Annotated in this window: 30 protein-coding genes and 1 pseudogene (1 of these 31 only partly in view); 8 read left to right on the top strand and 23 right to left on the bottom strand. The window is 69.5% G+C overall.

Annotated elements, in window-relative coordinates; translation table 11 throughout:
• The first annotated feature begins 255 nt into the window (after window positions 1-255).
• Window positions 256-948 (top strand): response regulator, encoded by a 693-nt coding sequence (locus ACFYPJ_RS34370; RefSeq protein WP_389025521.1) that lies wholly within the window; start codon window positions 256-258, stop codon window positions 946-948.
• Window positions 949-1,005: 57 nt separating this feature from the next.
• Here the strand turns inward: ACFYPJ_RS34370 and ACFYPJ_RS34365 are convergent, their stop codons facing one another.
• The 6 genes from ACFYPJ_RS34365 to ACFYPJ_RS34340 form a co-directional block, all read right to left on the bottom strand.
• On the bottom strand, window positions 1,006-2,604 hold the full coding sequence (locus tag ACFYPJ_RS34365; RefSeq protein WP_389025520.1) for a cation acetate symporter: 1,599 nt from the start codon (window positions 2,602-2,604) through the stop codon (window positions 1,006-1,008).
• Window positions 2,601-3,137 carry a DUF485 domain-containing protein gene (locus tag ACFYPJ_RS34360; protein ID WP_389025519.1) on the bottom strand — a complete coding sequence of 179 codons (537 nt, stop codon included), beginning with the start codon at window positions 3,135-3,137 and terminating at the stop codon, window positions 2,601-2,603. The genes ACFYPJ_RS34365 and ACFYPJ_RS34360 overlap by 4 nt, the downstream gene beginning before the upstream one ends.
• Before the next feature lie 69 nt (window positions 3,138-3,206).
• Entirely contained in the window at window positions 3,207-3,887 is a 681-nt protein-coding gene (locus ACFYPJ_RS34355; RefSeq protein WP_389025518.1) for a response regulator, read from the bottom strand.
• The gene (locus ACFYPJ_RS34350; RefSeq protein WP_389025517.1) at window positions 3,884-5,035 is read right to left on the bottom strand and encodes a sensor histidine kinase; all 1,152 of its coding nucleotides are present in this window, start codon (window positions 5,033-5,035) and stop codon (window positions 3,884-3,886) included. Before ACFYPJ_RS34350 ends, ACFYPJ_RS34355 begins: the two co-directional genes overlap by 4 nt.
• A complete protein-coding gene (locus ACFYPJ_RS34345) occupies window positions 5,032-5,556 on the bottom strand; it encodes a DUF1453 domain-containing protein (RefSeq protein WP_389025516.1) in 525 nt (174 codons plus the stop codon). Before ACFYPJ_RS34345 ends, ACFYPJ_RS34350 begins: the two co-directional genes overlap by 4 nt.
• 417 nt (window positions 5,557-5,973) lie before the next feature.
• Complete coding sequence (locus ACFYPJ_RS34340; RefSeq protein ID WP_389025515.1) at window positions 5,974-8,097, bottom strand: type IIA DNA topoisomerase subunit B; 2,124 nt, start codon at window positions 8,095-8,097, stop codon at window positions 5,974-5,976.
• A 442-nt stretch (window positions 8,098-8,539) separates the two neighbouring features.
• Here ACFYPJ_RS34340 and ACFYPJ_RS34335 point away from each other — a divergent pair, with 442 nt between their 5' ends.
• Window positions 8,540-8,770, top strand: a complete 231-nt coding sequence (locus ACFYPJ_RS34335; protein ID WP_389025514.1) for a hypothetical protein — start codon at window positions 8,540-8,542, stop codon at window positions 8,768-8,770.
• 110 nt (window positions 8,771-8,880) lie between these two features.
• Here the strand turns inward: ACFYPJ_RS34335 and ACFYPJ_RS34330 are convergent, their stop codons facing one another.
• From ACFYPJ_RS34330 to ACFYPJ_RS34300, 7 genes are all read right to left on the bottom strand, one after another.
• Entirely contained in the window at window positions 8,881-9,744 is an 864-nt protein-coding gene (locus ACFYPJ_RS34330; RefSeq protein ID WP_389025513.1) for a S1 family serine peptidase, read from the bottom strand.
• A 152-nt stretch (window positions 9,745-9,896) separates the two neighbouring features.
• Window positions 9,897-11,438: an RNA polymerase sigma factor gene (locus ACFYPJ_RS34325; RefSeq protein WP_389025512.1), complete on the bottom strand. Its 1,542-nt coding sequence runs from the start codon at window positions 11,436-11,438 to the stop codon at window positions 9,897-9,899.
• A 459-nt stretch (window positions 11,439-11,897) separates the two neighbouring features.
• Complete coding sequence (locus tag ACFYPJ_RS34320; protein ID WP_389025511.1) at window positions 11,898-12,785, bottom strand: FadR/GntR family transcriptional regulator; 888 nt, start codon at window positions 12,783-12,785, stop codon at window positions 11,898-11,900.
• Between the two features lie 162 nt (window positions 12,786-12,947).
• A complete protein-coding gene (locus ACFYPJ_RS34315; RefSeq protein ID WP_389025510.1) occupies window positions 12,948-15,215 on the bottom strand; it encodes an ATP-binding cassette domain-containing protein in 2,268 nt (755 codons plus the stop codon).
• A gap of 242 nt (window positions 15,216-15,457) precedes the next feature.
• On the bottom strand, window positions 15,458-16,216 hold the full coding sequence (locus ACFYPJ_RS34310; protein ID WP_389025509.1) for an NUDIX domain-containing protein: 759 nt from the start codon (window positions 16,214-16,216) through the stop codon (window positions 15,458-15,460).
• Between the two features lie 130 nt (window positions 16,217-16,346).
• Complete coding sequence (locus ACFYPJ_RS34305) at window positions 16,347-18,554, bottom strand: glycogen debranching N-terminal domain-containing protein (RefSeq protein WP_389025508.1); 2,208 nt, start codon at window positions 18,552-18,554, stop codon at window positions 16,347-16,349.
• A gap of 420 nt (window positions 18,555-18,974) precedes the next feature.
• Window positions 18,975-20,582, bottom strand: a complete 1,608-nt coding sequence (locus ACFYPJ_RS34300) for a DUF4192 domain-containing protein (RefSeq protein ID WP_389025507.1) — start codon at window positions 20,580-20,582, stop codon at window positions 18,975-18,977.
• Window positions 20,583-20,743: 161 nt separating this feature from the next.
• On the opposite strand from ACFYPJ_RS34300, the gene ACFYPJ_RS34295 reads away from it, so the two are divergent.
• Both ACFYPJ_RS34295 and ACFYPJ_RS34290 read left to right on the top strand, forming a co-directional pair.
• The gene (locus ACFYPJ_RS34295; RefSeq protein WP_389025506.1) at window positions 20,744-22,909 is read left to right on the top strand and encodes a RecQ family ATP-dependent DNA helicase; all 2,166 of its coding nucleotides are present in this window, start codon (window positions 20,744-20,746) and stop codon (window positions 22,907-22,909) included.
• A gap of 282 nt (window positions 22,910-23,191) precedes the next feature.
• Entirely contained in the window at window positions 23,192-23,812 is a 621-nt protein-coding gene (locus ACFYPJ_RS34290) for a hypothetical protein (protein ID WP_389025505.1), read from the top strand.
• Between the two features lie 268 nt (window positions 23,813-24,080).
• On the opposite strand, the gene ACFYPJ_RS34285 is transcribed toward ACFYPJ_RS34290, so the two are convergent.
• From ACFYPJ_RS34285 to ACFYPJ_RS34275, 3 genes are all read right to left on the bottom strand, one after another.
• On the bottom strand, window positions 24,081-24,713 hold the full coding sequence (locus ACFYPJ_RS34285) for a hypothetical protein (RefSeq protein WP_389025504.1): 633 nt from the start codon (window positions 24,711-24,713) through the stop codon (window positions 24,081-24,083).
• A gap of 68 nt (window positions 24,714-24,781) precedes the next feature.
• Window positions 24,782-25,483 carry a ribonuclease HII gene (locus tag ACFYPJ_RS34280; RefSeq protein WP_389025503.1) on the bottom strand — a complete coding sequence of 234 codons (702 nt, stop codon included), beginning with the start codon at window positions 25,481-25,483 and terminating at the stop codon, window positions 24,782-24,784.
• A gap of 82 nt (window positions 25,484-25,565) precedes the next feature.
• Window positions 25,566-26,057, bottom strand: a complete 492-nt coding sequence (locus ACFYPJ_RS34275; RefSeq protein ID WP_389025502.1) for a TetR/AcrR family transcriptional regulator C-terminal ligand-binding domain-containing protein — start codon at window positions 26,055-26,057, stop codon at window positions 25,566-25,568.
• A 44-nt stretch (window positions 26,058-26,101) separates the two neighbouring features.
• Between ACFYPJ_RS34275 and ACFYPJ_RS34270 the strand changes: the two are divergent.
• Window positions 26,102-27,289 (top strand): annotated as a pseudogene (locus tag ACFYPJ_RS34270) (MFS transporter); the annotation flags it as partial.
• A 527-nt stretch (window positions 27,290-27,816) separates the two neighbouring features.
• Here the strand turns inward: ACFYPJ_RS34270 and ACFYPJ_RS34265 are convergent.
• Both ACFYPJ_RS34265 and ACFYPJ_RS34260 read right to left on the bottom strand, forming a co-directional pair.
• Window positions 27,817-28,476 carry a histidine phosphatase family protein gene (locus ACFYPJ_RS34265; RefSeq protein WP_389025501.1) on the bottom strand — a complete coding sequence of 220 codons (660 nt, stop codon included), beginning with the start codon at window positions 28,474-28,476 and terminating at the stop codon, window positions 27,817-27,819.
• A 958-nt stretch (window positions 28,477-29,434) separates the two neighbouring features.
• The gene (locus ACFYPJ_RS34260) at window positions 29,435-30,040 is read right to left on the bottom strand and encodes a YdbC family protein (RefSeq protein ID WP_389025500.1); all 606 of its coding nucleotides are present in this window, start codon (window positions 30,038-30,040) and stop codon (window positions 29,435-29,437) included.
• Between the two features lie 151 nt (window positions 30,041-30,191).
• Between ACFYPJ_RS34260 and ACFYPJ_RS34255 the strand changes: the two genes are divergently transcribed.
• Window positions 30,192-30,740, top strand: a complete 549-nt coding sequence (locus ACFYPJ_RS34255; protein ID WP_389025499.1) for a TerD family protein — start codon at window positions 30,192-30,194, stop codon at window positions 30,738-30,740.
• A gap of 553 nt (window positions 30,741-31,293) precedes the next feature.
• Here ACFYPJ_RS34255 and ACFYPJ_RS34250 read toward each other — a convergent pair.
• Together ACFYPJ_RS34250 and nrdR are read right to left on the bottom strand one after the other, a co-directional pair.
• Window positions 31,294-34,179, bottom strand: coding sequence for a vitamin B12-dependent ribonucleotide reductase (locus ACFYPJ_RS34250; protein WP_389025498.1), 2,886 nt, complete (start codon window positions 34,177-34,179; stop codon window positions 31,294-31,296).
• Between the two features lie 163 nt (window positions 34,180-34,342).
• Window positions 34,343-34,894, bottom strand: a complete 552-nt coding sequence (nrdR, locus tag ACFYPJ_RS34245) for a transcriptional regulator NrdR (RefSeq protein ID WP_389025497.1) — start codon at window positions 34,892-34,894, stop codon at window positions 34,343-34,345.
• Window positions 34,895-35,399: 505 nt separating this feature from the next.
• Here nrdR and lexA point away from each other — a divergent pair.
• Window positions 35,400-36,179, top strand: coding sequence for a transcriptional repressor LexA (lexA, locus tag ACFYPJ_RS34240; protein ID WP_389025496.1), 780 nt, complete (start codon window positions 35,400-35,402; stop codon window positions 36,177-36,179).
• A gap of 180 nt (window positions 36,180-36,359) precedes the next feature.
• Here the strand turns inward: lexA and ACFYPJ_RS34235 are convergent, their stop codons facing one another.
• The 3 genes from ACFYPJ_RS34235 to ACFYPJ_RS34225 all read right to left on the bottom strand — a co-directional run bounded on the left by ACFYPJ_RS34235 (window position 36,360) and on the right by ACFYPJ_RS34225 (window position 41,800).
• On the bottom strand, window positions 36,360-38,336 hold the full coding sequence (locus ACFYPJ_RS34235) for an ATP-dependent DNA helicase (protein ID WP_389025495.1): 1,977 nt from the start codon (window positions 38,334-38,336) through the stop codon (window positions 36,360-36,362).
• A 355-nt stretch (window positions 38,337-38,691) separates the two neighbouring features.
• The gene (locus tag ACFYPJ_RS34230) at window positions 38,692-39,663 is read right to left on the bottom strand and encodes a GNAT family N-acetyltransferase (RefSeq protein ID WP_389025494.1); all 972 of its coding nucleotides are present in this window, start codon (window positions 39,661-39,663) and stop codon (window positions 38,692-38,694) included.
• Between the two features lie 70 nt (window positions 39,664-39,733).
• A complete protein-coding gene (locus ACFYPJ_RS34225) occupies window positions 39,734-41,800 on the bottom strand; it encodes an IucA/IucC family protein (RefSeq protein ID WP_389025493.1) in 2,067 nt (688 codons plus the stop codon).
• A gap of 703 nt (window positions 41,801-42,503) precedes the next feature.
• Here ACFYPJ_RS34225 and ACFYPJ_RS34220 point away from each other — a divergent pair.
• Window positions 42,504-43,496: the 5' portion of a trypsin-like serine peptidase gene (locus ACFYPJ_RS34220; protein WP_389025492.1), read on the top strand. 231 nt of this gene lie beyond the right edge of the window; 993 of the gene's 1,224 nt are visible here — the first part of the coding sequence; it begins with the start codon at window positions 42,504-42,506; the stop codon falls past the right edge of the window.

Here is a 43,496-nt window from a genome sequence, read left to right as displayed (position 1 = left end):
CCACGACGAACCGGGACCTGCTACCGGGCACTCCGGTGTCTACCCGGACGGGACTCCCACCCGCGAGCCTGGACCAGCTTTCAGGACGCAACATGACCCGGGACCGTAGGTGTGGCCCCCGCCACAACAGCAGTCTTCTGAGCGCAATCCGTTCTTTTGCTCGCAACAGCCTGTTGTGCTCGTTTTGCTCGCGCTACAACTGCGGAGCCGAAACACGGGCTCAACGCTCGCCTGGCCTTGAGGAAATGAGGCCCCATGATCGACGTCCTGGTGGTGGACGACGACTTCCGCGTCGCCGAGATCAACGCCAAGTACGTGGGAAAGGTTCCCGGTTTCCGGGTGGCCGCCCGCGCGCACAGTGCCGCCCAGGCCCTGGCCTCCGTGGAACGCGGAGCCATCGACCTGGTCCTGCTCGACCACTACCTGCCCGACCGGACGGGGCTAGAACTGGTTCACCGGATGCGGGAGGAGGGCCATGGCACCGACGTCATCATGATCACCGCGGCCAGTGACGTGACGACCGTGCAGAAGGCGATGCGTCTGGGCGCCCTGCACTATCTGGTCAAGCCGTTCACGTTCAGCGCGCTGCGGACCCGGCTGGACTCGTACGCCGCCCTGCGCCGCACGGTCGACCGGGTCGGCGGACGGGGTCTGACGGGCCAGGAGCAGGTGGACCGGATCTTCGGCGCGCTGCGCACCGCGCCCTCACCGAGTTCGCCCGGCCTGCCGAGCGGCCACTCGGAGCCCACCACGGACCTCATCTGCGGGGTACTGCATCGCGCCGACCATCCGCTGTCCGCGCACGAGGTCGCCGCCGAAACCGGCCTGAGCCGTTCCACGGCCCAGCGCTATCTGCGCCACCTGGAACAGGCCGGCCGACTCCGTCTCTCCCTGAAGTACGGCGACACGGGACGGCCCGAGCACCGCTACGCCTGGGTGGCGCCCTGACGGCACCCCGCTGCGTCCTGTCGTAACGGCTCGCCGCGGGGACGTGAGGTCCCGTCCCTATGCCGCTCCCGCGCCGGTCAGCGACCGCACCTCGGTCTCCGCGTACTTGGCCTCGTCCGGGACTTCGTCCGAGGTGACAGTGCCGAGCCAGCCCGCGAGGAAGCCCAGCGGGATGGAGACGATGCCGGGGTTCTCCAGCGAGAAGTACTGGAAATCGATGCCCGGGAACAGCGACCCTGGACTGCCCGACACCACCGGGGACAGCACGACCAGCACCAGCGCCGGTACCAGCCCGCCGTACACGGCCCAGACCGCGCCACGCGTCGTGAAACCGCGCCAGAACAGCGAATACAGCAGCACCGGCAGATTGGCGGAGGCAGCCACGGCAAAGGCGAGACCCACCAGGAAGGCCACATTGAGGTCGCGGGCCAGTAGGCCGAGCCCGATGGCGACCACCCCGATGCCGATCGCCGCCACCCGCGCGACGGCCACCTCACTGCGCGCCTTCCCCCGCTCCCGTCCTCGCCGTAGCGAGGCATAGAGGTCGTGGGCCACGGACGCGGAGGACGCCAGCGTGATCCCGGCGACCACCGCGAGGATCGTGGCGAAGGCGACGGCCGCCACGATCGCGAACAGCACCGTCCCACCCGTGGAGTCCGCACCGCCGCCCAGGTCGAGAGCGAGCAGCGGAACCGCCGTGTTCCCTGCCGCGTTCGAGTCACGCACAGCCTGCGGCCCGACGATCGCGGCAGCCCCGAACCCGAGGACGAACGTCATCAGATAGAAGCCACCGATCAACCCGATCGACCACACCACCGAACGGCGGGCCGCCCGCGCGGTCGGCACCGTGTAGAAACGGGACAGGATGTGCGGCAGCCCGCCCGTGCCCAGCACCAGTGCGAGGCCCAGGCTGATGAAGTCGAACCGGGCAGTCCAGTCCCCGCCGTACTTCAGCCCCGGCGCCAGAAACGCTTCTCCTTGACCGCTGCGCTCCGCGGCCGTGAGCAGCAGCCGGTCGAGATCACCGTGAAAGCGCAGCAGCACGAGCACGGTGAGCGCGATGGTCCCGCCAAGCAGCAGGACCGCTTTCACGATCTGGATCCAGGTCGTGGCGCGCATCCCGCCCAACGACACATAGACCACCATGAGCGCGCCGACGCCGATCACCGTCCACATCTGCGCCGCCGCGCCCGTCCGCCCGAGCAGCAACGCCACCAGACTGCCCGCCCCCACCATCTGCGCCACCAGATAGAGAACGGAGACGGTGACCGAGGCGGTTCCCGCGGCGATCCGCACCGGCCGCTCGCTCATCCGCGCCGCCACCACGTCGGCCAGTGTGAACCGCCCGCAGTTGCGGACCAGTTCGGCCACCAGGAACAGCACCAGCAGCCACGCGACGAGAAAGCCCACCGCGTACAGGAGCCCGTCGTAGCCGAACAGCGCGATGAGCCCGGAGATGCCTAGGAACGACGCCGCCGACATGTAGTCACCGGCGATGGCAAAACCATTCTCCATCGGGGAGAAAAGCCGCCCGCCCGCGTAGAACTCCTCCGCGGAACCCTGCCGCCTGCGGCTCACCCAGGTCGTGATCCCCAGGGTGACGGCCACGAACCCGCTGAACAGCAGGAGCGCCAGAGACTGATGCTGGCCCGTCACGACTGACCACCCCGCACTCCTCGTGCCATCTCCTGTGTGTTCCAGCGCAGTTCGAGCGCGGGCCGGTCCCTGCGCAGCCGTGCATGCCGTGCATAGGCCCAGGTGAGCAGGAAGGTGGTCAGGAACTGCCCCAGCCCGGCCAGCATCGCCACGTTCAACGCACCGGCCACGGGCCGGGCCATGAAACTCGGGGCCGTCGTCGCGGTGACCACATAGCCCACGTACCAGGCGAAGAAGGCAACGGCCCCCGGCACCACGAACCTCCGGTACCTGCTGCGCACCTCCTGGAACGCCGCACTGCGCTGCACCTCAAGATAGACGTCACGAGCGCGAACGGCCGCTTCGTCCTCCCCCTCACGCATGCCGGGCGCAAAGGAGGCGGTCACGCCCGTACCGTCGGACTCTCCCCAGCCGGCGGCCATCGCGTCGTACCAGGGATCCTCGCGGGACGCCGTGTGCTCCGCTTCCCGGTTCTCGGCCGAACTTCCCGGACCACCCCTGTCCCCGCCGGGACGACCATTGCTTGGCTGCATGCCCAAGGATGGACAGAGCAGAAAGATCCCTGACTCTTCTTCCCTCCCCTCTTCACCCCATCAGGTGACTCAGTCCGCTGAGGGCTGCACCAGCCCCTTCCCGAACGCGTAACGCACGGCCTGAGCACGGTCCTTGACACCTGTCTTGGCGAAGAGATTGTTGATGTGGGTCTTCACCGTCGCGGTGGAGACATGCAGTCTGCGAGCGATCTCCTGGTTGCTCAGCCCCTCCGCGATCAGCACCAGCACCTCGATCTCCCGCGAGGTCAGCCCGTCCGGCGCCGCCACCCCTACCGGCCGCGGCTCCGGCTCCGACAGCCGCTCCAGCAACCGCCGTTGGACACTGGGCGACAAGCCCGCATCGCCGGACAGCACGCTCTCCACGGCGCGTACGATCTCGTCGCCGCCCGCGTCCTTGGTGAGATAGCCCCGCGCACCCGCCCGTAGCGCGGGGAACAACGACTCGTCGTCCCCGAAAGTGGTGAGCACCACGACCTGGGTTCCCGGATACTCCGCCCGGATACGCCGGGTGGCCTCCACCCCGTCGCACCGGGGCATCCGCAGATCCATCAGCACCACGTCCGGGGCCAGTTCCGCAACCGCCTTGACGGCTTCCTCCCCGTCACCCACCGCGCCGACGACCTCGATGCCCGGCAGCAGCCCGAGCAGCATCACAATGCCTTCGCGGACGACGGTCTGGTCGTCGGCCACGACCACCCGGGCCGGCTTCTTCCCCGTCTGCTCGGTCATACGGGCACCTTCAACGTCACCGCGAACCCCTCCTCGTCCGGCCCGGCTTCCAACGAGCCGCCCAGCAGTTCGGCGCGCTCCCGCATCCCCAGCAGACCGTACCCGCCGCCGGCCTTCGTGAGATCACCCGGTCGGCCGCCCGAGTCCCTGACGTCCAGCCTCACCTCGTGCTCGGCGTAATCCAGCAGGACATGGACCTTGGCTCCGTAGGCGTGCTTGCGGACGTTCGTCAACGCCTCCTGCGCGACCCGGCGCACCGCCTGCGCCGCCTCGGCGGGGAGCGGTCTGCGCTCACCCGTGACAGTGACCTCGGCACCATCGCCGGCGCCGGCCAGATCGCTCAGGAAGTCCTCCAGCGGAGTCATCTCACCGCGCAGCGCGGAGAGCGCCTGCCGTGTCTCGGCGAGGCCGTCCCGGGCCATGCCGCGCGCCGCCACCACTCGTTCGAGGATCTGCTGGCGGTCCGCGTCCCGCTCGATCAGCAGCCGGGCCGCCTCCAGGTGCACGAGCTGGGCCGAGAGGCTGTGCGCGAGGACGTCGTGGATCTCCCGGGCGATCCTGGCCCGCTCCGCCAGTGCCGCGGACTCCGCCTCGGCAGCCCGGGCGGCCCGCTCCTGTGCGAGCAGGCGCTGTGCGCTGCCCCGCGCCTCGGCATCCAGGCGCATGACGTACCCGGCGAGGGCCATGCCCACCACGACGGCCGCCGTGGTCAGCCAGACGTCGGTGTTGATCACGGCGAAGGACGTGAGGGCGACCGTGGTGACCGGCAGCGCGGCTCCGAGTGGGAGCCGCTCCAGTGCCCCGATGGCACAGGCGCACCACACGACCAGCGCCGGGCCCCGGAATCCGGTCGCCCCGGCGAGCCCGGCCATGCACAGAAGCAGAACGATCAGCACGACAGAGGGCCACAGCCGGTGACGGTAGGTCGTGCGGTAGAAGCCCCAGGACAGGGCTGCGGTCACGAGGATCCCACCGACGGTCGCAACTTTGCCCCAGACGCCTACGTGGTTGGCATCGAAGGCGCCCCAGACCAGTACGCCGAGCACCAGCATCCGCACGGACCAGGCGAGCAGGCGCCGCGGCCGGGCGACCCCCTCGCGGCCCAGCGCCTCGCGGGAGGGCCAGCGTGTCCAGGTGTTCTCTGTCACACGCCCTCCTTCCACGCCGACCGGCGCTTGGCGTCACCGTACGCCGTGCCGCGGCTGCCTTCCGTGGTGAGGGACTGTGCACGCCGGATCAGAACGCCCGACCGGACCACGAGGGTACCTGCGAGCGCGAGGAGCAGGGCGGAGCTGTCCTGATGAACGCCCAAGGCCGCGCCGAACGCGAAGAGGCCGACGCGCAGTGCGATACCGGCGCCCCAGACGGCCGCGCTCGCCTTGGTGCTCTTGTTCCAGATGGTGCCGTCCGGCTCCGTCCACACCCGTGTGGTCCAGGCCCAGCCTGCGCCCATCGCCAGCCCTATCAGCAGCTCGGCCGCGAGCAGCGCGACGGACTCGACGCGATGGTGTGCGTCGATCATGCCGGGCTCACGCAGCGCGATGAACACCATGACCAGGGGCACGATCCACCAGCGCCGGTCGGTGCTGATCCGGCGGGCACGGAACTGCCGTGCGATCACCAGCACGACGACAGCCACGATCGCCAGCGCGTTGACGAGCCCGGACATCAAAGCCTCCGTGAGCGGAAGGGGGACGTCGGCAGCGGGTGCCGCCGACGCCTACGACGCTACGGAAATGCGCTGGTCAGCGAATCGGAGCCCGGGTGGATCACGGGTGGATCCGCAGGTCGTCCGTTCTCCACCCGCAGGTGGAGACCCAGGACACGCCTCCTGGCTGGCCCGGGGATAGGGAGGCCGGGGCAAGATCTCGCCGCTGGCATGTCCAGGAACAGGCCGGCTGGACCGCTGTGATCGTCACGCCTGGCGCAGGTGAGCGCTGGGCGTGAGCACGCATGGGTGACACGCGTTCGGGTGGGGGCACCGGGTGCCAGGTCCGGTCTCCCGCTTCCGTGGCCCGTACACCATGGCGGACCGGCTGCGCCCCTGAGGCCGCAGCCGGTCCGGCCGGCGTCGAAGCCGGTCGGCCTACGCGTCGATCCGCGAGCGGTCCAGCGTCGCCGCCGAGCTGGAGATGAATTCCTTGCGGGGAGCGACGTCGTTGCCCATCAGCAGATCGAAGACCTGCTCGGCGGAGTCGAGGTCGGACAGGTTGATCCGGCGCAGGGTGCGATGGCGCGGGTCCATCGTCGTCTCTGCGAGCTGGTCGGCGTCCATCTCGCCGAGACCCTTGTAGCGCTGGATGGAGTCCTTGTATCGGACACCCTTGGTCTGGAACTCCATGAGCTTGTCGCGCAGCTCACGGTCCGAATAGGTGTAGACGTACTTGTCCTGGCCCTTCTTCGGCTGGATGAGCTCGATGCGGTGCAGCGGCGGCACCGCTGCGAACACCCGGCCGGCCTCGACCATGGGCCGCATATAGCGCTGGAACAGCGTGAGCAGCAGGCAGCGGATGTGGGAGCCGTCGACGTCGGCGTCGGTCATCATGATGATCTTGCCGTACCGCGCCGTGTCGAGGTCGAACGTCCGCCCCGAGCCCGCTCCTATGACCTGGATGATCGCGCCGCACTCGGCGTTCTTCAGCATGTCGGTCACGGACGACTTCTGGACGTTGAGGATCTTTCCGCGGATCGGCAGCAGGGCCTGGAACTCGGAGTTCCGGGCGAGCTTCGCGGTGCCGAGCGCGGAGTCTCCCTCGACGATGAACAGCTCGCTGCGCTCGATGTCGTCACTGCGGCAGTCGGCGAGCTTGGCGGGCAGGGACGAGGACTCCAGGGCCGTCTTCCGGCGCTGCGCGTCCTTGTGCTGGCGGGCGGCGATGCGCGTGCGGGCCGCGGCGACCGCCTTCTCCAGGACCACCCGCGCCTGTGCCGCGGCGTCCCGCTTCGTGGAGGTCAGAAACGCCCTGAGCTCCTTGGAGACCACGTTGTTCACGATGCGGCGGGCCGCGGACGTGCCGAGAACCTCCTTGGTCTGGCCCTCGAACTGGGGCTCGGCCAAACGCACGGTGACGACGGCGGTGAGCCCTTCCAGCGCATCGTCCTTGACGATGTCGTCCTCGGCGACGCGCAGCAGTTTCTTGGCCCGCAGCACCTCGTTCATCGTCTTGGTGACGGCCTGCTCGAAGCCGGCGACGTGGGTACCGCCCTTGGGAGTGGCGATGATGTTGACGAAGGATTTCAGGGTCGTGTCGTAGCCGGTACCCCAGCGCATCGCGACGTCCACACCCAGTTCTCGGGTGACCTCCGTGGGCGTCATCTGGCCATGCTCGTCGAGAACCGGAACGGTCTCCTTGAAGGTGCCCTGGCCCGAAAAACGGAGGACGTCGCAGACCGGCCTGTCGGTGGCCAGGTACTCGCAGAACTCGCTGATGCCGCCGTCGAAGCGGAAGGACTCCTCACCCTTGCTGCCGCCGTCGCCGAGACCGAATTCGTCGCGTACGACGATGGTCAGGCCCGGCACGAGGAACGCGGTCTGGCGGGCCCGCTGGTGCAGCGTCTCCAGGGCGAGCTTGGCGTCCTTGAGGAAGATCTGGCGGTCGGCCCAGTACCGCACGCGCGTGCCGTTGCGGGTTTTGGGGATCCTCTTGGTCTTGCGCAGGCCGCTCTTGGCCTCGAACTCGGCACTGGGGCCGCCCGCCGCGAAGGCGCCCGGGACACCGCGCCGGAAGCTGATGGCGTGGGTGTGGCCGCCACGGTCCACCTCGACGTCGAGGCGAGCGGAGAGCGCGTTGACCACGGAGGCCCCGACGCCGTGCAGACCGCCCGAGGCCGCGTACGAGCCGCCGCCGAACTTGCCGCCGGCGTGCAGTTTGGTCATGACGACCTCGACGCCGGACAGGCCGGTCTTGGGCTCGACGTCCACGGGGATACCGCGGCCGTTGTCCCGCACCTCCACGGAGCCGTCGTCGTGGAGGATCACCTCGATGTCGTCGCAGTAGCCGCCGAGGGCCTCGTCCACGGCGTTGTCGATGATCTCCCACAGGCAGTGCATCAGACCGCGGCTGTCGGTCGAACCGATGTACATGCCCGGACGCTTGCGCACGGCCTCAAGACCTTCGAGGACGAGCAGGTGCCGCGCGGTGTAGTTGGAACCATCCAGGTCTGCTCCTGCCAGCAGCGCAGTGGACGGCACGGACGTATCGGCGGTCACGCGGTTCGCTCCTCGCTGAATTTCAGGTGTGGCCCTTCTGGGTAAGGGCGCGGCTTCGGTCGCCGCCAAGAGGGTACCGAGGCCAGGTAGAGCCGTTGTAACGCCACCCTCGTCTCAGCTCAGACTAGTCGAGGGTCGCATGGGTGTTCGATCCCTCCATGGAGTGAAGTACATATCACGTTCCCTTCGAGGCATGAACCATTTAGGCTCCGGGCACGTCCTCTTGCACAACCGGCAAGCCAGCCGGGGGGACCGAAACCCGATAAAAAGCGCGAACCCGTAAGACACATAGACACGCAATACGGCACATTCGCCGCCAACCGGCAGCAGACAGCCACCCCGGAAAGATTTTTTTCGAGGAGAAGCCACGAGCGGGAACGTTTTCGGGCTGGTTGGATGTTGACCCTGGTACGACAGCTCGTCGAGCTAGAGAAGAGGCGACGTGACTACTGTTCTGACCCCCGCGAGCCCATTGACGGCCGCCGATCGCTGCGACCGCTGCGGCGCCCAGGCATACCTGCGCGTCGTCCTGCTGAGCGGCGGCGAACTGCTCTTCTGCGGCCACCACGGCCGCAAGTTCGAGCCAGAACTCAAGAAGATCGCCGCTGAGATACAGGACGAGACGGAGCGGCTGACGTCCGTTCCGGCATCCGCCTCCGAAGAAGAGCGCTGACACCTCGCGCAGCCACGACGAGCACAAGCCGGTGAACGGGCGGTCGCTCCGTCAGGAGCGGCCGCCCGTCGTCGTGCCTCCGCGCACCCCCGGCAGCCGGTGCGAGGCCGTCAGGCGCCCGTGTGCGGCCTTCGTGCGGCATTCGCGGTGCCCGCGTCCAGCGTTCTGAGGGCCCCGGAGACGCGGGTGTACACACCAGGGCTCCCCGCCCGTCCACAGCCGCTCCCCCACGACACGAGTCCGATGAGCCGCCCTGAGGCGACCAGCGGCCCTCCGCTGTCGCCCTGGCAGGCGTCCGGGCCGCCCCGGGCCTCTCCCGCGCACAGCATGGTGTCGGCGCGATACGTTCCGTCGATACCCCCTGGGTACGCCTGCGCGCACTGGGCGTCGGGCAGCACGCGCACGTGTGCGCCGTGCAACTGGCGCGGATAGTCCCCGGCGCCGGTCAGGTCACCCCACCCGTACACAGTGGCGCTCGTGCCCGGTGCGTAGGCCCGGTCCCCCGCCGACGCCATGTCGATGACGTCGCTCTGCGGCAGTGGGGCGGCGAGGGTGAGCACGGCGAAGTCACCGATGTTGTTGTCTGCGTCGTAGTCCGGGTTGATCCGGATCTCGCGTACGCCGACCTCCTCCCCCTTGCTCGACAGCAGGTCCGTACGACCCGCGATGACCTTGAGGTCGTGCGCCTGGCCCGGCAGCGTCCCGAGAACCTCCTCGGTCATGCAGTGGGCCGCCGTCAGCACGGTGGTCCTGCTGATCACCACGCCTCCGCAGAACTGTCCGGCCCTAGTACCCCCGAACCGGTCACGGCTGGCCAGCGCGACCGTCCAGGGACTCTGTGAGACGTCTACGGGGAAACCACCGACGACAACGCCGTCGGCGGCCACAGGGGCGGCGCCGGCCAGCGGTATGGCGGTCGCGGCGGCCGCCAGGACCAGCGGCCGGATCAATGCTCGCGCGATGGGACGAGGCATGCACGCTCCTCACTCTGAGTGCCTTTGGGACACCCAGAGTCATGCAGAGCGCGACGACCCGCAGCACGAAAGCCCGGCTCTCCATGGGGAGACCGGGCCTTCGCCGCCGTCGTTCGTGACCAGCCGATGCGGCCGGGGCGGGCAGTCGGAGACTAGTCGAGGTAGTCGCGCAGCACCTGCGAACGCGAGGGGTGACGCAGCTTCGACATCGTCTTGGACTCGATCTGGCGGATGCGCTCGCGCGTCACGCCGTACACCTTGCCGATCTCGTCGAGGGTCTTCGGCTGCCCGTCGGTGAGACCGAAGCGCATCGAGACGACGCCCGCCTCACGCTCGGACAGGGTGTCGAGAACGGAGTGCAGCTGCTCCTGCAGGAGCGTGAAGCTGACCGCGTCCGCCGGGACGACGGCCTCGGAGTCCTCGATGAGGTCACCGAACTCGCTGTCGCCGTCCTCGCCCAGCGGGGTGTGCAGCGAGATGGGCTCACGGCCGTACTTCTGTACCTCGATGACCTTCTCGGGGGTCATGTCGAGTTCCTTGGCCAGCTCCTCCGGGGTGGGCTCGCGGCCCAGGTCCTGGAGCATCTGGCGCTGCACGCGCGCGAGCTTGTTGATGACCTCGACCATGTGCACCGGGATACGGATGGTGCGAGCCTGGTCGGCCATGGCGCGGGTGATGGCCTGGCGGATCCACCAAGTGGCGTACGTGGAGAACTTGTAACCCTTGGTGTAGTCGAACTTCTCGACCGCACGGATCAGGCCGAGGTTGCCCTCCTGGATGAGGTCCAGGAACAGCATGCCGCGACCGGTGTAGCGCTTGGCCAGGGAGACCACCAGACGGAGGTTGGCCTCCAGGAGGTGGTTCTTGGCGCGGCGGCCGTCCTCGGCGATGATCTCCAGCTCGCGCTTGAGCTTGGGGGCGAGTTTGTCGGCGTTGGCCAGCTTGTCCTCGGCGAACAGGCCCGCCTCGATGCGCTTGGCCAGTTCGACTTCCTGCTCGGCGTTGAGCAGGGGGACCTTGCCGATCTGCTTCAGGTAGTCCTTGACCGGGTCGGCAGTGGCACCGGCGGCGGCGACCTGCTGCGCGGGCGCGTCGTCCTCGTCCTCGTCGGACAGTACGAAGCCCGCGTTCTCGGTGCCTTCCGGCTCCTCCGTGCCCTTGGCCTCTTCGAGCACCTCTTCTTCGAGCAGCTCGGCGTCGTCCTTCTTGGCCGTGGTTTTCTTGGCCGCCGTCTTCTTGGCCACGGCCTTCTTCGCGACCGTCTTCTTGGCGGTCGCCTTCTTGGCTGCGGCCTTCTTGGCAGGCGCGACTTCCCCGCCAGGCTCGACAGCGAGGGGCTCGGCCGGCACGACCGGGGCAGCCGTGGCGGCGGTGGCCTTCCTGGTGGTCACCGTCTTCGCCGCGACCGTCTTGGTGGCGGTGCGCTTGGCCGGACTCTTCGCTGCGACGCTCTTTCGGGTGCGCTTGGGCTCCGCGGCACTGACCATCAGCGTCACACCCTCTTCCTCGAGGATCTGGTTGAGGCTGCGCAGTACGTTCTTCCACTGAGTGGCCGGAATCTGGTCAGCTTCGAAGGCCCGACGCACATCGTCGCCGGCGATCTGCCCCTCAGCCTTTCCCCGCTCGATGAGCGCCATGACAGAGATGGATTCGGCGATCTCCGGCGGGAGCGTACGGGATGTGCTGGCCGACACGAACAACCTCTCGGAACGTTGGAAAACGGCTTCCGGCCCCGTCCATGACGGACAGGAACCGACCACCGGCCTGGGGATGGGCCGACGGCACGGGCGGATGCCGGGAAGGTGCACAGCGCCTTTCATGGCGTCCGTGTTCCCTCCGCGACTGTCACCTCTTAGGTCATCGCACTGATCCCCCGAGCGTTACGCCCAATCTTCGTGGCCCGAGTCACACCCCGTAAGCACTGAAAAACGGTCAGACACGGGCAGAGGTGGTCGGCGACGACGTCGGCCCGGTCCGCTCCGTCCGGCGGGCCGTGCCGCCGTACGGCCGAATCTCACCGGAGTACCGCCGGACCCCGCCGGACCCCTCCGGGCAAGGGAGGGACCCGGTGAGGTCCGGCGGCAGAACGGTTCCCTGACCTGGCGCCGCCGCCAGGGGCGGTGCACTCCCACCGCGGCGCCCGCGGTCCACGGTCAGTGCTCGCGCGGCGCGGGCACCACACGCTCCACCTCGGGGTGGACGGTCAGCAGTTGACGCATCGCTGCCTCGGCTGCGGCGCCGTCGCCGGTGCCGAGCGCGTCGACGATACGCGCGTGCTGGGCGATGGCGGCATCGTTGGGCCGGTCACAGCCGGTGACCGGGCCGCCGGAGACCTGGAGCGCGGCCGACACGATGCCCGACAGGTGCTCCAGCATGCGGTTGCCGGCGATCTGGATGAGCAGCGTGTGGAACTCGACGTCGGCACGGGAGAAGGTGAGCGCGTCACCCTGCCCCATGGCATGGCTCATGATCTCGACCATGTCGGAAAGGCGCTGCTGGACGTCCTCGCGCCCGTGACCCGCGGCAAGGCGCGCGGCGAGCGGTTCGATCGTCCAGCGCAGTTCACTCAGCTCGCGGCGCTGGTCGTCGCGCTGCGGCCCGAATGCGCGCCATTCGATGATGTCCGGGTCAAGGAGGTTCCAGTCGCTGACGGGGCGAACCCGGGTTCCGACGTTCGGGCGGGCGCTGACCAGGCCCTTGGCCTCCAGGACGCGGAGGGATTCACGGACGACGGTACGGGACACCTCGAAGCGCTGGCCGATCTCCTCGGGCACGAGCGGGCGGTCCGCTCCCAGGTCGCCGGAGACGATCATCTGTCCCAACTGCTGGACGAGTTGGCCGTGCAGGCCGCGTCCGCGGCTGCCCGCAGTACGTCGTCCCACCCGGCCGAGTTCGGGGTCCGTGCCGTCCCAGGCCGATGTTCCGACCCGGTCAGCGGCAGGGCCCTCGGCGTAGGGGTAGCGGTCGAGTTCGCCCGGGCCGACCAGACCTGAGTCGGTGGAGCGGGCGGCGGTCATCATGGTGTGCGCAAGGGTACTCACGGATCCTTTGTCGGCGCTGTCTCCAACTCCCTTGAGGTCTTTGGTGAAAAGCACACGAAAGGGTGATCGCTCACCCCGTCGCAATTGACGCCTTATCGGAAAGAAATGGGCGTGCTCCGGGGAGTTGTGCACACGCTGGGATCGGAACCGCGCGGACGGTCCTCATCTGACCCTGCTGCGCAGTGTCGCGAGCAGATACGCACAGAGCAGTGCGGTCAGGGACAACGTCAGTGCACCGCCCACAGGTTGGACGAGCACCCGGGCCGCCGCGGCCAGGTAGCGCGCGCCCCCGAAGGGCCACTGGAGCAGCAGAACCTCCCGCATCCGGACCGGAAAGTCCGCCGCGGTCCGCACGGCGGGGCCTGCCAGCACCTTCTGCACGAGGGGGACGACCACGACCGGTACGGCGAGCACCGCTGCGAGACCTGCCGTGGTGGACCGGAAGATGCCCGCCGCCAGCACTCCGGCCCAGGCGCACCCGACCACGAGTCCGAACCAACTCGCACCCAGCGAGAGCCAGTCGGCGGGAACTTCCGCCAGCTCCCGTCCGTAGACGACATAGAGCACTTCGGCGTCGCAGCCCACGGTGAGGAAGCCCAGTGCCAGCGCCGTGGCCCCGGAGACGAGCAGTTTCGCGGTGAGCAGCCCCAGCCGGCGGGGCACGGAACCGCGGTCCGCCGCCAGGGCGGGGTGGCGGAACTCGTCCCCGAAGGCCAGCGCGCCGAGAAGTCCCGCGCCGAGCGCCGCGGGCGGCAGCGGCACCTCCCGCGGCCATGCCGCGAACAGCCGTGCCTGCGGGGTGTGGCCGATACGGGCGAGCAGGACAGCCATGAGCGCGGAGAGCGCGAGCACGGCACCACAGGTGAGGAAGCCCGTGCCGATCCCGGTGGCACGGCGCAACTCGTAGCGGAGGGGGCGGAGGGGACTGGGGGCGGGGCGGACGGAGATCGGGGGTGGGAGGGCGGACAGGGCGTCGGCGGTGGGCGACCTGTCCGGCGAGGGCGAGGAAACCGCGTGGGAGCGTGCGCCGGGCAGACCGGGCAGGTCCGGCGTCGCGGAGTCGGCGGCGTGGAGGGGCGCGGCGTGCGGCGCGGCGGGGGCCTGCGCGGCGACCGGGGGTGTGGGCCCGGTCCCGGGGAGCCCTGGCACCTCGGACGTGGGTACGACCGGCTTCACCCCGCTCAGCGGGCGACTGCCGGAGTCCAGGTGACCGTCGGCGTTGATCGGCGCGTCCGCAGCAAGGGGGAAGCCCGGTAGGTTCGGGGACATCACGACCGATGGCGTGCCCGCGGAAAGCGGTTCGCCGGCGTTGCGTGGCTCCGTCGCCGCAGGCGCTTCATGGACAGCCCGCGGACGCAGGGCGGGCTCGCCGCGGCCCGGTCGCAGCCGGACGCCCTCCTGGGCCGGGTCCGCCGGTCCTTGCCCCTGTTCGTCTCCCTGCGGCTCGTTCTCGGACCGCGGCCCGCCAGGCCGCTCAGCCACGGGCTGCGGTGCACCCAGGTTCTCGGTCATGACGGCTGGGCGTTCTCCGTCCGCCGTCCGTGTTCCGGCACCCGGCCCCATGTCGCCCACCTCGTCCGCGAGTTGATGGACGAGGATGCCGTGGCGGAAGGCGGCGTCACCGATGTCGGCGGTGGAGCTGCCGTACACGGAGAGGCGATTGCCTTCCTCGCGAACGACCTCGACGGAGCGCCGGTCGGTGCGGGCCTCCTTGACGAGCAGAGCCGCCAGGCGGGCGGCGTGCGGGGTGCGGACCGCGACCCGGGGACGCAGCCGCGTGCGGGCGAACTCCGCGACCTCCTGGTCGGCGACGAGCCTGCCGTGGTCCACAGTGACGACCCGGTCCGCGTGCCGCGCCGCTTCCTTGGGCTCGGCGGTACTGAACAGCACCGTGCCGCCCTGGGCCGCGTGCGCCCGGAGCATGTCGTGCAGCCAACGGGCTTCGCGAGCCGACAGCCCGTCCGTGGGTGCGTCCAGTACCAGGGTGTGCGGGTCCGGCAGCAAGGCGCAGGCCAGACCCAGTCTGCGGTCCATCCCACGCGAAAGCGTGCCCAGACGTTCTTCCCGCAGACCGACCAGGCCGACGACTTCGAGAACCTCGTCGGCGCGTCGGGCCGGGACTCCTGCGGCCGCGCAGAGCATGCGCAGATGCCCACGGACCGAGCGCGCCGGATGCCCGGGTACGTCACCGAGGAGAACGCCCACCTCGTGTGACGGGTGGGAGATCTGGTGCAACGGACGCCCTCTGAAGTGGGTGATCCCACGGCCGTGTTGCAGTTCGAGCATGAGTCTGAGTGCCGATGTCTTGCCCGCCCGCGGCGCACCCAGAAGTGCCGTGACATGGCCCGCGTGCGCCTCGAAGGAGACGTCGTCGACGGCGGGCGGGTGCGCCTTGCGGGGGTTGCTGGTCAGTCCGAAGGCCTGGATCACCTGCAGCAAGATAGCGCGCCGAGTCCGGTTTTCCGGGTATCACCCTGTCTGCCCCTCAGTGGGCCTATTTCTTGTCGGGCACCATGCTGGGCTTGCGCGCGGTGACGGTTCCCGGTCCGGACCGGGTGACAGGCCGCGCGCCGCGGACAGCGCGGACAGACCACAGGCACAGCCTCACTGGCAGGACCCAGCCCGGCTTCCCTCCGGCCGGCTGACGGCGCACCGCCGGCCGGACCGTCGTGTCACACCTCGGGACGCAGCATCGGAGGGTTGAGCAACGTGGCACCGCCGGCCCGGAACAACTGGGCGGGACGGCCGCCCTGGCGTGTGGTCGTCCCGCCCGTGGGGACGAGGAAACCGGGAGTCCCGGTCACCTTGCGGTGGAAGTTGCGCGGGTCGAGCGCCACTCCCCATACCGCCTCGTAGACACGGCGCAACTCGCCGACGGTGAACTCGGGCGTGCAGAACGCGGTCGCCAGGGACGAGTACTCGATCTTCGACCGGGCGCGTTCCACGCCGTCGGCCAGGATCTGGGCGTGGTCGAACGCGAGCGGTGCCAGCGGCTCGACGTCACGGCCGTAACCGGCCTGCTGCAGCAGTTCCTCCACGGGTGCCCAGCGGGCGTTGCTCGCGTCACCGCCCGCCCGGGGCGCGGGCAGGTCGGGGGCGAGCGCCAGATGAGCGACGCTGACCACACGCATCCGCGGGTCGCGCTCCGGATCGCCGTAGGTCGCCAGCTGTTCGAGGTGGGCGCCGTTGTCCTGAGCGGGGGCGGACGGATCGTGCACGCACAGCCCCGTCTCCTCGGCCAGCTCACGCGCCGCGGCCTGGGCAAGATCCTCATCGATCCGTACGAAGCCGCCGGGCAGCGCCCACCGCCCCTGGAACGGCGCCTCGCCCCTGCGCACCGCCAGCGCACACAGGGCGTGGCGACGCACGGTCAGTACGACCAGGTCCACGGTGACGGCGAAGGGCGGAAAGGCTGACGGGTCGTAGGGCATGCGGCGATCATAGTCGTCTGCCTGACGATAAACACTCCCTTCGTCGGCCGCTTCGGTGGCTGATCCAGTGGGGTCCCATGAGGACCCACGACGGCTTCCGTTTCTTTCACCCGAAAGGCGTCGTGCGAGGTCACGCTCCCAGTTGCAGGCCGTCCGCGGCTTCCTCGACCATGGCGAGCCCATGTCGGCTGATCCGCAGGGAGAAGGGCGCACCCGCCACCCTGAGCCCGGTCAGGACGATCTCTCCCAGAGGCACGCTCTGCACCGGCCGAAGGATGATCGTCCGGGCGGGAACATCAGGGCGGATACCCGCGAGCGCGGACAGGAGCAGCACCCCGGAGGCCGCCGCGGTGGCGGCCGGACGGCAGGCCGCAGGGTGGGGCGCGGGGGCGCTCCCTTCGGTTCGCTGCTCTCCTGCGTACATCTCGGGCAGCCGGTGTCCGAAGTGCTCGGCCGCCGCCAGCAGTCCCCTCAGTACTCCGTTCGCCTCCGTCTCATGGCCCGCGGCCGCCAGGCCGACGACGGCAAGCGTGGTCTCGCGGGCGCGCACCGCTCCGGTCCGATGGCCGAAGGGGTTGTGTCCGGGCTCGTCGGCAGCCAGTCCTCGCAGTCCCCAACCCGAGTCCATGGTCCGACCGGCGAACAGCCGGGCCAGTTGGGCGGTCTGCCCCGTGTCGAGCAGGCCGGGTGCCGGCTCGCCCCCGCCGAGCAGACCGGTGTCGAGGAGATGGGCAGCGGCGGAGCCCAGGTGCGGCAGGGGGCGCCCGTCCTCGGCGCGGGCGGTCACCGGACGTCCACCACCACGGTCCTCGGCCCAGAAGTCCTTCCGGAACGCCGTCCGCAGGTCCTGAGCCCACTGCCGCAGCCAGGTACCACCGGGCCTGTCGTACGCGTCCAGCAGGTCGGCTCCGAGCAGCGCCGCCCGATGGGCGTGCGCCTGGGTCTCGCAACGGGCGGGGCCTGCGGGCTGCGGGTCGCGAAGGTAGGTACCGTCGCCCACGGCGTGACGCAGCCAGGTCAGGCAGCGCTCGGCCGCGGGCAGCAACTCCTCCGTCTCCCGTTCCGTCAGCCCCCAGCGGCGTGCCTCCGCGAGCAAGGCGGGGAACAGCAGTGTCGCCTCCGTTCCCGTGCAGCTCGGCGGAAGGTGGGCGCCCGCATCGCGTAGCGGTCCGGGGATCAGGCCGGCCTGCGGCCCCGCTCCCGGCAGTTGGGTCCGGGCCAATGCCCGCAGCGTGCCCGCGGCGAGGCCGGTGCCGAGGGGAAGCGCCATCCGGGCGGCCGCCAGTGCCTCGGCCGGGGCCGGACCGCAGCGCCAGGGCACGCCCGCCGCGAGCCAGATGTCGGTAGGATGCGCCGGGTCCCGTACCAGCAGTGCTTGCAGATCCTCGATGCTCGTCCGCAACAGAGCGCCGGTCCCGGGGAAATCGCCCAGTGCGCGGGCGTGCGCCAGCGGGCTCGTCGCCGCATGGCCCACGGCCCGCAGCGGCCCCACGCCGTCCGGCCGCACTCGCAGCTCGACGTTCGCGGTCCCGCCCGGTGGCAGGTCGATCTCCCAGCGAAGCAAGCCCGCGGAGGCCAGTGCGTCGGTGGGCGGCGGGGCCGCCGTGACCGAGGAGTTCCCGGTCGCGCAGGTCCAGCGCAGGCCGGAGTCGTGGACACTCGCCGGGAGTTCGGCACCCACCGCACCAGAGGCGATCGCACTGAGCTCCGCGAGATCGGTACCGAGGGCCACCTCGACCGGCAGGCGCAGCGGACGACGGGCCGCGCTGCGCAACGTGATCCGCTCGGTGCCGTCCGCGTGCCGTACGCGCTCGACCAGGACGTCCGGATCCGGACCGGCAGCCGAACTGGAGCACAGCGTGCCCAGGAACCGCGCGCGGTCGGCCCCGGCCATCGCGGCCCGTACCGCCAGCGGTTCGCGTCCGGCGATCCGGAGCTGGCATCGGGACAGCAGTCTCCGGCCAGCACGGTAGAAGCCTTCCAGGCCCCGGCCGGTGAGCTGAGCCTGTTCGGTCGAGATGGCGAGGCCCGGCAGCGCCACGCAGATCAGGGCCGTATGGGTAGGTGGCAGGTCGGTGGAACGACGGGGTGGTGGCAAGGGCCAAGGCGCTGCACCGCCCCGGGAGGGTGCGCCGGGGACGCCGCGGCCCTGGATCGTGGATCCGTTCGGTTGCTGGTTCCACGGCGGCAGCCGATCGAGGGGTTGGCCCGTCGGCGGGGTGTGCGGCCGGTGAGTTTGTCCCGATGGTGCCGACGCCATGGGTCTGGACGTTGCGGGCACCGTGGGTCTGGACAGCGCGGGTCGGTTGTCGGCGGTGGGCGGTGTGGGTTGATGCATCGGGCGCCTTCTTCCGCGCGCTGTGCGCCTCGGGCGTGCACGGCGCCGGGGGGAGGGCGCCGGATGGGCGAAGGAACTGCGACGGAGCGGCCCCTCCGGCCCTTCCGCCACTCAGGTGAACGGAACGGGGCTGCTCGGGGTCACGCCTCACCTCGCGGCGGCCGGCCGGGCTTGGACTGGACCACCGCCCGGATCCGGCCTCATCGCCCGCACCCATCCGGCCGAGCAGTGGCGGGCCGTGACGCGACTGCTGGTCCCGGTGACAGGACAGCAATTGTTTTCGACGGCCCGGCAGCAATCCGTCACGACGGTGGACCGGCCACCGGAGCATGCCTCCGGCCCGGCGGAGATTCCGGTAGGAGAGTCGCAGCCGGTCCAAGACCGCCTCTCGCCACCAGCCACGCCTACGCCGGAAGATACTCACGAGTCCCCCTCCGGGCCATCGCTCGCGGCCCGCGTCCCTCCAGCGGACGCAGGGCCTCGTCGCGCATCGCTCCGGCCCGCCGCACGCGTACGCGTGCCGCCCGAAGCCGGGACGCCGGGGCGGGTGGAGCCCCCGGCCCGGGGCGGGTGAGAGGAGGAGGACGCCGGACGCCGGACCTTTGCGCGTACCGGACGGGCGTCGTCGTCTGCTCCGCCCCGGACACGCACCCGGCGCCGACGGCGTGGGCCCGCCTGCGCGGAGTCCTGATGGGCGGAGGGAGTTTTCCGGTCTCCCTGGTCACTCCCATCGAGCTGCTCAGACTGGTCTGCTTGATCTGTCTGGCCGGTCTGATCGGCCTGCTCGGCCTGATTCACCCGATCCGTCTCCGCCTCCGCCGGCACTGCGGTGGCTTCGTTGCTGCGCGCCTCCTCGCGTCCCGCCCGCAGACAACGGCGAATCGCCTCCGGGTCCAGGCCCTCGTTGCACGCCTGGTGCAGGAGACGGGCGAACAAGTAGTCCGGATCCGCCCCGAGAGCCATCGCCAGCGCTTCCCTGGCCTCCAGGTCGTCGCCGGTGGACCAGGCGACCCAGCCCGCGAGGGTGAGCGGCGCGGCGGCGTGCTCTCCGTAAGGTCCGACGCATCGACGGGCCAAGGCACGCCATAGGCGCAGGGCCGGACCGGCCTCGTCCCCCTCCATCCACGCGGCCGCGCGGTCTCGGGTCGTGCGGTCCTGGAGGCCGAGGATCAGCCGTGCCGCGTCGTCATGGGTGAGCAGGTCGTCGTCGCGCAGATCCGCGGGAAGCGTGCCGGACACCGGGGTGACCGCCGCGAACCGGCCGAGGGCGTGTTCGGCGAGGGCGAGTGTCTCCTCCGCCACGTCGGCCCGCGCCGTGTCGTCGAGGATCCGGGGTACGAGTGCCATGCCCGCCACGTCCAGGGCGGTCTCCTGTTCCAATGCCGCGGACGTCTCCCAGGGCAGCAGCCGGGCCCGCAGCTCACGCAGCGTGCCGCGTACCTGGAGGCCGGCGTAGGTCGCGGCGGCAGCCAGCACGGAGGTTCCCGGCAAGCCCATCGGCGATCCGTCGTCCGGGCAGCAGCCCTTGTTCGGGCAGCAGTACGACCAGAAACGGCCGTCCGAGATGCAGAGGGCCTCGATGACGGGCACGTCCAGGGCGCCGCATTCTGTGCGCAGCAGCTGGGCGAGCGGCTGCAGGCGCACCTTGACCTCGCGTCCCGTCTCGCCGTTCGCCGGTTCCTGGCAGACGTAGGCGACGATCTGTTCGGGCCGGGTTCCGCGGCGTTCGCTTCCGGTCACCAGGCCCTGTGCCAGCTGCCGGGCGGCCGCTGCCCAGTCATCCCTGTTCGCCGGGATGCCGAGCCTTGCCCGACCGCCGAACCGGCCGCGTCCGTCCCGGTCGTGGAGGGCTACCAGCACGATGCTGTCCTCGGGGCGGTATCCGAGCAGATACGGCAGGGCGTCGGCCAGTTCGGCCGGCGTGCGCAGGGTGACCTGGGCGTCGTAGCCAGCGCGACCGTCAAGTGTGTTTCGTGCCGTGAAGTCGCTGTTTTCGGCAGGTCCAGTCGGTTCGCTGTGATTCGTCATGCGCAGACGATCTCGCGGATCATGGGATTCCGCTTGAGCCTGTGGATAAGTACGAGCAGGGACACGACAATCCGGCGGATCACGCACTCCCTCGCCCACGGGCCGCGCTCACTGTCCACAGGGTCGCCCGGTTGTCGGCGCCGTCCTGTTGTATGGAACGCATGGAACACACGAGCAACACGGATCTCCGTGCGCAGGCCGACGCCGTCCTTGCCCGGCTGGTCGGGGACACCACGGGCGCCGCACGGCTGCGCGAGGACCAGTGGCGGGCGATCGAGGCGCTGGTCGCCGATCACCGCAGAGCCTTGGTCGTGCAGCGCACGGGATGGGGCAAGTCCGCGGTCTATTTCGTGGCGACCTCGCTGCTGCGGGCCCAGGGCAGCGGTCCCACCGTGATCGTCTCGCCGCTCCTCGCACTGATGCGCAACCAGGTGGAGGCCGCCGCGCGCGCCGGAATCCATGCCCGGACCATCAATTCCTCGAACACCGAGGAGTGGGACGGCATCCAGGCGGAGATCGCGTCGGGCGACGTCGATGTCCTGCTGGTCAGTCCGGAACGCCTCAACAACCCGGACTTCCGCGACCAGGTCCTGCCCAAACTGGCCGCCGCGACAGGACTGCTCGTCGTGGACGAGGCCCATTGCATCTCCGACTGGGGCCACGACTTCCGGCCCGACTACCGGCGCCTGCGCACCATGCTCGGCGACCTCCCGTCCGGTGTGCCCGTCCTGGCCACCACCGCGACGGCCAACGCGCGTGTGACCGCCGACGTCGCGGAGCAATTGGGCACCGGAGGCTCGTCGGACGCGCTGGTGCTGCGCGGCCCCCTGGACCGGGACAGCCTGAGCCTCGGCGTGCTACGGCTGCCGGACGCCGCTCACCGCATGGCCTGGCTCGCCGACCACCTCGACGACCTGCCGGGTTCGGGCATCGTCTACACCCTGACCGTGGCGGCCGCCGAGGAGGTCACCGCCTTTCTGCGGCAGCGCGGTCACGCCGTCGCCTCCTACACCGGGAAGACGGAGAACGCCGACCGGCAGCAGGCCGAGGAGGATCTGCTCGCCAACCGCGTCAAAGCGCTGGTCGCGACCTCCGCGCTCGGCATGGGCTTCGACAAACCCGATCTCGGATTCGTGGTGCACCTCGGTTCGCCCTCCTCCCCCATCGCCTACTACCAGCAGGTGGGCCGGGCAGGCCGCGGCGTTGAGCACGCCGAGGTGCTGCTCCTGCCAGGACGGGAGGACGAGGCGATCTGGGAGTACTTCACGTCGCTGGCCTTCCCGCCGGAGGAACTGGTGCGCCGTACGCTCCATGTCCTCGCCGAGGCGGACCGCCCGATGTCGCTGCCCGCCCTGGAGCCACTGGTGGAGCTGCGGCGCTCGCGCCTGGAGACCATGCTGAAGGTCCTCGACGTGGACGGGGCGGTCAAGCGGGTCAAGGGCGGCTGGATCGCCACCGGGCAGCCATGGACCTACGAAACCGAGCGCTACGACTGGGTGTCCCGCCAGCGAAAAGCGGAGCAGCAGGCCATGCGCGAGTACGTCGCCGTCACGGGCTGCCGGATGGAGTTCCTGCAGCGGCAACTGGACGATGAGGGGGCGAGCGCGTGCGGCCGCTGCGACAACTGCGCGGGGGCCCGGTTCTCGGCGGACATGTCCGGGGCCGCGCTGGACGCCGCGCGTGTCGATCTGGGGCGCGCGGGCGTCGAGGTCGAGCCCAGGCGCATGTGGCCGACGGGGCTGCCGGCCATCGGCATCGATCTCAAGGGCCGGATCCCTGCCGGGGAACAGGCGGCGCCGGGGCGCGCGTTGGGGCGCCTGTCGGACATCGGCTGGGGCAACCGGCTCCGGCCGATGCTCGTGCCGGGGACACCGGACGCACCTGTGCAGGACGATGTGGCGAGGGCCGTGGTGGACGTACTGGCCGACTGGGCGAAGGGCCCCGGCGGCTGGGCGCCGGGCGCCTCCGACGCGCAGCCGCGGCCGGTCGGCGTGGTCACCATGGCCTCCCGCACCCGGCCGAAGCTGATCCACTCCTTGGCCGCGCGGATCGCGGAGATCGGCCGCCTGCCGCTGCTGGGATCGCTGGAGTACGTCGGAGAGGCGCCGCGGCTGTCGCGCAGCAACAGCGCACAGCGTCTGCACGCCTTGGACGGCACACTGGCGGTACCTCCCGCTCTGGCGTCCGCGATCGCGACGGCGAGCGGTCCCGTCCTGCTCGTGGACGACTACACCGAGACCGGCTGGACCCTGGCGGTCGCGGCCCGCTCACTCCGGCGGGCGGGAGCACAGGGAGTACTGCCTCTGGTCCTGGCTGCCCAGGGGTGATCGCCCGCCGTGGCACCGCGCTCTCGGTGCCACGGCATCGGAAAGTGTCCTGCTCGTACACCCCACGAGTCACCGGACGGCGCCCCGGGTAGGGATATAAGATACAGACCGCCGGATATCGGTCGGTGGCCCCAATTGCTCGTTGCCGCATCCCAGTTCGACAGGAAGAATTGAAGTCCGCTCCCCGCACGGCTCGTCCGTGTTCCGGTTGGGCCTGCTGCGGTGCGCACCCTCCGAATCCGACCCCGCCCGCAGTGTGGGCGCGTAGCCGAAGGGAGGAACGTGACCTTCGGATTCGCTCCGTCCTCGGCGGCACAGTTGTCGACCTCCGCGTCCGCCGCTTCCGCCAGCCGCCTGCTCGAACCCGCCGAGTGGGCCGCCGCGGGGATCCCGCTTCTACGCAAGCCCCGCGAGGTCGTCAGCGGGCTGCACACCCGGCACCGGCCCAAGGCCATGACCGCGATCGTCGGCGTGCTGGACCCCGAGGAAAGGCTGGCGGCGAGCGCCTCGTTCACGCGCCGCCCGGCCTCCGCGGACGGCTGGATGTTCCGCAACGCGCTGCTGGCCCAGTTGCGCCGGGTCATTCCGCACGACCTGCGGCGCCGCACACCCGTACGCACCGCGGTGCTGCTCTACTGCCGTGAGGGTGACGCACGTTGGACGGAGGAGGACGGTGCCTGGATGTGGGGACTGCGTGACGCCTGCACTCTGCACGGGCTGCGGTGCGGCGCGTACATCACACTGACCCGCGACGGCTGGCAGGTACTGGGCGAGGGCCGCGGGGGACGCCGCCCCAGTATGGACTCGACGCCGGAACCTTTCGCCACCGCGGACGACCCTCCCCCGTTGCCCCGCACCGGTGGCGGCGTCTCGGAGGTAATGCGCCGCGCGGCGGCCCGCTGAGCGGTATCGTCCTCAGACCCGGGTTTCCGGATCGCTTCGGCATCCTCGGAGGATGCCGCCCTCACGTCTGCGGGTCCGACCGACGCCCACGAGGTCCGTGGTGGAGCGGCACCCCGGACCTCCGTGGATCATCACGCGAGCGCCGCCGCGACGCACCCAGGACGAAGGGCGGCCAACCGTTTCCGGGCAGGCCAAACCCAGCACTGTGCGGTGCCGCCGCAACGGCCCATCACCCACCCCAGATGTCCGGCAGAGGTCCGGACGCGGCTCAGGCGCCCATGCCCAGTACCGAGTTGATCTGCTGCGGGTCACCACAGACGATCATCAGGGCACCGGCCCGGGCGTGGGCCAGGGGAAGGACGGTGGTGGCAGCGGTGTCAGGACCGCCGTTGACCGCGACCACGACCACCGGACGGGAGGCGGCACGGGAGACGACAGCGGCGTCCGCATAGAAGACGTCGTCGCCGGCATCGTGCTGCGCCCAGTAGGAGGCGTCGCCGAAGGACAGTTCGTGCTCGGCCCACGGATGCGGCCGGCCGGTGGTGATCACCAGCACGTCGCCGGGGGCACGACCCGACTCCAGGAGCAGGTCCACCGCCTCGTCGGCGGCGTCCAGCGCTCCCTCGGCAGGGGCCGGGATCAACTGGACCTGCGGAGACGCCGCGGGGACGTCGGAAACGGCCGGACCCGAAGGGACAGCCTTGGCAGGGGCCACATCTCGCGGCGTACGTTGCACCGGCGGTGCGGGCCGGACAGGGCCCGGACGACCGGGACGGGACGGAGCAGCCGGGCGGGGACCGGGTACGGGACGGGGGGTCGGCGCATTGCGGCCACTGGCCGGCGTGGCGCGGGGACCCTGGGCACTCTCGTGAATCTGAGGCTCCTCGGGAATGAGAGGCATGAGCTGATATTTATCAAACGTTGGTACGGCTCGCACGACCGGGTGGCACAACAGTGCGAGTGGGATCGTCAGAAATCGAAGCCGAGCTGACCCTCGATCTCCGGAACGCTTCCCTCCGCCCAACTGCGGGCCTTCTTGAGATGCCGCCACCGAGGCAGCGCATCAAGATACGCCCACGACAACCGATGGTGCGGGGTGGGGCCCCGCTCCTCCAGTGCGGCCTTGTGCACGGGAGACGGATACCCGGCGTTGTCCACAAAACCGAAGTCTGCATGGTCGATACCCAGTTCGGCCATCATTTTGTCGCGCTGAACCTTGGCGATCACCGAGGCCGCCGCCACGGCCACGCAGGAGCGATCGCCCTTGATCACCGTACGTACCCTCCAGGGTGCGCCCAGGTAGTCGTGCTTCCCGTCCAGGATCACCGCGTCGGGACGGACCGGAAGCGCCCCCAGCGCGCGCGCAGCCGCGAGCCGCAGCGCCGCCGTCATCCCCAGTTCGTCGATCTCCTCGGGCGAGGAGTGTCCTAGCGCGTAGGACGTCACCCACGTCCGCAGCACCTCGGCCAGCTCGGTGCGCCGCCTGATGGTGAGCAGCTTGGAGTCGGTGAGCCCCTCAGGGGGCCGGCGAAGACCGGTGACGGCCGCACAGACGGTGACGGGTCCGGCCCAGGCGCCGCGCCCTACCTCGTCGACACCGGCAATGACCTTCGCTCCGGTCGTGGCGCGGAGGGAGCGCTCGACGGTGTGAGTAGGCGGTTCGTACGGCATGGCGCCCTAAGCGTACGCCGCCCGGATCCCTGAACGACACCCCGGCCCGCCGCTACGGCCGGAATGCCGGCCCTCGCCGGGGTCAGGCCCCGTTCGGCCGGGGCAAGGGCAGCATCAGCAGGTCGACCATTTCTTCGATGTCCTGGTCGCTCCATTCGCTGGCGCACATCTTGTTGCGATACATCATCATCGCCGGGATGGCGTCGTAGACGTATCCGTTCGCCGCGCCGGGGCGCACCTCGCCTCGCTCAATTCCCCGGCCGATGACCACACCCAGCAACTTGATCATCGGCTCTACGACACCTTCGACGATCACGGCCTGGAAGCGCTCGACCTGCATCGAGTCGCATTCGTGAATCACCGCGCGGAGCGCGAAACCCGGACGGGAGAACATCGCCTGCCGGGCCTGACGGCACAGGGCAAGCAGGTCCTCACGCACGCTCCCGAGATTGGGAGCCTCCTCCACACCCGGCAGAGCGCTCCGCAGCGCGTCCGCGACGAGATCCTCCTTCGACGGCCAGCGGCGATAGACCGCGGCCTTGCCGGTCTGGGCGCCGGCCGCGACTCCCTCCATCGTGAGACCGTTCCAGCCGACGGTGCTGAGTTGCTCCAGCGCGGCAGGGCGTGGGCGGCGCCGTCGCCTCGCCCACCTCGCCGGCCCTGATCACCACGACGTTCCGCGAGGGACCGGAGCGCAACCGGGCGTTCGGTGTCTTCGCCGCCGTGTCCGCCGGTGGTGGTGCCATCGGTCTGCTCGCCGGCGGCATGCTCACCGACTGGCTCGACTGGCGCTGGGTCCTTTTCGTCAACGTGCCGATCGGCCTTCTGATCGTCTCGCTGACGCCTCGGTTCATCCATGAGTCCGAACGCCACCCGGGACGATTCGACATCGCCGGCGCACTGACCTCGACCCTGGGCATGGCCTCTCTCGTGTACGGCTTCATCCGCGCTTCCGAGAACGGCTGGCGCGACGGCCTGACCCTCGCATCGTTCGGCGCGGCCGTGGTTCTGTTGCTCGCCTTCGTCTTCACCGAGAGGCGGGCCAAGGAAGCGATCACCCCGCTGAAGATGTTCGCCGACCGCAACCGCTCGGGCACGTATGTGATCATGCTGAGCCTGACCGCGGCGATGTTCGGGGTGTTCTTCTACATCGTGTTGTTCGTGCAGAACGTGCTCTGCTACAGCCCGATCAAGGCCGGGCTGGCCTTCCTGCCCGTGACGGTCGCGATCGGCATCGGGGCCGGTCTGTCGCAGCGGTTCCTTCCCTCGCTCGGCCCCAAGCCGTTCATGATCATGGGCGCGACGTTCGTGGTCATCGGTCTCGTCTGGCAGAGCTTCATCAGCCCTGACAGCTCCTACCTCGACGGAGTACTGGGCCCGCTGGTGATCTTCGGTTTCGGCATGGGCCTGAACTTCGTGACGGTGACGGTCACGGCCGTCTCCGGCGTCGCCCAGCACGAAGCCGGCGCCGCGTCCGGGCTGCTCAACGCCACACAGCAGGTGGGCGGTTCGCTCGGCCTGTCCATCCTCACCACAGTCTTCGGCTCGGCCAGCAGGGACGAGGCGACGAAGCAACTGCCGAAGTTCCTCGCCGACGGCTCGCCCGCGCAGAAGACAGAATTCGCCAAGACGCAGCAATTGCCTGCCCCTTGGGGCCACGAGGTACTCGCGCACGGCATCTCGACCGCCTTCATACCCGCGGCCGCGATGGTCGTACTCGCCCTGGCCACCGCCTGGCTGGTGATCAAGGTCCGCAAGAGCGACCTGGAGGCCCTCTCCGGAGCCGCCGGCCCAGGGATCGGCTGAGCCGGAAGGCGGACCACAGGACCGCGGATGGCCGGACCGAGCCCGGGGGACGGACGGCGAGGGCGAAGATTCGGCCATCCGCATCATGGCCATGAGGACGGGAAGCGGAAGCAGCATCAGCGGCCGGACGAGCGTCCCCGGTAGGACCAGCGCTACTGTCAAGATCAGCGCCACCGGCAAAAGCAGCACCCCCAGCAAGCCCGGCGGCACCCGCCGAACCGGCGTCAGCACCGCGATCGCCATCGCCACACCCCACCGTTCACCTTGACCAAGCCCCCGCCGTTGTCTGAACCTCGCGTCCGCGCACCCCATACGCCACACAGTCGATGTCAGAACAACGCGCGCCCATCACGTAGAGTTCCCAATGATCACACAGAGTTCTCGGCGGTGGTGCGGCACCTGGCCGGCAGGCGGCAGCCACAGCCCGGCCCCCTGGGTGCTTGGTATGCGGACGTTCCGGAACTACGTAGCCAACGCACGGCCCGGACGCCCCGCGAAGGAGCATCAGCCGTCACCATCCGGCCGCCCTATTCGGAGAACCAGTTCGGCAGCGGATCCCGCCAGCGCACGAAAGGCCGGTCGAGCGTGTACCTGCCGTCGTCGCCGAGAACCAGCATGCGCATCTCCCCGTTCTCGGGGTTTGACAGCGATTCGAATTCCGCGACCGTCCAGTGGAACCAGCGCATGCAAAAGAGCCGCATCGCCAGGCCGTGGGTCACCAGGAGCACATTGGGTGGGTGATCGGGGGCTTCGAAGCTACGGAAGAGGCTCTCCAGGAATCCCCCGACCCGGTCGTAGACATCGGCCCCGGACTCGCCCTGCGGGAATCGGAAGAAGAAGTGCCCGTACGCGTCGCGGTAGGTTTTCTGGAGCCGGACGTCGTCGCAGTCCTGCCAGTTCCCCCAGTCCTGCTCACGCAGGCGCGGCTCCTCGCGCACCCGTATCAGTTCGGGGTCGAGGTGAAAGGCGCGGAGCGTTTCGTGCGTGCGCCGGTACGGCGAGACGTACACGCTCACCCGCTCCCGGCCGAACACTTCCCGGAGCCGCTTGCCCGTCTCCTCGGCCTGCTGCCAGCCGCGCTCGGTGAGAGCGAGGGCGTGGTCGGGTTCCCGCTCGTAGACGGAGTCATCGACATTGCCCGTCGACTCGCCGTGCCGGACAAGGACGATGCGCCGTGGTCGTGCCATTGCTGGTTGGAGGCACGGTGTCCTTGCGGATCCGTTTCCTCCGTCCCCTTTCAATCCGTGCGTGCGGTTGCCCCGCACACGACTTACCGGTGATCTTCTTGGCAGCGTTACGCAGCCTTCGGACAGCGAATGACACTCCGCAGTTCATGCAGGCCATGCCCGTTGAACCACTCTTCAGTCCACTCCCGCTGCCGGCCGCGCCGCAGGTTGCGTCCGCGTTCTTCAACCATCGGCCTGTCTCGCACTTCCGAGACGGACGCATGTCCGTCCACTACGACATGACCGTCCACTACGACATGTCCATCCACTACGACGGTGATTTCCCCGTCGGGGCAGTTGGACCGGGTGACTGCCCTCGCATTCACCCTCACCGCGGACGTGGCCAATGTGAGGGCCCGTTCCTCCCGGCACGTGATGTTCGGCCTCCTCGCACTCCCGCTGCCTTCCGGACGACTTCGCCATCGGCTGATACGTCCGGCCGTCTGCGCGACGCCGGGCAGGGTCAGACGGGACTCTCCGGTTCCGGCCCGGCCCGCACGGTGCACAGGTGCCGCGCTCCGTACCCAGGGAGGACACAAGGGCCGACCCCGGAACAGGGCCCCCGGAACATGGCCTTCGCCCCGGCATGACGGGCTCGGACGCTCCGCTGTCCGTTCGACGAGGCTGCAAGGTTCGCGTGACGCCACGGCCCGCGCGCCCTCTTCCCTCAAAGGGGGTCTTGACATCCCGCCCAGCCCGACACGTCTCCAGGACGAACCGAGACCTGCTGCCGGGCACCCCGTGTCCGCCCGGACGGGACTGCCACCCGCGAGCCTGGACCGGCTTTCTGGACGCACCATGTCAAAACCCTAGATCGGGTGGCACCCGGTCGAGCACTCTTACGCGCTCCATACGGCGTAGGTCACACGAATCCTGCACCACAGGCCACTCAGGGCCACATGCCGCACGCGTTCGGTCGTCAAACCGTCCAGGCCGGTTCCAGTTCCACGATGTCACCGGTGAGCGCCGAGATGTCCGCTTCGGTCTGGGCACGCAGCGCCAGCCGTTCCACCCGCTCGGTGCGGTACTTGCCGTGCTCTGCGGCCGAGCGCCACATCGACAGGATCAGAAACTCGTGCTCAGGGGCCTCGGCGAACATGCCGCGGATCATGCCGGGCGAGCCGGCCATGGCGGGGTTCCAGACCTTCTCCTGCATCAGCGTGAAGTTCTCCACCCGTGCCTCGTGGACGCGGCAGTGGGCGACACGGACCAGGTCGGAGTCCGCGAATCGCGGTTCGAAGCCGGTCTTCACGTCGAACCGGTACTCGAAGAGTTTGACCTGGCTGTCCTTGAACGTACCCGCCTGGGCCGAGGCCAGCCGGTCGTGCGACCGGGCCATGAAGGAGTCGTAGAAAGCGCGACTCTCCCAGAAGGCGAAAACGTGCGCCACGCCGGGCCGCTGCCGACTCCAGCCACCGCCCTGCCCGCGAAATCCCGGCTCTCCCGGAAGCCCCGCCCATTTCCGCTGCCCCCGCTCGAACCCGCGGCGGTCCACCACGGTGCAGCGAATCCACTTGACCAGCACCGCGCCATCGTAAGGCCATGGAGCATGGCGCCGGTCACGCTCCGCCGGAGATCGCCCGCACACAGGTCCATGGAGCGTGGCACGATGGACAACGAACCTTGGCAACGGGGAAGTTGGCAAGTTCCCGGAGGGGGACGGAAGGGGAATCCTGGTGAACGGCCTGAGCAAGGGCATCCGCAAGGTCGAGATCGCGCTGAAGTGGGATCCGAGCCCTGTGGGACAGCCCCCCACCGATCTCGACCTCATCGCGGCCACGTACGAGAGGGACGATCCCTACGGCACGCCCGCCTATCTGGTGCATTTCGACAGCCGCTCGCCCGACGGGACGATCCTCCTCAATCGGGACAGCGCGGACGGCAAGGGTTTTGGTTCGGACGAGGTCATGACAGTCGAACTCGACCGGCTCGACGGCCGGTACGCGCGCGTGGTGGTCGGCGTCGTCATCCAGCAGCGGCCCGTGGACCGGAGGTTCGTGAATGTCCTGAATCCGGCGGTGCGCATCCAGGAGGGGTACACCGTCCTGGCCGAGGACGACTTCGCATCCGTCCTCGGGGCGACAGCGGCGACCTTCGCGGAGTTCGTGCGTGACGAGTCCGGCGGATGGGACTTCCTTCCCGGTGCGCACGGCTTCGAGGAGGATCCCGCCGTCTTCTCCAGGGTCATGGGCCGACGCGGCGGGCCGGGCGGTCAGCCCGGGTAGGAACCCGGGGAGGACCTCATCCCGGCTGAGGCACGACGATCGCGCGGGTCCGCGGCGGCGCTTCCGGGACCGCCCGGCGCTGGGTGGGCTTGCGCGGCGACGCGTCCGTGTGGCGTGTGCCGACACGGCGGCCGGCCGGTAGGTGGAGCAGGCGCGGCGCGAGCATCGTGCTGGACGCCGGCACAGGGAGCCGGACCGGGCGGGCCTGTCCCGTGTCGACGCCTCGGGGTCGGGCGCAAGCTACCGGGGCGACGCGGTCATGGCCGGAGAGTACGAGGGCGTAGACCGCCGTACGAGCGGAGAGGGGGGGGCGGGCCCCCCCCGGCCCCCCCCCCCCCCCCCGGGGACCCCCCCCCCCCGGGGGGGGCCCCCCCCCCCCCCGGGGGCGGGGGCCCCCCCCGCCGGGGCCCCAGCGGGCCCGGGGGCGCCGCGGGGGGGGGGGCCCCCGGCGCCGGGGGGGGGGGGGGGTGGGCGGGTGGGGGGGGGGGGGGCGCCGGCCGGCGGGGGGGGGGGGGGGCGCGGCCCCGGGGCGGGCCCCCCCTCTCTCACGGGATCAGCTGCAGCCGCTGGTCGAGCCGCAGCCCTCGCAGATGTAGCAGGAACCGGCTCGCTGCATCTTCGTGCCGCAGGAGAAGCACAGCGGTGCGTCGGCCTGGATGCCGAGCTGCATCTCCACCAGTTCGGCGCTGGTGTGTGCCTGCCTCGGGGCGGCCTTGGCCACAGCGGCCTCGGCCTGGGGTGCGGACACGGCCTTCAGCTCGGTCTGACGCGGTGCGGACTGGGCCAGGCCCTCCACGTCGACTTCGTCCTCGGTCGGCTCGTAGGAACCCGTCTCCAGGTGGCGCTGGCGCTCCTCGGCGGAGTGGATGCCGAGCGCGGAGCGCGTCTCGAAAGGCAGGAAGTCCAGGGCCAGACGGCGGAAGATGTAGTCGACGATCGACTGCGCCATCCGCACGTCCGGGTCATCGGTCATACCGGCCGGCTCGAAGCGCATGTTGGTGAACTTGGAGACGTACGTCTCCAGGGGCACGCCGTACTGGAGGCCGACAGAGACGGCGATGGAGAAGGCATCCATCATGCCCGCGAGGGTCGAGCCCTGCTTGGACATCTTCAGGAAGACCTCACCGAGACCGTCGTCCGGGTAGGAATTGGCCGTCATATAGCCCTCGGCGCCGCCGACGGTGAAGGACGTGGTGATGCCGGGACGTCCCTTCGGGAGCCGCTTGCGGACCGGACGGTACTCGACGACCTTCTCGACCTTGGGGGCCGCTTCGGCCTTGGCCTCGGTCTTCTTGTCGTCGTCCTTCTTCTTGGCGGAGAGCGGCTGGCCGACCTTGCAGTTGTCGCGGTAGATGGCGAGCGCCTTCACGCCCATCTTCCATGCCTCGAAGTAGATCTCCTCGACCTCTTCGACGGTCGCCGACTCCGGCATGTTGACCGTCTTGGACAGAGCCCCGGAGATCCACGGCTGGATCGCGGCCATCATGCGGACGTGGCCCATCGGGGAGATCGCCCGCTCGCCCATGGCGCAGTCGAACACCTCGTAGTGCTCGTGCTTGAGGCCGGGGGCGTCGATCACGTTGCCGTGCTCGGCGATGTGGGCGACGATCGCCTCGATCTGCTCCTCCTGGTAGCCCAGGCGGCGCAGGGCCTGCGGGACGGTGCCGTTGACGATCTGCATCGAGCCGCCGCCGACCAGCTTCTTGAACTTGACCAGGGCGAGGTCCGGCTCCAGGCCGGTGGTGTCGCAGGACATCGCGAGCCCGATGGTGCCGGTCGGCGCGATGACGGAGGCCTGGGCGTTGCGGAAGCCGTTCTTCTCGCCGAGGCGCTGCACGTCCTGCCATGCCTCCGTGGCGGCGGCCCAGACCGGCGTGTCCAGGTCGTCCATGCGGACGGCCGTGCCGTTGGCGTCGCCGTGCTGCTTCATGACGCGCTTGTGGGCGTCGGCGTTGCGGGCGTAGCCGTCGTACGGGCCGACGACCGCGGCGAGTTCGGCGGAGCGGCGGTAGGACGTGGCGGTCATCAGGGAGGTGATGGCACCGGCGAGGGCGCGGCCGCCCTCGGAGTCGTAGGCGTGGCCGGTGGCCATCAGCAGAGCACCCAGGTTGGCGTAGCCGATGCCGAGCTGGCGGAACGCGCGCGTGTTCTCGCCGATCTTCTGGGTCGGGAAGTCGGCGAAGCAGATGGAGATGTCCATCGCGGTGATGACGAGTTCGACGACCTTCGCGAAGCGCTCGACCTCGAACGACTGGTTGCCCTTGCCGTCGTCCTTCAGGAACTTCATCAGGTTCAGCGAGGCGAGGTTGCAGGACGTGTTGTCCAGGTGCATGTACTCGCTGCAGGGGTTCGAGCCGTTGATCCGGCCGGACTCCGGGCAGGTGTGCCAGTGGTTGATGGTGTCGTCGTACTGGATGCCGGGGTCGGCGCAGGCCCAGGCGGCCTCGGCCATCTTGCGGAACAGGTCCTTGGCCTCGACCTCCTCGATGACCTCGCCGGTCATCCGCGCGCGGAGGCCGAACTTTCCGCCTCGCTCGACGGCCTTCATGAACTCGTCGTTGACACGGACCGAGTTGTTGGCGTTCTGGTACTGGACGGACGTGATGTCGTCGCCGCCCAGGTCCATGTCGAAGCCCGCGTCGCGCAGGGCGCGGATCTTCTCCTCCTCCTTCACCTTGGTCTCGATGAAGTCCTCGATGTCGGGGTGGTCGACGTCGAGGATGACCATCTTGGCGGCCCGGCGGGTGGCTCCGCCGGACTTGATCGTTCCTGCGGAGGCGTCGGCGCCCCGCATGAAGGAGACCGGACCCGAGGCATTGCCTCCGGAGGAGAGCAGTTCCTTGGAGGAGCGGATACGGGAGAGGTTCAGGCCGGCACCGGAACCGCCCTTGAAGATCATCCCCTCTTCCTTGTACCAGTCGAGGATCGACTCCATGGAGTCGTCGACGGACAGGATGAAGCAGGCAGAGACCTGCTGGGGCTGGGGCGTGCCCACGTTGAACCAGACGGGGCTGTTGAAGCTGAAGATCTGGTGCAGGAGGGCGTACGCCAGCTCGTGCTCGAAGATCTCGGCGTCGGCGGGCGAGGCGAAGTACTTGTGGTCCTCTCCGGCCTTCCGGTACGTCTTCACGATGCGGTCGACCAGCTGCTTGAGGCTGGTCTCGCGCTGCGGGGTGCCCACGGCACCACGGAAGTACTTGCTGGTGACGATGTTGACCGCGTTCACCGACCAGAAGTCGGGGAACTCGACGCCACGCTGCTCGAAATTGACCGAGCCGTCGCGCCAGTTGGTCATGACGACGTCACGACGCGCCCACTCCACCTCGTCGTACGGGTGTACGCCGGGGGTGGTGTGGATGCGCTCGATACGCAGCCCCTTGGTGGCCTTGGCACCCTTGGCTCGGGAACCTCGTGCCGGACCGCTCGCCGTCTCTGTCATGCCGCCTCCCTGTACGGGCTAAAACGCCCTGAAGTGCCGCGATGTTCCCGTGGCACGGTGTTCTGTCATGTGTTGCGAGCACCTACACGCTGCCGCCCGCAACAAGTCTTCGATCGCCGCCGTCGGGCCGGATCCCGGACCTCTGGTCCGCTCCGGCACCCCCTCAGTCGGCGGCGTGGGCGGGCACCGGGACCTCGACGGCCCCTCCGCGCCCGCGCTCGTCCTTCCGGCCCCCCGATCCCGCGTCTTCGTCGTCCGCGGCAGGGCCCTGCCTCGCCTTCCTCAGCTCGGCGATCGCCGCCTCGAAGTCCTCAAGCGAGTCGAACGCCCGGTAGACGGACGCGAACCGCAGATAGGCGACGAGGTCCAGTTCCTGCAACGGGCCGAGTATGGCCAGCCCCACGTCGTGCGTGGTCAGCTCGGCGCTTCCGGTGGCCCGCACCGCCTCCTCGACCCGCTGGCCGAGCTGGGCGAGCGCGTCCTCCGTGACAGGCCGCCCCTGGCACGCCTTGCGCACACCGTTGATGACCTTGGTACGGCTGAAAGGCTCGGTGACCCCCGACCGCTTGACCACCATGAGCGAACACGTCTCCACGGTCGTGAAGCGACGGGAGCAGTCCGGGCACTGTCGGCGCCTGCGGATCGACGTGCCGTCATCGGTCGTACGACTGTCCACGACACGGCTGTCGGGGTGCCTGCAGAAGGGGCAGTGCATGATCTCCAACCCTCCTCACAGCAGACCCAATGGCCTCGACAGACCACCCGGGTCCCTCGAAGCAGCCCCCAGCATAGGCGATCTCTCGGACACCGAAGACCCGGGGGACCACAACTTGTGGGCAGCTGTAGCAATCCAACCACTAGATGTGGTGCTTGGCTCAATACTTCAGCACGCGCGCGTGTCGCGCGAGCGCCCTGCGGGGAATACGGAGATACCGTGGATGCCGCACGGAGGACACGTAGGACTCCGGCGCAGATGAGGACCGGCTCCCGGCCGACGGGCCGCCGGATGGCAGACTGACTGCACAACCCACGAGGTCGGCACCTCGGCGGTGAAGAGTACAACAATGAGGCTCTTTATCCGCCGGGCGCCGTGTTAGCCATACACCCAGACATGTGATCGCGGGAGACGAACCGCGTTTTTTCACTCGAACGTGTGTTTGGCGCAACCTTTCGAAAGCAACTACCGTTGTGCAGCAGGGAGACCATCGAGAGGGGCCGACGTGACCACCACCGCAGACAGTGCCGCCATCACTGCCCAGGACCGCCCCCAGGGCCGAATTGAGCCGGTGCATGCCATGAACGATGCCGCGAGTCCCGAAGCGCACAAGCGCTCCATGCCTGGCCGACCTCCAGGCATCCGGGCGGACAGTTCGGGACTCACCGATCGGCAGCGCCGAGTCATCGAGGTCATCCGGGACTCCGTGCAGCGGCGTGGTTACCCACCGTCGATGCGGGAGATCGGCCAGGCAGTCGGCCTGTCCAGCACCTCCTCGGTCGCGCACCAGCTGATGGCGCTCGAACGCAAGGGATTCCTGCGTCGCGACCCGCACCGCCCGCGCGCGTACGAGGTCCGCGGTTCCGACCAGACCATGACCGTGCAGCCCACGGACACCGCCGGCAAGCCCGCCGCTTCTTACGTGCCCCTGGTCGGCCGTATCGCCGCCGGTGGCCCGATCCTGGCCGAGGAGTCGGTCGAGGACGTCTTCCCCCTCCCCCGCCAGCTGGTGGGCGACGGCGAGCTGTTCGTCCTGAAGGTCGTCGGCGACTCCATGATCGAAGCGGCGATCTGCGACGGCGACTGGGTCGCCGTCCGCCGCCAGCCGGTCGCCGAGAACGGCGACATCGTCGCCGCGATGCTGGACGGCGAGGCCACCGTCAAGCGCTTCAAGCGCGAGGACGGCCATGTCTGGCTCCTCCCGCACAACTCGGCCTACGAGCCGATCCCCGGCGACGACGCGACCATCCTGGGGAAGGTCGTCGCCGTCCTGCGCCGCGTCTGACGGCCGGACGGGCGAGCCCTCGGTTCGTCCCCTGACCGGGCCCCGGAACCCCTGCGCCGGTTCCGGGGCCCTGCCCTGCGCGTACGGAAATGGGCAGCCGTCGTATCCAGGAAAACCGGCCGCCGTCGGCCCAGCACCGTGGGTGGGTCTGTCCCCGCTCAGGGACAGACCCACCCACGGTCACTGCGCTTCCGCCTGCTGCGCGACGGCGTCGATGGCGGCGAGAGACTTGCGCACCTGGTTACGGTCCGTGGTGTACCAGAAGTCGGGCAGTGACGCCTTGAGGTAACTGCCGTACCGTGCCGTGGCCAGCCGCTGGTCCAGCACGGCGACCACGCCCCGGTCGCCCGACGCCCGGACGAGCCGGCCCGCGCCCTGCGCCATCAGAAGTGCCGCATGAGTGGCGGCGACCGCCATGAAGCCGTTGCCGCCCGCGTCCTCCACCGCCTTCTGCCGGGCGCTCATCAACGGGTCGTCAGGGCGCGGGAAAGGAATCTTGTCCATCACGACCAGCTGGCAGCTGGTCCCCGGGACGTCGACGCCCTGCCAGAGCGACAGCGTGCCGAACAGACAGGTCCTGGGATCGGCGGCGAAATTCTTGATCAGCTCGCCAAGGGTCTCCTCGCCCTGAAGCAGGATCGGGAACTCCGGGATCCGCGAACGCAAATCCTCCGCGGCGAGCTGGGCCGCCCGCATGGAGGAGAAGAGACCGAGAGCGCGACCACCCGCAGCCTGGATGAGTTCGGCCAGTTCGTCGAGCATATCGGCGCGATCACCGTCCCTGGCCGGTCGGGACAGGTGCTTGGCCACGTACAGGATTCCCTGTTTGCGATAGTCGAAGGGCGAACCGACGTCGATGCCCTTCCACTGGGGGAGATCTTCTCCCTCCGTGCCCTCCGGGGCGAGGCCCAGGGAGGCTCCGACCCCGTTGAAATCGCCGCCCAGCTTGAGCGTCGCGGACGCGAGGACGACGGAACGGTCCGCAAAGAGCTTCTCCCTGAGGAGCCCGGAGACGGACATGGGCGCAACCCGGAGGGAAGCGCCGAACCGGTCGTGGCGCTCGTACCAGACGACATCCCACTCGGAGCCGTTCGCCACGCGCTCCGCGACGTCGTGCACCGTCTCCACGGATGCCAGGGCCTGTTTGCGGATGGCGTCCTCGTCCTGCACCGACTTGTCCCGGGTCGCGCCGATCGCGGAGATGACAGTGCGAGCGGCGTCCCTCAGGGCCATCAGGGCGTAGGCAAGGTCCTCCGGGATCTCTTCCAAGCGGCCGGGCAAAGCCAGTTCCATCAGCCGCTCGAAGCCCTCGGCCGCGGTCTGGAGCTGGTCCGCTGCCTTCTCGTTGACGAGCTTCGCGGCGCGGCGCACCGCCCGGTTGACCTGGCCTGGAGTCAGCTCACCGGTCGCGACACCGGTGACGCGCGAAACGAGTTCGTGCGCCTCGTCCACGATCAGCACCTCGTGCTGCGGAAGCACCGGGGCGCCCTCGATGGCGTCGATCGCGAGCAAGGCGTGGTTGGTGACGACGACCTCGGCGAGTTTGGCCCGCTCTCGGGCCATCTCGGCGAAGCACTCCGCACCGTACGCACACTTCGAGGCGCCCAGACACTCCCGTGAGGAGACCGACACCTGCGCCCAGGCGCGGTCGGACGCACCGGGGGTCAGGTCGTCCCGGTCCCCCGTCTCGGTCTCGTCCGCCCAGTCCCGCAGTCGGAGCAGGTCCTGTCCCAGCTTGCTGGTCGGTGCCGCTGCCTCGAACTGGTCGAAAAGCCCCTCCTCCTCGTCCTGCGGCACACCCTCGCGAAGACGGTGCAGACACAGGTAGTTCGACCGCCCCTTGAGCATCGCGAACTCCGGGCGTCTGCGCAGCAACGGGTGCAGCGCCTCGACCGTGCGTGGGAGATCGCGCTCCACCAACTGGCGCTGCAGGGCCAAAGTGGCGGTCGCGACGACCACACGCTCCCCGTGGGCGAGCGCGGGCACCAGGTAACCCAGCGACTTACCGGTGCCGGTGCCGGCCTGGACCAGCAGATGGGAACCGTCGTCGATCGCCTCGGCGACGGATTCAGCCATGGTCACCTGACCGGGGCGCTCCGTGCCGCCGACGGCCTCGACAGCGGCATGGAGGAGTTGGGGGAGTGAGGGCTTCGTCATAGCCCGACCACCCTACGGCCCGGCACCGACAAACGCGTGATCAAGACGGGGAGGAAGGGCGGTCCGGAGAACGGTGGCGTTCGGCCGACACCAGCGCAAGGGCCGGGGAGTGTGCCGGACAGCCTCGGCAGGGGTCGGGGAAGGTCTGGGCGGATCATCGTGGGACTCCTCGGCGGATACGAGACGAGACGGTGGCGACGTGGCAGATGCGGGAAGCCACGGATTCGGGATCCACGAGAGGCCGGCGCGGTCCGGCGGTCCGGCGGTCCGGCTCCCCGGTCGAATTGACAGTGCAGAAACGGGAACCGGATCGGCGCGAGATACGTACTACATGTGAACGCGTCGTCACTCGGCGCTACAGCACATCGCGCAGTGACCGGTCGCGCATCATCAGAGCGGCCCGCTTGGCAGGCAGTTCGACCTCGGCGGCGAATCGGAAACCTGCGCTCAGAAAGGCGGCGATGGACGGAGTGTTGCGAAGGTCAGGCTCGGCCACGACTCGTGCGCAGGTCGGCCGTCGGCTCATAACCAAGTCGGCCACGGCTCTGAGCAGTGTGGAACCAAGACCCCGCCCCCGGTCGGCGACACCACCGACCAGAAGGTGGATTCCGGTGTCGTGCGGACGGGCCGGGTAGTGGCGGGCCAGTGGATCCAGGTCGGCCCGATAGATCTCCCAGTAGCTCATCGGAGTGTCGTCCAGCATGCCGAGACACGGGACACTGCGGCCGTCACCTGTGAGGTGGGCCCGCAGGTGGGCCTCGGTCCGCTCTGGTGAGCCGGCCAGTTCCCAGAACGCGGCGACGGCCGGGTCGTTCATCCAGCGGTTGATGAGCAGGAGGTCGTGGTAGAGGCGCACAGGGACCAGCCGGAACCGGCCCGCGGGCGTCGCGGTCACGCCCCAGGCCGCGACGTGGTCGAGCAGGTCGTCGCCCGCAACGGAGTATGGGGAGACGCCCGTCGAGGAGAACGGTCCAGTGTCCGCCGCGAGGCCCGCACCGTCGGCCTCGACCGCAAAGGACGAGTCGGCATCCGGAGACGGGCAGGACCGTGCGGAGTCCAACTCCCCGGCGCGCCGGCCGACGCCCGCCGCCTGGGCCGCCGCGGCCCGCGCCCAAGGCGGCTCTTGCTCACTGGACACGGCCACGGCCACGGCGAGCGGACCAGCAGCGGTCCCGCCTTCGCGGTCGTCCGGCTCCCCTGCGAAGAGGGCGATGAGTTCGTCGGGGAGGCGCAGGTCCAACGTGTCCTCGCTGTCCCCTCCGGAGTCGGAGCGGCCCGGGTGAGCGGGGATCGGGTCGGCATCGGTGTTCGCGTCGGTGGGAGGCACGGCGCGCTCCTCTCGGGGGCCGAGGTGCATCGCATTCCTCGGAGGGTGATGGAAATGGTCGTTGTTCGGTTCAGAAGTGAAGGGGGTTGGCGATGGTGACGTAGACGGACTGGGTGTCCACCGGTCCGACGAGTTCGTCGAGGCCGTGCAGCCGGGTCAGCAGGTTGGCCTTGCAGCGCAGGACAGGAGAGTCGAGCAGGCGGGCGGGCAGTGAAGTCCGCAGTTGTGTGGGCCCCGCGGCGGTACCGGCGAGGAAGCGACGGAACGCGGCCAGCAGCAGGCATTCGTCGGCGAGTTGCTGTGAACCGAACGCGCCGATCAGGCCGAACACATTGTTGATGGCGAGGTAGTAGGCAAACCGTTCGTCGGTGACCTCGTCGGAGACGAACGTGTCGCTGTGCTCACCGATGCCGGGCAGCCGGGCATCGAGTTCTGCTCGCCGGGACTCGCGGAAGTAGTAGCCCTGGTTGTCTCGGTAGCGGCCGCCTACGGGCCAGCCGTCGCCGTCCAGCAGGAGCAACGTGTTCTGCTGGTGCGCCTCCAGGGCGATCCCCGACTCACTGTCCAGCCACAGCACAGGACGCACGACCTGCTCCAGGTATCGCAGGAACCACTCCACGGCCACCGCTCCGCGTGGGCGGCCGGTCCGCTCGGCGATCCGCGTCATGACTTCGACCAGGCGTGAGCCGTGTGATGGTGTTGCCGGGGACACGGAGTGCGGGCCTGCGGCGGAGGGGGTCATGGGCCGAGGTGCGACGAGACCGGCAATGCAGGAGACGTCGTCGGCCGGCTCGAAGGGGTTGTGCCGGATCACCACGTCGAGGCCCTGAACGGGTCGGCCGGCCGGGTCGTCGACGGCCAGCCAAGCAGGGTCACGGACGATGTCGAAACCCGGATGCGCGGCCTTCCACTGCCGGGACAGGCCGGAGCGCAACAAGCGGTGTACCTCGATGCCGCGGTGGAGTTCCTTACGGAGGTTCTCCCGCCGGGAGTTGGTGATCCGGAGGGCCAGCGAGAGTTTGAGCATCGCGGGAGCGCCGGAGTGATGAACGGTGCGTACGGAGGAGGTGGGATTCCAGGGGGATCCGAAGGGACCGAGTTCCTGGAGGAGCCCTGCTTCGAGAAGGGCAACGATGTCCGTACGGTGCCGGATCTCACGCGACTGCCAGGGGTGCAGGGGCAGGGCGGCGTACCCGTCGGGCAGGGGCAGCCCCGGGCCGGCGAGCCGTGCCATGAGTTGCTCCGCTCGCAGGGGGCGTCCGCGTTCGGTCCAGGCCGAATCGGTGACGAGCAAGGGAGGTGCTACGGCCAGCCAGTGCAGAGGGAAGGAGCCACGCAATTCCGGTGAGTACGGACGGGCTTCGGCTTCGGACAGACCTTCGCGACTCTTCGGGGTGGGGTGCAGCGGGTGCCCGAGCAGGAGCGCCTGTTCGGCGCTGAGGAACCGGTCGTGGCCGTCGGCAGGGCGGGCACGGCGGTCGCTGATGAAGGCGGAAGTACGGCGGACCGAATCAGCCACCCGTGCAATCAGGTCTCCGCAGTCGGTGCTCACCGTGGTGTCCGAGGTGGCGGGATCGGTGCCGCTACCGCTGTCCGTCTCCCGGGCGATCAGCGCGGCGAGCATCGCGGCGTCGATCGGTGGGGCGCCTTCGGGAGCACCGGCCAGGCGTGGGGGTCCGAAGCGGTGCCAGCCGGTCGGGGACCAGTAGCGAACGGGTGCGGTCAGCGCCGTGCCGCTGTTCGGCAGTGGGATACGGAGGGCGTGCGGGGTGACGTCGGGTGCGGTGAGGTTCGTCTCGCGGACCCAGCAGCGGAGCAGGTTCTCCACGGCGGCGCTCTGGGCGGCCGTATGGGGGTCGGCATGCTCCAGTAGGTCGTCGGACGCGCCAGGTGAGCGGTTCCCTTCCGGGGTCCGTGGCCGCTGGTCGGGTACCCACTCGGCTTCCGGTGACGGCGAGGGCTGGGCGTCCCGGAAGGTGGTGTCAGGGGCATGGGAGCGGCCGCAGGGGGTGGAGTTGGTGTTCAAGACTGTTCCTTGGGAGCGCGCGGAGCAGGTGATCGACGGCCTCCGAGGTCGCTCGACCTCGTGCGGCGAAGAGCCTGGGCGGTGATGCGATGGTGAAGGGACGTGGTTCATGAGGGAGCGAAGGGGGTGATTCCTGGACGGGACGACAGTGCGGTGGCATGGACAACACGTGGCATGAAGGGCTCACGGGAGGATGCCGGGGCGGGGTGAGGTCATGGTCTGTTGTGGCCGTCCCGCGTGTGCCGTCCGACTCATGCCTCCCGTCCGGGCGTAGCTTCCGTGCAGGGGGATTGCTCGGTGCGGACGGTGCCGGGCTGGCCTGTGCGGCCTGTGGCGTGCAGGGGACGGTCTATGGCGGGACGGCCGGTGCGGCCCGGTACCGGCGTCGGAATGTTGGTGTGGTGGCTGCGGGTACGGGTCGCCGCATCGCGGGCCGGTCGGCGTTTCCGGGTGGTGTCGTGCGTGGCGTGTGCGCCTCCGGACGTCTCGCCGGACACTGAATCGCTTGCCGAGTCGGTCGCAGCCACAGCTCCGCGTCCTCCCGCTGTCCAGAGGCGAGTTGATCCACGGGACCGGGCATGGGCAGCACAGGCCCCTCGCCGCTACAACCTCGGACCGCTCACCTGGTTACGGGTTGTTTCAAGATCCTTGCCGTGACGTAGTTGTTGCTGTTCCATCAGGAGCCGCCCACAGCGAGCGCATAGTGTGTGAAGCCGTGCGCAGGGGCCGTACGGGAGGCATTAACTCCCCGGAGTTGCAGCTGACTTCGCGGTCGCAGCACCGAGTTTCCTTACCACCGGGGGGAGTCAAGATCATGCGATCGATACGGCGGTCCTGCAGCGTTCGCCGTGGGAGGGGTGCGGGCCGCGGAACCTCCCGCGTGCTGGCGGCCGTGGCCCTCGCCTCGGCGTTGGCACTCACCGCCACCGCGTGCACCATCGGCGGCAACGACGACGCGGGCGGACGGCCGACCGCCTCCGCGGACGGTGGGGACGGCAAGATCACGATCCCGGACGACATCAAGGACAAGCTCAAAGAGCACGGGATCGACCTCGACCAGTGGAAGAACGGCGCCTGGAAGAACTGGGACAAGGACGACTGGCTTCGTGAGGCCAACGAGTTCATCAATCCGATCATCAAGGGACTGTGGAACCCGGACCGGATGCGGGAGGCCGACGACCCGGACCGGGCTGTCGACGACAATGACCTCTCCGGTGACCAGGGCGTGACCGACCCGACGCCGGCGCCGGTCAAGGCGCAGGCCGTGCAACCGCCGTATCACACCAACGCGGCCACCGCGGGCAAGGTGTTCTTCGACTCCCCCGAGGGCGCATCGGTCTGCTCGGCGACAGTGGTGGAGGACCCGGCGCATCCCGGCAAGTCCAACCTGGTGTGGACCGCGGGGCACTGTGTACATGCCGGCAAAGAGGGCGGCTGGTACCGCAACATCGCGTTCGTGCCGTCGTACAACGACCAGGGCATGACCAACGAGGAGGTGCAGAGCGCCACCAAGGGGCAGATCGCTCCGTACGGGATCTGGTGGGGTGACGGGGCGCAGACCTCGCAGCAGTGGATCGAGCAGGGCGGTCGGACGGGCGGGGAGGGCGCCTCGTACGACTTCGCCGTGATCCATGTGACGGCCGAGCAGGGGGGCAGTGGCAAGTCTCTGGAGGAGACGATCGGTTCTGCGCTGCCGGTGGACTTCGCGGCCCCGGCGGTGCCGAAGGTGCGGAGCGTCACGGCGACGGGCTATCCGGCGGCGGCACCGTTCGACGGCCAGTCGCTGTATCAGTGCCAGGACAGCCCG

The sequence above is a fragment of the Streptomyces sp. NPDC006012 genome, from assembly GCF_042871185.1.
GTDB lineage: Bacteria > Actinomycetota > Actinomycetes > Streptomycetales > Streptomycetaceae > Streptomyces.
Note: the sequence above shows the minus strand (reverse complement) of the source record. Positions and strands in the feature narration are given on the sequence as shown.

What these genes read in the sequence shown, in the direction of transcription:
- ACFYPJ_RS34370 (WP_389025521.1), top strand. Translation starts at nt 256, where the DNA reads ATGATCGACGTCCTGGTGGTGGACGACGACTTCCGCGTCGCCGAGATC.
- ACFYPJ_RS34360 (WP_389025519.1), bottom strand. Translation starts at nt 3,137, where the DNA reads ATGCAGCCAAGCAATGGTCGTCCCGGCGGGGACAGGGGTGGTCCGGGA.
- ACFYPJ_RS34355 (WP_389025518.1), bottom strand. Translation starts at nt 3,887, where the DNA reads ATGACCGAGCAGACGGGGAAGAAGCCGGCCCGGGTGGTCGTGGCCGAC.
- ACFYPJ_RS34345 (WP_389025516.1), bottom strand. Translation starts at nt 5,556, where the DNA reads ATGTCCGGGCTCGTCAACGCGCTGGCGATCGTGGCTGTCGTCGTGCTG.
- ACFYPJ_RS34330 (WP_389025513.1), bottom strand. Translation starts at nt 9,744, where the DNA reads ATGCCTCGTCCCATCGCGCGAGCATTGATCCGGCCGCTGGTCCTGGCG.
- ACFYPJ_RS34310 (WP_389025509.1), bottom strand. Translation starts at nt 16,216, where the DNA reads ATGCCCTACGACCCGTCAGCCTTTCCGCCCTTCGCCGTCACCGTGGAC.
- ACFYPJ_RS34305 (WP_389025508.1), bottom strand. Translation starts at nt 18,554, where the DNA reads ATGCATCAACCCACACCGCCCACCGCCGACAACCGACCCGCGCTGTCC.
- ACFYPJ_RS34300 (WP_389025507.1), bottom strand. Translation starts at nt 20,582, where the DNA reads ATGACGAATCACAGCGAACCGACTGGACCTGCCGAAAACAGCGACTTC.
- ACFYPJ_RS34295 (WP_389025506.1), top strand. Translation starts at nt 20,744, where the DNA reads ATGGAACACACGAGCAACACGGATCTCCGTGCGCAGGCCGACGCCGTC.
- ACFYPJ_RS34285 (WP_389025504.1), bottom strand. Translation starts at nt 24,713, where the DNA reads ATGCCTCTCATTCCCGAGGAGCCTCAGATTCACGAGAGTGCCCAGGGT.
- ACFYPJ_RS34280 (WP_389025503.1), bottom strand. Translation starts at nt 25,483, where the DNA reads ATGCCGTACGAACCGCCTACTCACACCGTCGAGCGCTCCCTCCGCGCC.
- ACFYPJ_RS34275 (WP_389025502.1), bottom strand. Translation starts at nt 26,057, where the DNA reads ATGGAGGGAGTCGCGGCCGGCGCCCAGACCGGCAAGGCCGCGGTCTAT.
- ACFYPJ_RS34265 (WP_389025501.1), bottom strand. Translation starts at nt 28,476, where the DNA reads ATGGCACGACCACGGCGCATCGTCCTTGTCCGGCACGGCGAGTCGACG.
- ACFYPJ_RS34250 (WP_389025498.1), bottom strand. Translation starts at nt 34,179, where the DNA reads ATGACAGAGACGGCGAGCGGTCCGGCACGAGGTTCCCGAGCCAAGGGT.
- nrdR (WP_389025497.1), bottom strand. Translation starts at nt 34,894, where the DNA reads ATGCACTGCCCCTTCTGCAGGCACCCCGACAGCCGTGTCGTGGACAGT.
- ACFYPJ_RS34235 (WP_389025495.1), bottom strand. Translation starts at nt 38,336, where the DNA reads ATGACGAAGCCCTCACTCCCCCAACTCCTCCATGCCGCTGTCGAGGCC.
- ACFYPJ_RS34225 (WP_389025493.1), bottom strand. Translation starts at nt 41,800, where the DNA reads ATGAACCACGTCCCTTCACCATCGCATCACCGCCCAGGCTCTTCGCCG.